Genomic DNA, 56245 nt, shown 5'->3' with positions numbered 1-56245 from the left:
TCGATCCAGCGCATCACCGGCGCCCCGGAAACACTTTCCGCCGGCTTGAGCCGGCTGTAGTCCTTGAGAAACCCGGAATACTGGCTCGGATCGACGCGGTTGCTGGAGCAGGCGGCCAGGGCAAGCAAGGCGGCGCACAGCAGGGTGGCGCGAGGCAGCGGTTTCATGATGTGTGGCGTCCGTTGAGGGGGGCCAGATCAACGCTAGCAGGTGCTTGGCGGTTGGCCAGTTTGCCGGTGGGTTGGTATGCGTCCTTGGTTCGGTGATGTGAATTCCCACAAGGAATCTTCAACTGTCGGACTGTTACATTACCAGCAAGACTGCAAATATATGCCCGTTACGGGTATGTTTTGAGGCGCTGTATTGTGACCAGCAAATTGATTGAGTCGTTGCGTGACGACCTGTCTGTGCTTTACCAGGCTGGCGTGGTTGGCAAGGTAACGATGCGCGAATTCGAGGCCATCTGTCCTGCGCCCGTCAGGGATTTCACTGCGCTGGACATCAAGCGCCTGCGCGAGGCGCTCAATTTCAGCCAGCCGGTTTTCGCACTGCATTTGCATACCAGTGCGTCTACCGTACGCAAATGGGAGCAGGGGGAGACCCGGCCAGCCGGGCCCGCGCTGAAACTGCTCAATATCATTGCCGACAAGGGCCTCCAGGCCATTCTCTGATCAGCCCAGCACCTCCCGCACGCGATACCACAACATCCCCAGTGCCAGCAGCGGCGAGCGCAGGGCCTTGCCGCCGGGGAAGGTCAGGTGCGGTACGGTACTGAAGATATCCAGGCCCTGGCTGTGGCCGACGGCGATGGCCTCGGCCAACAGCTTGGCGGTCCAGTGGGTCACGTTCAGGCCATGCCCGGAGTAACCCTGGGCGTAATACACGTTCGGATGCTGGCTCAGGCGGCCCACCTGGGGGAAGCGGTTGGCGGTGATGCCGATCATGCCGCCCCATTGGAAGTCGATGCGCACATCGGCCAGTTGCGGGAACACCTTCAGCACTTTCGGGCGCATGTAGGCGGCGATGTCCTTCGGATCGCGCCCGGAGTAGTGGCAGGCGCCACCAAACAGCAGGCGGCGGTCGGCGGTCAGGCGATAGTAGTCAAGGCCGACCTTCTGGTCGCACAGGGCCATGTTCTGCGGGATCAGGCTGCGCGCGAGGGCTTGGGGCAGCGGTTCGGTGGCCACCACGTAGCTGCCGGCGGGCAGTACCTTGCCGGTCAAGCGTGGCTCCAGCTCGTCCAGGTGCGCATTGCACCCCAACACCAGGCTCTTGGCCCGTACCTTCCCGCGGGCGCAGTGCAAGGTGACGGTGGGGCCGTGTTCGATGCGTTGCACAGCGGTCTGCTCGAAGATGCGCACGCCAAGGCTGCTGGCGGCGCGGGCTTCGCCCTGCACCAGGTCCAGTGGATGCAGGTGGCCGGAGCCCATGTCCACCAGGCCGCCGGCGTACTGGTCACTGGCAACGACCTCGCGGATGCGCTCTGGGGCGATCAGCCGGGTTTCGTGCCGGTAGCCCAGTTCGGCCAGGTCCTGCAGTTCGTCGTTGAACGCATCGAACTGCGCCGCTGTATTGGCCAGCTCACAGAAGCCCCAGCGCAGGTCGCACTCGATGTTGTACTGCTCGATGCGCCTGGCCACCAGTTCGACCGAGTCCAGGCCTGCCTGCTTGAGGTAACGCACGCCGTCCTGGCCGACGTAGCGGGCAAAGCCCGACACGTCATGGCCGATACCACGGATCAGTTGCCCGCCATTGCGCCCACTGGCGCCCCAGCCGATGCGCCGGGCCTCCAGCAGGATCACCGACAGGCCACGCTCGGCCAGCTCCAGCGCGGTGTTGACGCCGGTCAGGCCACCGCCGACCACGCACACGTCGGCGCTCAACTCGCCTTCGAGCTCGGGGTAGGGGGCCGTGGCACGGGCCGTGGCGGCGTAGTAGGAGGCGGTGTGTTCGGTTTGATGAGGCATCGGAAACACTCGAATCAGCGGTTGGACTTGATCTTGCTCCAGGAGCGGGTCATGACCCGCATGATCTGCGGGCTGGGGGTGCTGGAAACGTAGAGCTTGTCCAGCACTTCCTGGGACGGATAGATCTCGGGATTTTCCACCAGCGACTTGTCCATGAACGCCTTGGCGTCAGGGTTGGCGTTGGCATAGCCGACCGTCGCACTGACCTTGGCGATCACTTTCGGGTCGAGCAGGTAGTTGATGAAGGCCAGGGCCTGGTCAGGATTGCTGGCGTCTTTCGGGATGGCCAGCAGGTCGAACCACAGGTTGCTGCCTTCCTTGGGAATGCTGTAGGCGATTTTCACGCCGTTCTTGGCTTCCACGGCGCGGTTGGCCGCCTGGAACACGTCGCCGGAGTAGCCGAAGGCCACGCACACATCACCGTTGGCCAGGTCCGAGACGTACTTGGAGGAGTGGAAGTAGGTGATGTACGGGCGCAGCTCCATCAGCCGTGCTTCGGCCTTGGCGTAGTCTTTCGGGTCTTCGCTGCGTGGGTTCATGCCCAGGTAGTTGAGCATGGCCGGGAACAGCTCGTCGGGCGAGTCCATGAAGGCCACGCCGCATTGCTTGAGTTTCTTCAGGTTTTCTGGCTCGAACAGCACGGCCCAGGAGTCGACCTTGTCGATGCCCAGCGCGGCCTTGACCTTCTCGACGTTGTAGCCGATGCCATTGGTGCCCCACAGGTACGGTACGGCGTACTGGTTGCCCGGGTCGTTCTGCTCCAGTTGCTTGAGCAGTTTCGGGTCCAGGTGCTGCCAGTTCGGCAGCTTGCTGCGGTCGAGCGGGAGGAACGCGCCGGCCTTGGCCTGGCGGGCGAGGAAGTGGTTCGAGGGCACCACCACATCGTAGCCGGTGCGCCCGGCGAGCAGCTTGCCCTCGAGGGTTTCGTTGGAGTCGAAGACGTCATACACCACCTTGATCCCGGTACTGGCCTGGAAGTCGGCCAGGGTGGTGTCGCCAATGTAGTCGGTCCAGTTGTACACGCTGACCGTGGGCTCGGCATGGGCGGCCGCGCCGAACAGCAGGGCGAAGGCTGCGGGAATCAGGGTTTGCAAGTGACGCATGTCGGCACCTCGTTGGTCTTGTTCTTCGGGTTCGATGAAGCAGAAGCAGGGCAGCGCGTTGCCTGCGGGAGCAGCCGCTCCCGCAGGCACCCTCCGTGGGGTCAGACGCTCAGCAGCAGGAACTCGCGCTCCCAGGAGCTGATCACCCGCTTGAAGTTCTCATGCTCGGCGCGCTTGACCGCAACGTAGCCCTGGACGAACTGGCGCCCCAGGTAGTCTTCCAGGACCTTGCAATCTTCCATGTGCTGCAGCGCATCCTCGATGGTGATCGGCAGGCGCAGGTTGCGGCGCTCGTAGGCGCGGCCCTGCACCGGCGCACTCGGCTCGATCTTCTCGACCATGCCCAGGTAGCCGCACAGCAGGCTCGCGGCGATCGCCAGGTAAGGGTTGGCATCGGCGCCCGGCAGACGGTTCTCGACCCGCATCGCCTCGGGGCTGGAGGTCGGGACGCGCAGGCCGGCGGTGCGGTTTTCCTCGCCCCATTCCACGTTCACCGGTGCCGAGGTATCTGGCAGGAAGCGGCGGAACGAGTTGACGTTCGGCGCGAACATCGGCAGCACCTTGGGGATGTACTTCTGCAGGCCGCCGATGTGGTGCAGGAACAGCTCGCTCATGCTGCCGTCTTCATTGGCGAACACCGGCTTGCCGGTGGCGATGTCGACCACGCTCTGGTGCAGGTGCATGGCACTGCCCGGCTCGTCGGTGATCGGCTTGGCCATGAAGGTGGCGGTGACATTGTGCTTGAGCGCCGCCTCGCGCATGGTGCGCTTGAACACGGTGATCTGGTCGGCCAGGTCCAGGGCATCGCCGTGACGGAAGTTGATCTCCATCTGTGCCGGGCCGTCTTCGTGGATCAGCGTGTCCAGGTCCAGGCACTGGATTTCGCACCAGTCGTAGACGTCCTCGAACAGCGGGTCGAATTCGTTCGCAGCATCGATGGAGAACGACTGTCGGCCACTTTCGGCGCGGCCCGAACGGCCCAGTGGCGCCTGCAGTGGCAGGTCCGGGTCTTCGCAGCGCTGGGTGAGGTAGAACTCCATCTCGGGCGCAACGATCGGCTGCCAGCCCTTGTCGGCGTAGAGTTTGAGGACTTTCTTCAGGACGTTGCGTGGCGACAGTTCGATGGGGTTGCCGTGCTTGTCGAAGGTGTCGTGGATGACGATGGCGGTCGGTTCGATCGCCCAAGGGATCTGGTACACCGCCGCAGGATCGGGGCGGCAGATCATGTCGATGTCGGCCGGATCGAGCAGGCCGTAGTAGATGTCGTCATCGACGAAGTCGCCGGTGACGGTCTGCAGCAGCACACTCTCGGGCAGGCGCATGCCACGCTCGTTGAGGAACTTGTTGGTCGGGGCGATCTTGCCGCGGGCAATGCCGGTCAGGTCACTGACCACGCATTCGACTTCGGTGATCCGGTGTTCTTTCAGCCAGGCGGACAGCTGATCGAAGGGGGCGTTCATACAGACCTCTTGGTTGGGTTTTGGTGGTGGGTACGCAGGCCGTGCGCCGTGTGCTGGTATTGCACGCCGTTGCACGAAGCCACTTCCCACAGGTCACGCTGAGGACTATCTTGGGCGCAGCCCCCCGGGGCTATCTATCCGTTTTCTCCGTCAATCAATGCACCAAAAGAGTGCATATAGGACGCCGCGTGAATACGCAAAACGCCTTGCAGGTCCAGGCCTTCAACACCACCGATGTCACCGAGCAGGTTCGCGCCACGCCCGGTTGGCAGCAGCAATACCGGCAGATGTCGCCCGGGCATTTCAGCGGTCAGTTGCGCTGCCTGGGGCTCGATGGCGTCGAGGTGTACGAAGAGCGCCTGAACACTCGCGTCGAACAGTTCTTCCGCGCGCCGAGCGGTTCGTTGACCTTCTGTTTCGACCAGGTCGAGAACAGCCTGTACCTGCTCAACGAGCAAAGCCGCAACATCTGGATCACCCCGGAGAACTACCAGGAAGTGGCGGTGGTGTTCGACCAACCGTTCCTGCAGCGCCACGGCCTGGATCTGGAGCGTCTGCAGGGGCTGTTCATGGTTCCGCTGGGCAGCGGCCAGAATGCCCTGTTCGGCAGTTGGCTGAGCGCGACCCTGACACGCCTGACGCAGGCTGACTGCCCGCTTGAAGGGCAAGCCTTGGCCGAGCAACTGCTCGATGACTGCCTGTTCATCCTCGACAACGCCTGCCAGCGCCTGCAGGGCCAGGCATTGGGCAAGCGCGGTGAAGAGCGGGCGATCATGCAGCGGGTCAGCGAATGGGCAGCGGACTGCCCGGAAGAAACGCTCAATCTCATGGAGCTGGCGCAGGTGGCCGGGGTGTCGTTGCGTCAATTGCAGGAGGCCTTCAAGGCCTTTACCGGCATGCCCCCGGCGCATTGGCTGCGTCTGCGCCGACTCAACGGTGCGCGCCGCGACCTGCTGCGCGGCGCCAGCGACGTGACGGTAGCGGAAGTGGCGATGCGTTGGTCATTCTGGCACCTGGGGCGGTTTTCCGAGAGCTATCGCCAGTTGTTCCGCGAGTTGCCGAGCGAGACGCTCAAGCGCGGGCGCTGAAGGGGCATCTGCGAGAGGTTGGCTGTCAGATAAAGACCAGCTCAAAAGGCTGCAGCAGGCATTCCAGCAGCTGTTGCGGCACCACGGGCGGCGTGTCCGCATCCGCCTCCATCTGACTGACATGGGCAGCAATGGCCTGGCGCTTGCGCGCGAGGCTGGCTTCGTCGAGCTGGATACGACGCGCGCGTTGCCAAGGTAGCCGAGGATCGTCCGGCGTCGACCAGCGCCACGCCCATATCGGCGCTTCGGCAAGCGTTGCACCACGCGCCTGGGCGGCCTGTGCGCAGGCACGGCCCACCGCGTCATGGTCGCAATGACCGTCGTGACGCCAGGGGCACATCAGCAGGTCGCCGGGTTGCAGCAACTGGCTCAAGTGATTGACCAGGAAGGCCTCATCGCGAGGCAGGGCACCGTCCTTGAGGTTCAGCCGTCGCCAATCCAGATCCGCGACCCGCAGATCGAGCTGCTGCAAGGCATGGCGGCTTTCCAGCGGACGCTGGTGACGCAGGCGCCGTTCGCTCCATTGAGCCGAGCCTGGGTGGCTGCCTTCGCCGTCGGTGGCAGAGATGAGCACGAGGTCCTGCTCGCGGCCATGGAAGTGACTCAATAATCCGCCCGCCATGAGCACCTCGTCATCCGGATGCGGCGCTACCAACACCAGGCGCCGGCCCGGCGGGCACAGTTGTTCGGGGGTGATCCAGGCGGCCCGGGCCAGGTGCGCGGATTTCTGCCATTCGCTCCAAGGGGTTCCCGCGTCAGCCTGGATCATGTGCTCGTTCATCGTTGCCAAGCTCCTGCTGTCAGTCGAACTCAAACCAATCAAGGCGCGGGTATTCTGCGGCGGCTTGGTCATGGCGGGTTTCGGCGAGATTTCCGGGTCTCAGAATGATTGAGGGAGCGGGTGAGGGGAGAGTTCAAAAAAGCTGGCGCCACACGATCTGAATGTTAGGCGGGTTTGACGTGGGCGCGGGCTGCAGTGATGGCACCTCGTGGCCAAACCTTTACGCTCAGCGTAACGAATAACCACCGTGCTTGATTGATGCCCCCCACCCCGCAGGCCTAAGGTCACCCCACGACAGCGAACCCGTGGAGTCACCAATGACCACAACGAAGAATCCACCGCCGCAATGGTCGAGAAGGCGCGCCGAAAAGCAGCGCCGTCTCGAGCGGGTGCGTCACCTCGCCGATGGCGTGGTGCTGCCCACCGAGCGGATCGTCGAGGCCCTCGAACTGCTGATCGCCCCGGGTGATCGAGTGGTGCTCGAAGGCAACAACCAGAAGCAGGCGGACTTTCTTTCGCGCTCGCTGGCCAAGGCCGACCCTGGCCGCCTCCACGACCTGCACCTGATCATGCCCAGCGTCAGCCGCGCCGAGCACTTGGACCTGTTCGAACGCGGCATCGCCCGCAAGCTCGATTTCTCCTTCGCCGGCCCCCAGAGCCAGCGCATCGGCCAGTTGCTCGAAGACGGTCTGCTCGAAGTCGGTGCCATCCACACCTACATCGAACTCTATTCGCGCCTGCTGGTGGACCTGATCCCCAATGTCACGCTGGTCGCAGGCTTCACTGCCGACCGCGATGGCAACCTCTACACCGGCCCCAGCACCGAGGACACCCCGGCGCTGGTCGAGCCCACGGCGTTCAGCGACGGCATCGTCATCGCCCAGGTCAACCAGTTGGTGGAGCATGTCGACGACCTGCCCAGGGTGGACATCCCAGCCTCTTGGATCGACTTCGTGGTGGTCGCCGACCAGCCGTTCTACATCGAGCCGCTGTTCACCCGCGACCCGCGTCATATCAAGCCGGTGCATGTGCTCATGGCGATGATGGCGATCCGCGGCATCTATGAAAAACACCAGGTGCAGTCGCTCAACCACGGCATCGGCTTCAATACCGCCGCCATCGAGCTGATCCTGCCGACCTACGGCGAGTCGCTGGGGCTGAAGGGCAAGATCTGCCGCAACTGGACCCTCAACCCTCATCCAACGCTGATCCCGGCCATCGAGACCGGCTGGGTCCAGAGCGTGCACTGCTTCGGCACTGAGCTGGGCATGGAAGACTACATCGCCCAGCGTCCGGATGTGTTCTTCACCGGGCGCGACGGTTCGATGCGCTCCAACCGGCTGATGTGCCAGCTGGCGGGGCAGTACGCGGTGGACCTGTTCATCGGCGCCACCTTGCAGGTCGATGGCGACGGCCATTCCTCGACGGTCACCCGTGGCCGCCTGGCTGGCTTTGGCGGCGCACCCAACATGGGCCACGACCCACGCGGGCGGCGCCACGCGACTCCGGCCTGGCTGGACATGACCGTGCCCGAAACCCTGCTCGAGCGCGGGCGCAAGCTGGTGGTGCAGATGGTCGAGACCTACCAGGAGGGCGGCAAACCCACCTTCGTCGAAACCCTGGATGCGGTCGAGGTGGCGAAGAAGGCCGGCATGCCGTTGGCGCCGGTGATGATCTACGGCGATGACGTGACCCACCTGCTCACCGAAGAGGGCATCGCCTACCTGTACAAGGCGCGCACCCTGCAGGAGCGCCAGCAGATGATCGCGGCGGTGGCCGGGGTTACCGCCATTGGCCTGCGCCATGACCCCAAGGATACCGAGCGCCTGCGCCGCGAAGGTTTGGTGGCCTTGCCCGAAGACCTGGGCATCCGCCGCACCGACGCCAGCCGTGAGTTGCTCGCCGCACGCAGCATCGCCGACCTCGTGGAATGGTCCGGTGGCCTGTACAACCCGCCCGCACGCTTCAGGAGCTGGTGATGAAAGCACTTTGCATACAGCCCCTGGCCTTGCCGGATCAGTTGGCCGACCTGGCCGTCGAAGCCTTGATCGACGAGGCCGACCTCTCGCCCAAGCCTGGGCTGGTGGACCGCCGTGGCAGTGGCGCCCATGGCGACATGAACCTGGCCTTGATGCACGCCTCGGCGCTGTCGCTGTGGCCGTGCTTGCGACAGATGGCCGAGGCCGCGCAACGCCATGGCGAGATCGCGGCGCCGCTGCGCGCAGAGCTTGGACGCCTTGGGCGTGAAGGTGAGGCAGCGATGCTTGCCACCACGGCCGGGGTCAATACCCACCGGGGTGCGATCTGGGCGCTGGGGCTGCTGGTTGCGGCGCGGGCGCTGAGCCCGGTGAGCAGCGATCCACATACCCTTGCCGCACGTGCCGGGCGCCTTGCGCTGATCGCCGATCCGGCCGCTCCTGTACAGGACAGCCACGGCATTCAGGTGCGCCGCCGCTATGGTGCGGGTGGCGCCCGCGAGCAGGCCCAGCAAGGCTTTCCGGCGATCACCGGTCACGGCCTGCCGCAACTTCGGCGTAGCCGCGCCGCGGGCGCCAGCGAGACCCATGCGCGCCTGGATGCACTGCTGGCGATCATGGCTTCGCTGAGCGACACCTGCGTGCTCTGGCGCGCCGGCGAGCAAGGTCTGGATGCCCTGCAGCAAGGAGCCCGCGCGGTGCTCGACGCAGGCGGCAGCGCCAGCTTGGCGGGTCGCCGTCAACTGCGCGCCCTGGAGGCTCGCCTGCTGCAACTCAATGCCTCTCCAGGCGGTGCCGCTGATCTGCTGGCCGCCTGCCTGTTCCTCGACAAAGCCGGGAGCCTGTGACATGGAAACCCTGAACTTTCAATTCCCCGCCGCGCAACCGGGCCGTGGCCGCGCCCTGGTCGGCTGCGTCAGCTCCGGCGACCTGGAGGTGCTGATCGAGCCTGGCCAGGCCGGCAGCCTCGATATCCAGGTGGTGACCTCGGTCAACGGCAGCCAGGCCCGCTGGAGCCAGCTGTTCCAGCGCCTGTTCGACGGCCGCGACTTGCCCGCGCTGAAGATCGACATCCATGATTTCGGCGCCACCCCCGGCGTGGTGCGCCTGCGCCTGGAACAAGGCTTCGAGGAGATCGGCCATGACTGATAGCGAACGCCTGCTGCACAGCCGCAGTTTCGTCGAGCTGGGCGCTCGACAGCGTGCCCGGGCCCTGCTCGACACGGGCAGTTTCCGCGAGCTGCTCGGCCCCTTCGATCGCCTGATGTCGCCCTGGCTGCCACGCCAGGGCATCGTGCCGCAGGCCGATGACGGCGTGGTCATCGCCAAGGGCAAGCTCGCCGGGCGTCCCGCCGTGGTCGCGGCCATCGAAGGCGGGTTCCAGGGCGGCAGCATGGGCGAGGTGGGAGGCGCCAAGATCGCCGGCGCCTTGGAGCTGGCCGTCGAAGACAACCGTAACGGCATCCCCACCTGCGCCGTGCTGCTGCTGGAGACCGGTGGCGTGCGTCTGCAGGAGGCCAACCTGGGCCTGGCGGCGATTGCCGAGATCCAGGCCGCGATCGTCGAACTGCGCGCCCACCAACCGGTCGTTGGCGTGATCGCGGGTTCAGTCGGCTGCTTCGGCGGCATGTCCATTGCTGCCGGGCTGTGCAGTCACCTGCTGGTGACCCGCGAAGCACGCCTGGGCCTCAATGGCCCACAGGTGATCGAGCAGGAAGCGGGGATTGGTGAATACGATTCGCGTGACCGGCCTTTCATCTGGAGCCTCACCGGTGGCGAGCAGCGTCACGCCAGCGGCTTGGTGGACGCCTACGTCGCCGATGACGTCGAGGCGATCCGCAGCCAGTTGCTGGCGTTGCTGGCCGCACCCTCTGCGCAGCGTGCCAGCCGCCATCAATGGTTTCTCGAGCGCCTGGCGCAACTGGGCGACGACTGCCCGCAACTCGATGCCGCCGCCGTGCGTGCCCTGTATCAAGGAGATGCCTGATGAACCGTGCCCAGAACTGGTTGCAGGGCCTTGCCAGCGGCGAGCCGCTGCCAGGTTTTCCCGCCTCGGTGCAGGTGGTCGATGGCGAACTGGACAATCGCCTGGCGCGCTTTATCGCCGTGGTGCCCGATGTGCACAATCCCTTTGCCCGGGCCCGGGCCGGCGAAGTCGGCCTGCTGGAAGGCTGGGGCGTTGCCAAGGCGGTCGCCGAGGCGGTGGACGCCGGCCGCGACGGTGAGAAACGCGTGCTGGTTGCGCTGATCGATGTGCCTAGCCAGGCCTACGGGCGGCGTGAGGAAGCGCTGGGCATTCACCAGGCCCTGGCCGGTGCGGTGGAGGCCTACGCCCAGGCGCGTCTGGCCGGGCATCCGGTGATCGGGCTGCTGGTGGGCAAGGCGATGTCCGGGGCGTTTCTTGCCCACGGCTACCAGGCGCAACGCCTGATCGCGCTGGATGACAGTGGCGTCATGGTGCATGCCATGGGCAAGGCGGCGGCGGCGCGCATCACCCTGCGCAGCGTCGAGGACCTGGAAGCCTTGGCCGCCGAAGTGCCGCCGATGGCCTACGACCTGGGTAGCTACGCCTCATTGGGGTTGCTGCACACGCGTCTTGCCGTAGATAACGCGCAGGCGCCGACCGCCCAGGACCTGGCACAGGTGCGCGCCAGCCTGATCGATGCCGTGCGCGACATTGGCGACACCACTGACCTGCGTAGCCGCCTGGACGGCGAGCATCGCAGCGCCTCGCGCGAGGTGCGTCAGCGCCTGCGCAGCCAATGGCAGGAGGCCTGAGATGTACGCCCCGCGCCCACACGACCTGCTCTGGGGCATGACCCCGGCCATGCTGCCTGCCGATGCGCCTGCCTGGGCGCGTTCGGTATTGGCGGCCGGCGAGCCGGTGGTTGTGCGCCGGGCCCTCTTGGCGCCGGGCGGGGTGGCGGTCGGGCTGCGCGGGCGAGGGCGCGAGCAGCGTTTTGCCTGGCAGATGCGCGTGGCGGACATCGAGCACCGGGTCAGCCCCGAAGCACTGCGCGGGGAGGGCGAGTTGTCGTCGCCAGCCTTGCGTGCGCTATCGCAGGTCAGCGCTTGGTTGAACGATCGCGAGTGGCTGTGGGGACCTACCGGCAGCACGGGTTTCCAGCTCGCGACGGGGATCGAGGTGCTGCACGCTGGCAGTGACCTTGATCTGCTGTTGCGTGCCCCTGTATCGATACCCCGTAATCAGGCCGCTCGACTGCTGGAACAGATGGATGGCGCGGCCTGTCGCGTCGATGCGCAACTGGAAACGCCTCTGGGGGCGGTTGCCTTGCGTGAATGGGCCAGCGGGGCGCGTCGGGTGCTGCTCAAGTCGGCGGCTGGCGTGCGTCTGGTGAGTGATCCGTGGCAGCTGCAGGAGGATGCGGCATGAGCAGCCTGTTCGCGTTCCCGGGGCAGGGCGCCCAGCAGGTGGGGATGCTTCATCGCCTGCCAGAGGGTAGTTCGGGCCTGCTCGAAACGGCCAGCGAGGCACTGGGCGAGCAGGTGCTGATGCTCGACAGCGCCGAGGCCTTGCGCCATACCCGTGCCGTGCAGTTGTGCCTGCTGTTGACCGGCGTGGCCTGGGCGCGCTGGCTGATGCAACGCAGTCCGGCGCCGGGGTATGTGGCCGGGCTGTCGATCGGTGCCTACGCCGCGGCAGTCAGCGCCGAGGCGTTGGCGTTGGAGGACGCCGTGCGCCTGGTATCGCTGCGTGGCGAGCTGATGCAGGAGGCTTATCCGACAGGCTATGGCATGACCGCATTGAGCGGCCTCGACCTGCCCAGTGTCGAGGGTTTGCTGGAAGCGGTTGGAGGTGAGGTCTACCTCGCCAACCTCAACAGCGACAACCAGATCGTCATCGCCGGCAGCGACGCCGCGATGGCGGCAGTCGCCACGCGTGCGCGCAGCCTGGGGCAGGGCGTGGCTCGGCGCCTGGCCGTCAGCGTGCCGTCCCATTGCCCTTTGCTGGCGGCCCCGGCGGCCACCCTGGCCGCAGCGTTCGCCGAGGTCGAGTTGCGCCGCCCACGCATCGCCTACCTCAGCGCCAGCACGGCACGACCTATTTTCGATCCGGCACGCCTGCGCGAGGACCTTGCCGGCAACATGGCCCGGATCGTCGACTGGCGCGCGACCCTGCGCAGCGCCTGGGAGCGCGGTGTGCGCCTGCACCTTGAGCTGCCGCCGGGCAGTGTACTCACTGGCCTGGCGAGGCGAGTCTTTGAACCTGGAAAAGTGCTGAGCGTGGAATCCACGCGTGCGGACAGCATCGATGCACTGTTGCGTCAGGAGGTGGCCGACAACCGATGACCGCGCTGTAGCTCGAAGGACAACAACAAACAACTTCGATACAACCTGAGGAAAACAACAATGATCATCTATGGTGTAGCTCTGCTGGCGGTGTGCACGCTGGCCGGCGTCATCGTCGGCGACTTCCTGGGCGTGCTGTTGGGCGTCAAATCCAATGTGGGCGGGGTCGGCATCGCCATGATCCTGCTGATCTGTGCGCGGCTGTACATGCAACGCAAGGGTGGCATGAGCAAGGAATGCGAATTCGGGGTCGGTTTCTGGGGCGCGATGTACATCCCGGTGGTGGTGGCCATGGCGGCCCAGCAGAATGTGGTCACTGCCCTGCATGGCGGGCCCGTGGCCGTGGTGGCCGCTGTCGGCGCGGTGCTGGTGTGCGGCGCGACCATTGCGCTGATCAGTCGCAGCCATCGCGGCGAGCCGCTGCCGGCGCTCGACGCGGCGCCGCCAGCCTCGGCGCAGCCTGCACCTGCGGGAGGTCGCTGATATGTGGCCGCTCATTGAGAAAGCCCTGGAACACAACGACCTGATCACCGCGTTCGCCGTCGTCGGCGCGGTGATGTGGGTATCGGTGATGCTCTCCAAATACCTGACCTTCGGCCGCGTGCACGGCTCTGCCATCGCCATCGTCATCGGCCTGGTGCTGGCCTGGATCGGCGGCAACCTGACCGGCGGCCAGAAAGGCCTGGCGGACGTCACGCTGTTTTCCGGGATCGGGTTGATGGGCGGGGCGATGCTGCGCGATTTCGCCATTGTCGCCACCGCCTTCGAAGTGCAGGCCACCGAAGCGCGCAAGGCCGGGGTGATTGGTGCGGTGGCACTGTTGCTGGGCACTGTGCTGCCCTTCATCGTCGGTGCCGCGGTGGCCTGGGCGTTTGGGTATCGCGATGCGGTCAGCATCACCACCATTGGCGCGGGCGCGGTGACCTACATCGTCGGGCCGGTGACCGGGGCGGCGCTGGGGGCAAGCTCCGACGTGATGGCCTTGTCGATTGCGACCGGCCTGATCAAGGCGATCCTGGTGATGGTGTTCACGCCGGTGTCGGCACGCCTGCTGGCCTTGGACAACCCGCGCTCGGCGATGGTGTTCGGCGGCCTGGCCGGGACCGTTTCCGGGGTGACGGCCGGATTGGCGGCAACGGACCGGCGATTGGTGCCCTACGGTGCGCTGACCGCCACTTTCCATACCGGGCTGGGGTGCCTGATGGGGCCGTCGATCCTGTACTTCTGTGTACGCGGCCTGGTGGGATAAGGGTCGGCCTGGGCTCTCAACCTTCGCGACTGTACATCCGGCACTCGGCCAATAGCGCCAGCAGGTTCGGCTCGCGCTCGCGCGCCTTGAGAAACACTGCACCGATATGCTGCTGCAACCGGTAGCGCGGTTGCAGCGCGATCAAGCGCACACGGTTCTCGTACACCGCGGCGATACGGCCCGGCAGCAGGGCATAACCGACCCCTGAGCTGACCATGCTCAGCAGGGTGAAGATATCGTTCACCTGCATCGCCACCTTCGGTTCGAAGCCGGCCTGCTCGAAGACTCGTGCGCCATCGCGGTGGGTGGCGAAACCCTGTGTGAGGGTGATGAAGGTGGAGTCGGCCAGGTCCGCCAGGTCGACTTCGGCCTGCTCGGCGAACGGCGAGTCGGTCGGCACGGCCAGGAAGATATCGTCGGAAAACAGCGCCAGGTGTTCACAGGCCGGATCGTTGATGCTGTCGTCGAGCGAGACCAGGATGGCGTCCAGTTCATGGTTCTTGAGACGGTGCAGCAAGTCGACGTTCGAGCCAAGGGTGAGGTCGATGTTCAGCTCGCTGCGGCGCAGCTTCAGGCCCATGACCAGCTTGGGCACGGTCTTGACCGTGAGCGAATACAGCGCCCCCAGGCGAAAGCGTTCGGCATAGAAACCTGCGGCCTCGCGGGTCTGGCGCACCATCTGCTCGGCGTCCTGCAGCAGTTGCCGGGCCTTTTTCTCCAGCACATAGGCGCTTTCCAGCGGGATCAGCTGGCGGCCTTCGTGCTTGAACAGCGGGCAGCGCAGGGCGTTTTCCAGCGAGTGGATCGCCCGGTGCACGCTGACCGCGCTGGTCGACAGCTCGCTGGCGGCGCGGCCCAGGTTGCCACTGCGCATGAAGGCGAGAAAGGTCTCGAGCTTCTTCAAGGTCAGTTCTTCGTCGATCAGCATGCACAGGCGCTCGCGGGCGGTCGGAGTGTCGATAATGCCACAGCACGGCGCGACCCCGTCAGCCCTGCGCAGGGGCGCAACGCTGACGGTTTCTGCCGGCCGGGGTGTTTCAGGGGAACTTTGCCTGGCCGGACGATTCCACCGAATGCCGGGCCCAATGCAGCGGCAGCCCGACTGAACCATCGTCCTGGATGGACGACCCCTGGAGGTACGCATGGCCCGACACATCATTCATTTCACTGGCCCGATCAATTCCTCGACCTGTGGCAACCTGATCAACACCTGCTCACGTGCCGTGCAGCAGGGCGCCGAGGTGTTGCAGATCAACATCGCCACCATGGGCGGCGAATGCAGCTATGGCTTCACGCTGTACAACTTCCTGCTTGGCCAGCCGGTGCCCGTGCATACCCATAACCTCGGCACGGTCGAGTCGATGGGCAATATCCTGTTTCTTGCAGGCAGCCATCGTACGGCCTGCCAGTACAGCAAGTTCCTCTTCCACCCGTTCCATTGGACCTTGCACGGCTCGGTGGACCACGCGCGCATGGCCGAGTACGCCATGAGCCTGGACTACGACTTGCGTCTGTATGCCGAGATCGTCGCCGAACGTACGCAAGGCTCGGCCGAGGACCTGGATGTGATGCGTTACCTGATGGCTTATCCACGCATCCTAGGGCCACGGGAGGCCCTGGCCAGCGGAATGATCCATGCCATCGATGACCTGCCGCTCGCTGCGGATATGGTGCAGTGGAGTGTGCACGCCTGAAGCCCCGTGTTGTACGGCGGCCCACAGGTTCGCGCACAAGCGTTCGATGGCCCTGCCTTTTAGCGCCGCCGGTCAGTTCCCCTGCAACGCGATGGAGCAGATCGTCACACGCCCGTTCGGAACTCTTGTAAGGCGCGCATTCGCGCCTTGCGCCACAGATCGCCAAAGGAGAAACGACATGGCACACGATCAGGACCGCCCAAGCCAGCGCGGTGGCACCAAGGAAACCAATCCTGGCAATTTCGCCAACGACCGCGAGCGGGCCTCCCGCGCTGGCCAGAAGGGTGGCCAGAATTCCGGGGGCAACTTCGCCAATGATCGAGCACGCGCTTCCGAAGCCGGGCGCCGGGGTGGCCAGAACAGCCACGGCAGTGGCCGCAACCCATGATTGCGCTGCTACTCAGCCGCTGACGAAGCAGCCTTGGCGCTGTTTTCGAGTGAGCTCGACAATCTTTTGAATCTTCACGGAAAACTCTGATCAATCAAAAGTCATCCATGGAGAAGAGGAGGCCCGTGATGCCAGCTCCACAGTTGTACATCATCGAATACACGCTGCACGCCGAGGCGCGCAGTTTCATCATTCGATCGGAGCGAATGGACAATGCCGAGGCATGGCATTGGGCCAGTTGTGATGCAGGGGTCGGGATCATTCCGAAGTTCGGACGGGAGAAGATCAGAAAGGTAAGCCGCCCGATGGCCGAGCGTTATGGCGTTACCGGGGTGAGCTGGCGCTTGTCGGGTGGCAAGGCCCCACGTCCTCAAGGCGCGCCAGGCACCGTGGTGACTGGTTGAACCCGCTGCGAAAAAGCCCCCACCTGCAGACGCGGGCATGCCCGCGCCTGCAGAGGCTCTGATGTTACGCCCGGCGTAGCGCAGGGTAGTCCGTATAGCCTTCGGCACCGTTGGCGTAATCGAACTGCGCGCGGTGCTCGTTCAAAGGCGCTTGTTGCTGAAGGCGCTCCACAAGGTCCGGGTTGGCGATATAGCTACGCCCGAACGCGACGGCATCGATCAGCCCCCGTGCAATCAGCGCCTCGGCTTTTTCCGGGGTGTAGCCGCCAGCCGCGACGATCACCCCTGGATACACCGCACGGATGGCTTCGCGGAATTCGTCACGCAGCGGTTTGCCGCCTGCCCAATCCGGCTCTGACAGGTGCAGATAAGCCAGGTTGCGCTTGGCCAGTTCGCCGATCAGGTACAACGCCGCGGCTTCCTGGTCTTCACCGTTGTCGACCCCATTGAACGGCCCCAGCGGGAAGATGCGGATCGCCACGCGATCGGCGCTCCAGGCGGCGATGGCGGCGTCTACCGCTTCCAGCACGATCCGCGCGCGATTCTCGACGCTGCCGCCATAGCGGTCCTCACGTACGTTAGCGCTGGGCGAGAGGAACTGGTGCAGCAGGTAACCGTGGGCGGCGTGCAGTTCGATCAGGTCGAAGCCTGCGCGCTGCGCATTGCGCGCGGCCTGGCCGAAGTCAGCGACGATGTCGGCGATTTCGGCTTCGCTCAAGGCCCGTGGTGCAGAGGTCTCGACGCGAATCACATTGCCCTGTGCGTCGCGCAGCGAGGTGCGAGCATCGGCAGGCAATGCCGAGGGCGCGACTGGCGCGGCCTGGCCGGGCTGTAGCGAGGTGTGGGAAATGCGTCCGGTGTGCCAGACCTGCACCGCGCTGTGGCCACCTGCTGCGTGGATGCCTTCGTTGACCAGGCGCCATCCGGCGATCTGCGCGTCGGTGTGGATACCTGGCGATCCCGAATAGCCTTTGGCCTGGAAGGAAATCTGCGTCGCTTCGCTGATGATCAGCCCGGCACTGGCACGCTGGCTGTAATACTCGGCCATCAGCGGCGTGGGCACATCGCCCGGCTCCAGGCTGCGCAGGCGTGTCAGGGGCGCCATGAAGACGCGGTTTGGCAGGGTAAGGGCGCCGACATGAACGGGGCGGAACAGGTGCTCGAGTGTCATTGAAGCCTCTGGGTGCGGTAAAGACGATGAGCAGCACCATACCGATCCCATTGGGGAAAGGGGGGACCGGTATCCCCGCTTGTCGCTCCCCAATGTCGCGTGGCAGAGCGTAAACATTGGCGCCCACCAGAGCGGCTCTCTGCCCCTTCTCGATGCCTTTGAGCTAGCAGAATTGCCAGTTTCGCACCCGTTGTGAGGTCCCTAGAATGTTCTCCAGTCAGCGAAATGACACCCAGTGGGAAACTCAGAGGCTCACCAAGATGACATCTGATCAAGCAGCGCGTCGATCCGCCGCACTCAAGTTTACGGTTACGGTAAGTGATGATCTTGAGTTAAATGCCGTGAAAATTCCCGCGGCCCCCAACAATGTGCTTGACCCTTTGAATGCGGCGAATGGTGCCGACGCTTTGGTCGAGTACGACATGCAACCCGAGGACAGCATTGTGCTGTTGTACAACGGCAGGTCATATCCGGCGCAAAACGGCAATACCTCGAACAGAGTCGTTTTCCGCATTCTCAGTGACCACATCATATCCAGTATCAACAGTACCGTTAGCGTCAGTTACCAAGTGACGCGGCGGGGCAAGACCCTAGGGTCTGCCGAGCTGCAGTTGCAGGTGCTGAATCCGACTGCTGACAGGCTCCCTGTTCCGGCTATCGCAGAAGCCGTTGGCGGGAGGTTGGATGTTATCAATCTCAGAGCCGATGCAAACGTGTCTGTCGCCGCTTGGCCGCTGCAGACGCTGGGGCAATTGATCTATCTCAGGTACAGCGGAACCTACGCAAATGGCAGCCAATGGACTCAGCAAGTGTGGAACGGCAAACCACTTGACCAGCTGGGAGCTGTCAGAAGCACGATCGCCTTATCGACGCTTGGGGAATTGCTTGGCGGCAGCCGCATTACGCTGCGATTCGAAGTCTCCTTCGACCAGGGGCGCAGTCGCGTAGTGTTTCGTGAAAACGCTTATGAAATCATTCAGGGCCCCAGTGTGATCCGGGACGACTTCAGTAGTTACGCCTATAACCATGAAGTTCGGCCGGGTGGGGTACTACCCATGTTGGGAGGGAACATGTGCCGAGTGATCAGTGGCCAAAATATTATAATTCTGACAGCTCAGTCAGACTGGCCGCTTCTCAAAGGGAACTATCTGCGTATGAACCTGGCGACGGTCCGGTTCGAACTTAATGGCACTTTCAGGACTTTCCGCTGTAATTTTACGCTCGGTGTCCAGAACAGCACCACTGCGTACATCACCTACCTGAACGCGCAGGGGGCGACGATCGATACCCGGACGGTGACCCTGGGTGCAAACGGAAAGGATGAATACAGCTTCACTTCCTCGGCTCGAGATATCAAAGTGATCCAGATCCAAGATACCGCCGGATTGAACTTGGATGACTTTGAAGTCAGCGCATAAAGGGCACCCCAACGGCAGCCGCCTGCCACATTCTTCACGGAGTGCCATTGCCTGACGTTCAGCGCGCCAAGCGCCCCGGGACGAAATGCGCCACGTCGTTGAACCCCGGTGTCGAGGCATGCCCCGGTGTTACCAGCGAGTCGATGAAGGCTTCGTCCTCGGCGGTGATGTTCACCTCCAGCGCTCCGGCGTAGGTTTCCCACTGCGCCTCGGTGCGCGGGCCGACGATGGCCGAACTGACCAGCTGGTTGTTGAGCACCCAGGCGATGGCGAACTCGACGATACCCACTCCCTTGGCGTCGGTGTAGGCGTGGATCTTCTGGGCGATGGCCAGCGACTCCTGACGCCACTCCACTTCCATGATCCGCTTGTCCTGGCGCCCGGCGCGGCTGCCGGCGTCAGGGGTCGAGCCTGGCGCGTACTTGCCGCTGAGCACGCCACGGGCCAGAGGGCTGAACGGCACCACGCCCAGCCCGTGGTAGGCCGCGGCGGTCAGTTGCTCGGGCTCGGCCTGGCGGTTGACGATGTTGTACAGCGGCTGGCTCACCACAGGCTTGGGCACCCCGAGGCGCTCGGCCAGGTTGCAGATCTCGGCGATGCGCCAGCCGCGGAAGTTGGACACGCCCCAATAGCGGATCTTGCCTTGCTGCAGCAGATCACCGATGGCACGCACGGTCTCCTCCAGCGGCACCTTGTGGTCTTCGCGGTGCAGGTAGTAGATGTCCAGGTAGTCGGTGTCCATGCGCGTCAGTGTTGCCTCCAGCGCATTGAACAGGTGCTTGCGTGACAGCCCGCTGCGGTTGGGCAGGCCGTCTGCCGGACCGTAGCCGGCCTTGGAGGCGACGATCCAGTCCTGGCGATGGCGTGCCACCGCTTCGCCGACGATCTCTTCGGAGCGCCCGGCGTTGTAGACATCGGCGGTATCGATGAAGTTGATGCCCTGGTCCCAGGCGCGGTCGATGATGCGCAGCGAAGCCTCGGTATCGGTCTGCTCGCCGAACATCATGCTGCCCAGGGTCAGGGCTGAGACTTGCAGGCCGGAGCGGCCGAGAGGGCGGTAGCGCATGCTGGAGGTCCTTGCGTCGAAGAAGATGGTTGGACCGTTTTACACACAAGCACCGGGCTTTGAAAGGGCGTAGGGTGGCGTTCGCCGCTATTTACCGTTGTCAGGCGAAGGGAATTTCTGGCCGAGCGCAATCCTTGTGCTACTACTTGATATCGACACGCGCGATTGCAGATGGACGGTCGCAGAGGCAGGGAGTTTCGCCAGCGCTGATGTCTTGCCAGCCCCCGCTACAGCCGTCTTCCTGCTGCACGTGAATGAATCCGAGCTGTTTCATCACCACAAGGAAGGCTACACATGACCGAAGTCACCCTGATCGAAACCGTGAGCGCCGATTCCCTGACCAAGCTGCTGCAGGACGCCGGCTGCCGGGTCAATCGTAGCGAGCAGAATGCCGTTGTGCAGCTGCTCAGCGCCAGCCAGGGCGTGGGTTACGCAGTACGGTTCGGTAATCGAGCCAATGGCCAGGAGGGCGAGTTCCTCGACTTTACCTTCAGTTGCGCGCTGCGCATCCAGGGCGAGCTGCCGGCCGGGCTGGCCGAGCGCTGGAACGCCAGCCGTCGTTTCGCCCGGCTGTCGGTGCAGGGCGAGTTCCTGGTGATGGAAAAAGACGTGGTGGTTGCCGATGGCGTCAGCGAGAAGCATCTGCTGGGCAGCCTGGTGCTGTGGGATCGCCTGCTGCAGGAGTTCATCGTCTACCTGCGCGACTATAGCCGCAATGTCGCCGACCAGACCGAACAGGCGACCAGCGCGGCGACTGCTTCGTGACCTCCCGCACCTTCTGGGCCGGCGCGGGTGCGCTGGCCGTCATTGCGGTGGCTGTCGCCCTGGTACTGCGTCCGGGGGAGGAGCCGGTGGCCGCAGCGCACCCGGCTGCGACCCAGGTCAAAGGGCCTGTGTTGGCCAGCCTGGGCGAGCAGAAGGTCGGCAGCGACGAACTGAAGACCTTGCTTGCGCAGTTGCCGGAGCCGACTCGCGAGCACCTGCGTGGCGATAGACCGGCACTGGAGGCGTGGATCCGCGCACGTCTGGCAGAAAAGGCGTTGTATCGCCAAGCCGAAGCCAAGGGCTGGCCACAGCGTCCGGACGTCGAGGCGCAGACTCGCGCCCTGAGCGAGCAGATCGTCTTGCGCGACTACCTCGCGTCGGTCACGCGAGTGCCTGACGACTACCCGAGCCAGGCCGAGCTCGAGCAGGCTTACCAAGCCAACAAGGACGAACTGCGCCTGCCGGTACGCTATCGCTTGAGCCAGATCTTCCTGCGGGTCGAAAAGCCCAAGGACGATGAGGCAGTGGTCAAGCAGGCCCAGGCCCTGGCCAAGCAGGCACGCGATGGCGATTTCGCCACGCTCGCCCGCGAGCACTCCCAGGACACCGGCACTGCTGCCCAGGGCGGCGACACCGGGCTGCAGGCGCTCGACCAGTTGCTACCTGAAGTGCGCGAGGTGGTGACTCGGCTCAAGGTCGATGGTGTAAGTGAACCGGTGCGCAGTGCCGCAGGCCTGCACATCATCAAGTTGGTCGAACAGCAACCGGCGCGGGCGGCAACCCTGGAGGAGGTGACACCGCAACTGACCCAACTGCTCAGGGCACAACGTCAGGAGCAACTGGTGCGCAATTACGTCAACGGCATGTTCGATTCGGCGACCTTGAGTATCGACGGGGCGGCATTGAATCAGGTGCTGGAGGCCAGTCGCTGATGCTGCTGGAGTGAGTGTGCCGAACCTGCATTCGGTACGCTCGCTCAACCCGCCTTGCGCAGGGTCAGGTTGATCCGCCGTTCCCCCATTCGCTCATGCTTGCCCGGTTTGATCGGCAGCACGCCATGAAAGCGCAAGCGATCCTCGCCACCCCATACCATGACATCGCCATGACTGAGCGGCACATGCCGCGGTCGGTCGCTGCGCTGCATGCCGCCGAGCAGAAAGACCGCGGGCAGCCCCAGCGAAATCGACACGATCGGCTGGCTGAAATCCTGCTCGTTGCGATCCTGGTGCAAGCTCAGGCGTGTACCGGGCAGGTAGTGGTTGACCAGGCAGGCATCCGGCACGAACCCTTCGAAGCCAGCTTGGGAAGCGGCTCGCGCAGCCAGCGTCAACAGCACCTCGGGCAGCGCCGGCCAGGGCTTGCCGCTCAGCGGATCCAGCGGGCTGTAGCGGTAGCCACGCGCGTCGCTGACCCAGCCCAGGCTGCCGCAATTGCTCAGCGCGACGGCCATGTGCAGCCCTCCGGGGGTTTGCATGTGTCGGAACGGCGCCGCGCGCAACACCGGGCGCAGGGCATCGAGCAGGGCTTCGACCTCGGGCAGGGCAAAGCCTGGCAACAGCATGACCTGGCTGGCCAGAGATTGCGGTTGAGAACCGAAAAGGTCGAGGTCGGACTGGATCATGGGGAGCACTGGCGTGGGTAAGCCTGGATTGTATCGCTGTTGGCTCGGCCAGCCCATGCCGAATGATCGGTGGGCTACGACATCCCGGGATCGAAAAAGGAACCGCGGCGCCCGGGAGCGGGGCGCCACGGTCCAAGGGGGGAGCGGTTATTGCTGAGTCACGGTCGCACTGTTGGCGTTGCCGATCTGGTTGATGGTGGCGTTCATGTTGGCCCCGCTCTGGTCGACGAACGCCTGGTTGCCGTTGCCACCCTGGGTCACATACGCGACGTTGACGCCGTCGGTCTGCTTGATGCTCGCCTGGTTGCCGCTGCCATACAGCTGGTAGGTGTAGCTCTGGTTGCCGCCGCCCGATTGCTCGAGGGTGATGCTGCCGCCATTGCCCGCGGCCAGGCCCTCGGCATAGTTGGCGGTGCCGCGTTGGTCGGCGATCAGCAGGTTGTCGCTGCCGTTCTGTTCGAAATACAGCTCGTTGTTGCTGTCGGCCTGGTGGGTCTGCATCTGGTTGCGGTTGCCGTTCTGGTTCAGGCGCGCCAGCTGGTTGGCACCTTCCTGCGTGAAGTTGACGGTGTTCATCACCCCTTGCTGGTTGATCTCGGCGCGCTGGCTGCTACCGAACTGCCCGCCGGACTTCTCGCCCTTCCAGTTGCTGGCCATGATCTTGTTGCCGACGCCATTGGTCTGGATGCTCAGGTTGTGGTTGTCGCCGGTCTGGTAGGTGAAGTGCAGGTTGGCATTGCCGGTCTGGCTGATACTGGTCACCGACTGGGTGGTTTCGAACTGATCGGACCAACTGGCGTTGCCCCGACCGCTCTGGCTCAACATGGCGAGGTTATCCTGGCCGAAGCTCTGGTCGATGTAGCCTTCGTTGAGCTGGCCGTTCTGCAGCACGCTGGCCTGGCTGTGGGCCTGGTTGTCTTGCCAGACTTCCACCGAGTGGCCGGTGCCGGTCTGGCTGATGCCGATGGTGCCGCCCTGGCCGTCGCGTTGGTCGCCGTACGCCCAGTTCTGCTTGCCCTCCTGGTAGATGGCAATGTTGCCGTTCTCATGGGTCATGTGTTCGGCGGCGGCCTGGTTGTCGCTGCCGCCCTGCATGATCAGGCTCTGGTTGTTGGTGCCGCCGAACAGTTGCTCGACGGTGGCTTCGTTGCGTTCGCCCCACTGCATCGTGGTGGCCTGACTGCCGAGCTGGGTGTCCTGCCAGATGATCGAGCGGTTGCCCGTCCCCTGTTGGGTCTGTAGCGCCTGGTTGTTCTCGCCGACCGACTGGCTGGCGAAACTGTCGTTGAGGCTGCCGCCGGACTGCTGGGTGATCTGGCTGCCGTTCTCGAACAACTGCTCGGCGTAGCCTGCGTTGAACGAGCCGGTGGCGCTTTGCTGGACATGGCTGGTGCTGGTGTCCTGGATCGCCAGGTGGTTGTGGTCGTGCCCGGCCTGGTTCTGCGTCACCGAGGCGAGGGGCGCGAAGGTCTGCAGGACTTCGGCGATGTTCTGCGCGCCTTGCTGGGTCTGGGTCGAGGTGCTGTCGTCGGCCATGACCTGGCCGACCAGGGCCAGGGTAATGGCAGCGCTCAAGGGTGCGAGCTTGTACATGGTGGTGCCTCCAGGTCTATCGGTATTGGGTGATCTGTACGTGCTGGCCGTTGCCGGCCTGGGTCACGGCACTGTTGAGCCCCGAGCCGTTCTGCTGGATCAGGGCACTGTTGTCGTTGCCGATCTGCTCGACCTGCGCACTGTTGTGGCTACCGCTCTGGCGGATCGAGGCGCTGTTGCCTTGGCCCTGCTGGCTGATCGTGGCCATCAGGTCACTGCCTTCCTGCAGGATGAACGCCTCCTGTGCGCCGCCGGCCTGGACGATACGACCCAGCAGGGCCTGGCCGTCCTGGCCGAGCAGGGCGCGGTTGCCCGTACCCTGCTGCTCGATCGAGGCCACCTGGCCGGCGCCTGCCGGCAGTACGCGAACGATCACGGGCTCGCCGAGGTCGTTGCCAGCGACCAGGTCGGCGTTGTCCATCAGGTCGTCGGCCCAGGTGAGCGGGGTGACCAGGGTCAGGCCGAGCAGCAGGGGGAGCAGGTGCATGGCGTTCTCTTTCGCGCTACTGCACGGTGACTGGCACGGTGCGCACGGTGCCTTGGCTACTGCGGATGGTCGCCGTCGGGTTGGCCGTCGGGATCACCGTGGTGCTGTTGCTCACGGCCAGGCGCCAGCGTCCGGTGACCGGCACCGTGGTGCTGCCCAGTGTCACCAGGCCGTCCGGGGTGGTCACCTGTACCGTGATGGTGTTGCCGGTGGTCACCGAAGAGGTGCCGCTGATGTCCCAGTTGAAGCGGTTGTTGGAACGCGCCGTGACGGTCGCTGCGGTGACGGCGAAGGTCTCCTGCGCGGGGCGCGGCGAAACCTGCAGCGTGACCGTGGCAGGGCTCGACAGTGCGCCGATGGCGTCACGCGCGACGTAGGTGAAGGTCGTGGTGAACGGTGCGCTGACGGTGGTTGGCGGCGTGTAGGTGATGACGCTGCCGTTGCTGCTGACCGTGCCGCGTCCGGCCGGAATGGGCTGGGTGACACTGGCGATGGCCAGCGGCAGGTTGCCTTCCGGATCGGTGTCGTTGGCCAGCACGTCGAGGGTCAGCGGTACACCCAAGGTGGCGGCGCTGTCGGCGACGGCGGTCGGTGGCTGGTTCGGGGCGACATTGACCGTGACCGTGGCTGCTGTCGATTTCAGCCCCTTGGCGTCCTGGGCGCGGTAGCTGAAGGTAGCGACGAAGGCGTTGCTGGCGCCAGGTGGTGGGGTGTAGGTCACGGCGGTGGTGCCGTTTAGCACCACCGAGCCAAGGCCGGTGCCTGGCTGGCTCAGGTCGGTGATGGTCAGTGGCAGGTTGCCGTCCGGGTCGCTGTCGTTGGCCAGCAGGTTCAGGCTCAGCGGTACGCCGACGCTGGTGCTGCCGTTGTCGGCCTGGGCCACGGGAGGCTGGTTCTCGGCGGCGACCGGCGCTGCCCCGACCACGGTCACCGGCTCGACGTCACTGCCGCCATGGGCGGACTTGACGGTGATGCTGGCAGGGGGCTGGGTCAGGTCGCTGACCGTAAGGCTCTGCAAGGTGCCGCTCTTGGACAGGCGGCCGAAGCCTTGGGCGACCAGGTCGGGGACCTGCACCTCGTCACTGGAGCTGGCTTCGATCAGCAGGCGCTTGTTGGCCCAGTCGTAGCGTGCCGTGCGCACCTTGACCACATCGGTGAACTTGCTCGACAGCGCGGTCGGCCGGGTGGTGCCAGCGGTGCTGCTGGCGGTGACCACCACCACAGGCGGTGGTGCGGCCTGGCTCAGTTGCTGGCTGAAGAACAACCCGTTGTTGTCCGGCGTCAGGCTGAACTGGCAGGGCGAGGGCGGCGTGCCGACCAGTGCCAGGCCATTGCGCAGGCAAAGGCTGGCGCTGTTTGGCGCCTTGGCGAACACTTCGACGCGGGTGCCGGCGCCATTGCGCTGGTAGGTGGCGCGTTGCAGTTCCACGGGGGTCTGCTGGCGTTGATCGAGCACCTTGCCGGAGACGGTGAAGGTGTTGGTCTGGATCGTGCCGGCCGGGCCCTGGATACGCACGAAGTTGGTGTTGAACGGGCTGCCGGTCACCGCTTCGACGCGATTGGGGTCGCCGATGAAGGTCTCGGTGGCACCGGTGTCCGGATTGACCTCGCTGTAGGGGCCACCGACGCCACGCAGGAATGGCCCGAGGTTGCCAGTGAGTGCGCCGCTGAAGTTGCCCGGTGCGCCGATGCCGATGTCGCGGGTGATGTTGATCGCGCGCCGGCCCGCGGTGGTCACGTTGACCGTCTCGACCCCATAGGGGTGGGTGATGGTGTAGGTGCCGGTGCGCGGCACCGAGGCGCGGATGCGGATGCGGGCGAAGCTCTGCTGGTCGCCGTTCACCGGGTTCTCGGCCGCGAAGGCGGCTTCAAGGCCGGCGACATAGACTTCCAGCTCGTAGCCGCTGTTGCCCACCTGCGGAATGTCGGTTTCGGCGAGGAACCAGAACATCTCCGGTGGCCAGTTGTCCGGGAACACCAGGGGCAGGGCGTCGTCGTAGACGCCGGGTTCGGGCAGCAGGGTGCACATGTAGGCAGGTGCGCCCGGCGCGCCCGGTGCGCGGCTGCTGGTGGCGCGCGACTGGCACAGTTCCAGCGAGAGGTTGTCCGAGTCCTTGTACCACATGGGGTAACCCCCGGTGGCAAAGGTGTAGGGCCCGGGGTCGACCTCGGAGAGCGCGGCCCAGGCCGCACTGCTGAGCGTGAGGGTGAACCCGGCGGCGCATAGCGCCCGGCGTGGCCAAGTGTTCATGCTGCCTCCTTGAAGGCGGGGCTTCTGTCTGTTCATGGCACCAGCTCCACGTCTTCGCTGTCGCTGCCGCCCTGGGCACTGGTGACTTGCACCTTGGCCGGCGGGATTGGCGAGAGCCCGGTGGTCAGCGTCTTCACCGCACCGTTGCCCGACAGGCTACCGATCAGCGCGCCGTTGCCGGTGTGCGCGGTAAGGGCCGGGGGGGTGGTTTCGTCGCTGCTGCTGGCGACCAGCGTCAGTTGACCGGTGGCGAGGCTGTACTCGGCGCGGGTGATGGTGACCAGGTCGGTCAGGCTCATGGGCGCCGTGGTCGGTGTGCTGGTGGCGATTGCCAGGCTGTTGTCGGCGGTCACCTGCAGGGTCAGCGGCAGGCTCGGGTTGAGCGCCGACTGGGCGTACCAGGCGCCGGTGCCGTTGGCTTCGCCCAGTGCCAGTGTGGGCGTCTGGCTGCTCAGGGTGACGGTGGCCGGTGCTGGCGGGGCCATGACGAAGACATCCTGCTGGGCGCGCAGGTCGCCGTTCTCGGTGTGCCGTGAATAGGTGCTGCGCAGCGGGATCAGTGGAGTCGGGCGGTTGATCGTCGACAGTTTGCCGGACACGGCGAACAACTCGGTGCGCAGGTCGATGCCGTTCGGGCCTTCGATACGCACGAAGTTGGTGTTGAACGGGCTGCCGGTGACCGGCTCTTCCAGGTTCGGGTCGCCGATGTAGCGTTCGCTCGCTCCGCTACCGGGATTGGTCTCGGTGTAGGGTCCGTTGACGCTGCGCAGGAACGGCCCGACATCGCCTTTGAGCGCGCCGCTGAAGTCGGCTGGAGAACCGATGCCGATGTCGCGGGTCATGTTGATCGCGCGGCGGCCAGCGGCCGGTACGTCGAAGACTTCGACGCCGTAGGGGTGGGTGACCACGTAAGTGCCCGCAACCGGCACATCGACGCGGATGCGTACCCGGGCGAAGCTGACCTGATCGCCTTCGATCGGCTCCTCGGCGCTGAAGGCTGCCTCGATGGCCGTGCCGTAGCTCAGGTCGATGCCGCGCGCAGCGTCGACGATGGCCGCATCGGCGGTGAACCAGAAGGCTTCGTCAGGGAAGTTGCTGGGGAACTGGATGGGCTGGGTGTCATCGAAGACGCCCGGAGTCGGCAGCAACGTGCACATGTACGAAGGCGCTCCCGGCGCGCCGGCAACCCGTGAGCTGACGGCTTTGGACAGGCACAGGTCGAGGACTCGACCATGGCTGTCCTGATACCAGGCGGCGAAGTTGCCGTTGGCGAGGTTGTAGGGGCCGGTATCGACCGCGTACAGCGCAGCCTGGGCCGGTAGCTGGATCAGGCCGGCGAAGATCGCCATGGCCAGTGGGTGGGGCGTCGGTCGGTGCATGAGCAGATCCTCCTGCAAACGGGCCCATGGTTTGGGGCGTCTGCACAGGGATCGGCAACAGTTGTGCCAGCTTGCTTGAAGTGGGCTGCAGGGCTTGTGGGGCGTGGCTTTGGCGGGTGAGCGAAAAAGTGAATGCCGGAGTATTCGATGGGCGGATAACCCCAGCTTTGGGGAATTGGGGAGGCCTGGGCAACCCCTGTGGCCTGGGTCGCTGCCATCCACAGCCGAACCCCGCTTTACGTATACGGCACGCTGACGCACACTGCGCAGAGTTCCGGGGTACAGCTGGAGTAAACGATGGCGCGACAATCACCCATAACAGACGCCCACGACCCGATGCAGCAATCCCGCCAGGTCCGCCTGCACCTGGCCAACGAGGGCAAGTTGCCTTCGGGCATGCTGCGCGAGGAGATCGATGCCTCATGGCGGCGCAGCCACGGCCATGGCCTGGACTGCCTGCAAGGCGAGCAGGTCGGCCTTGGCATCGAGCACGGTCAGAACCTGCAGACGCTGCTCGAACTCAACCGCACACTGATTGATGCCGTCACGCCCGAGCTCGACTACCTGGTCGAGCGTCAGGGCAAGGGCGCAATCATCATCCTCGGCGACGCCCAGGCCAATGTGCTGGCCATCGAAGGGCAGACCCATGTGCTCAACCGCAATGGCCTGCGCGACCTGCACCCCGGCAGTTGCTGGAGCGAGGCGCTACGCGGCACCAATGCCATCGGCACCGCCGTGGTCGAAGGGCGGCCCACCCTGATCAACTGTGGCGAACACTACCTCGATCGCCTCAGCCCGTTCTCCTGCACTTCGGTCCCTCTGCGCGACCCTCGCGGCGAGGTAATCGGTGTACTCGACATTACCCGCGAAGGGGTGATGAGCCAGCCCCAGGACAGCCTCTCGACCCTGATGCTTGCCGCCGGCAACATCGAGAGTCGGCTGTTCGGCCTGTACCACCCCGAGCAGTGGGTTCTGGCGTTCCACAGCCGCCCCCAGTACCTGGGCAGTGCCTGGCATGGGTTACTGGCCCTGAGCCTTGATGGTGAGGTGATGGCGGCGAACGAAAATGCCTGCCAATTGCTCGGGCTGCCACGCCCTGGCTTGATCGGCCGCCGTTGCAGCGACTTGCTCGGCGAGCGTTCGCCGGCCTTTCTCAGCCGCCTGTGGCAAGGCGGGATGAGCAGTGTGCAGACTGCCAAAGGGGAGTTCTTCGTTCGGGTGCTGCAATTGCCTCGGCATGGCAACCTGGGGGCGACCGTCGCGACAAAGCCTGTTGCTGCGCTCAAGTCGCCGGCGCTCGATGCGCTGGGCGCGGGCGATAGCCGTCTGGCGCGGGGTTTGCGCATGGCTCGCCAGGGCCTGGTCAACGGCCTGCCGGTGCTGCTGCTGGGGGAAACCGGGACGGGCAAGGAAGTGGTGGCGCGCGCTCTGCACCAGGCCAGCCCGCGTGCGGACAAAGCGTTCGTGGCCGTCAATTGCGCGGCGATTCCCGAAGGGCTGATCGAGTCCGAGCTGTTCGGCTACCGCGACGGCGCGTTTACCGGCTCGCGCCGCGGCGGCATGGTCGGTCGGCTGATGCAGGCCCATGGCGGCACCTTGTTCCTCGACGAAATCGGTGACATGCCACTGGCCCTGCAGGCGCGGCTGCTGCGCGTGCTGCAGGAGCGTCGCGTGGCGCCGCTTGGGGCTGGCGAGGAACAGGACATCGACGTGGCGATCATCTGTGCCACGCACCGCGATCTCAAGCGGCTGGTGGCCGAGCAGCACTTTCGCGAAGACCTGTACTACCGGGTCAACGGCGTATCCCTGCGCCTGCCGGCCTTGCGCGAGCGCGATGACCTCGGGGCCCTGATCGAAGGGGTGCTGGACAAGCTCGGTGCCCGAGGCGTCACCCTCGATCCGGCACTGGCCTGCCTGCTCGAAGGCTTCGACTGGCCGGGCAATATCCGCCAACTGGAAATGGTATTGCGCACCGCGCTGGCCATGCGCGAGGAGGGTGAGCAGATACTCGGGCTCGATCACCTGACCGATTGCCTGCTCGACGAGTTGTCCAGTGGCGCTCCTGTGGCCGGTAGCCTGCGCGAGAATGAACTGGAGTTGATCCGTGGCGCCCTGGCGCGTCACCAGGGCAATGTATCGGCCGCCGCCGAAGCGCTGGGCATCAGCCGCGCGACGCTGTACCGCAAACTCAAGCAGTTGCGCGGTTAGACCATGGGCGGAGTGTTCTCGCGCCTGATCGAGTCTGGCGACCCCGTGCTCATGCGCCAGGCCCTGGCCTGGCTGTATGGTTTCGTGCGGCCCCAGCGCCGGGCCATCGCCGTGCTGCTGGGGTTGTCGTTGCTCGCTTCGCTGCTGGCCCTGGCCCAGCCCTGGCTGATCAAGACCTTGATCGACGATGGCTTGCTGGCCCGCGATTACCAGACGCTCTGGCACATGGCAGCGTTCATGATTGGTGCCGGGGTGCTGGGGACCGTGCTGTCGGGGGTCAATCGCTACCTGCATACGCGTTTGTCAGGGCGCATCCTGTTCGCCTTGCGCGATGACCTCTACCGACACTTGCAGCGATTGTCGCCGACGTTCTACGGGCGCCGCCGCACGGGTGATATCCTTTCGCGTCTGGACGGCGATGTCGCCGAAATCCAGCGCTTTGCCGTGGATTCGCTGTTCGCGGCCGTCTCCAGTGTGATCGGCCTGCTGGGCGCGGTGGCCCTGATGCTGATGTTGTCGTGGCAACTGTCATTGTTGCTGGCCTTGCTCGTACCGATCGAAGTGGTGTGGCTGCGTTGGATGCGGCGCAAGGTCGAGCGCGAAGTGCGCAGCCTGCGTGAGCGCTCGGCGGACGTGTCGTCGTTCCTGGTCGAGACGCTGCCTGCGATGAAGTTCATCCAGGCCGCCGGCCAGCAGGGCCGTGAAGCGGGGCGCCTGGATCAGTTGGGGCAGGGCTACATGAAGCAACTGCTCAAGGTGCAGATCACCGAATTCTTCACCCAGGCCGTGCCCGGCACCCTGACTTCGTGGTGCCGCGCCTGTGCCTTTCTGGTGGGTGGCTGGTGGGTGATCCAGGGCACGTGGCAGTTGGGTGCGCTGATCGCCTTCTCCACCTACCTGGGCATGGCCGTTGGGCCGGTGCAGAGCTTGCTTGGCCTGTATGTCGCGGTGCAGCGGATGGCGGTGAGCCTGGGCCGGGTCATGGAGCTCAAGCGCGAACCGGTGGCGGTCAGCGAACCGCAGGCGCCCAGGCCGATGCCCGAGGGGCCAGGTGAGCTGCGCCTGGAAGGCGTAGGCTTTGCCCACGAGGGCCGCCAAGGGGCGGTGCTCGATCAGGTCGATATCACCGTCGGCGGTGGGCTGAAGGTGGCCATCAGCGGCGCCTCCGGAGTGGGCAAGTCGACCCTGATCGACCTGCTGCAGCGTTTTTACGACCCGGATCATGGGCGCATCCTGCTCGACGGTGTCGACCTGCGCGAGCTCGACCTGGCCGCCCTGCGCCGCCGCATCGCCGTGGTCAGCCAGGACATCGCGCTGTTTCGCGGCACCCTGGCCCAGAATCTCGCCTACAGCACACCTGATGCCAGCCGCACCGCGCTGGAGCAGGTGGTGCGCCTTACCCGTCTGGAGGGCTTGGTGCAAAGCCTGCCGATGGGGCTCGATGGCGCGCTCGGCGAGCGCGGCCAGCAGTTGTCCGGCGGCCAGAAACAACGTATCGCCATCGCCCGTGCCTTGCTGCAGGATCCAGCGATCCTGGTACTGGACGAAGCCACTTCGGCAGTGGACGAGGCGACCGAGCGCGAAGTGATTGCCGCCATCGATCAGTTGTTTGCCGGGCGCACGCGCATTCTCATCAGCCACAGGCCGTCGACCCTGGCCGATGCAGACCTGCATCTGCAACTGCAAGGCGGCCAGTTGCGGGTTCTGGAACGGGTGCACGCCGACCATGGTCGCTGAGCTGCGCTTGGGGGTGATCGACAGCGGCTGCACGTCGGCGCAAATGCCGACGGTGCTGGCCGCGCGGCGTTTCTGGCTGCAAGACGGACTGCTCCAGGAGGGCGAAGCGCTACCTGACACCCTTGGCCATGGCCGTGCGGTCCTGGAGCGCCTGCGCGAGGGGGCCGGTGATACACCGATGCTGCTGGCCCAGGTGTTCAGCGACCAACCGCGCACCAGCGCCCTGCAGGTGGCTGCCGCCTTGCTGTGGCTGGTGGAGCAGGGGGCGACCCTGGTCAATATGAGCCTGGGGCTGCAGCAGGACCGCCCAGTGCTGCGCCAGGCCTGCGCCGCCGCCCAGGCTGCTGGCGTCGTGTTGTGTGCTTCCAGCCCAGCCCGGGGTGCGCCGGTGTATCCGGCCAGCTACCCGAACGTGCTGCGCATCACCGGCGACGCCCGGTGCAGCGCAGGCCAGTGGTCATGGCTGGGCACGGCGCAGGCCGACTTCGGCGCGCCGCTGGGGGGCAATGCCCAGGCGGGGGCCAGCCTGGCATGTGCCGCCTTGACCGGGCGAATGTGCGCAGTGCTGCGCGAGCATCCCGAGCTGCAACCTGCACAGCTACGTGCCTGGCTGCAGGCGCATGCGGCCTTCGTCGGGCCTGAGCGTCGAGGTGTCGATGAGCCGTGATCCGCACATCCTCGTGCTCGGTGCAGGCCCTGCCGGGGCGGCAACCGCCATAGGCCTGCGGCGCATGGGCTATGCGGTCACGCTGGTGTCGGACTGGCGTCGTTTCGATGCCGTCGAAGGGGTGTCGCAGCGGGTGTTGGACGGCCTGCACCATGCAGGGCTTGGTTTGGCACTGGGGGTGGCGACGATCGCTGCCGCGCGTCAGGTGCAATGGAACGGCGAGCGGCTGCAGATGAATCAGGAGTTCCTGCTTGATCGGGCATGTTTCGATCGGGCGCTGCGCGAGGATCTGCTGCGCGCCGGGGTGAATCTCGTTCAGGGGCGTGTCCGCGAGCTGACGCAGGAGGGACGATACCGGGCGCGGCTCGACGACGGCCAGGTGCTGCAAGGCGATTTCCTGGTCGAAGCCCGTGGTCGCCAGGCCCCGCTGCCTGCCAGCCGCCTGCGCGGCCCGGAAACCGTCAGCCTGCTCAACCTCTGGCAATCGACGGCAGGCGGCACGCCGGCCTCTGCAGTGGAAAGCCTCGATGATGGCTGGGCATGGATGGCGCGTCTGGCAGACGGGCGCTGCTACTGGCAAATCACCCTTGATGCCAGCGTGGCCTCGCTGCCGGGCAAGGCGGCACTGGGTGAGTATTGCGCGACCCGGCGGCGGCAGTCGCCAGGGGTCGCGCAGTTGTTCGATGCACGCGCGCTAGAGCCCGCTCAGGTGCATGCCCGCAGCAGCACTGCGATTCTTGCCGGCGAGTGTGCCGGCGCGGACTGGCTGCGGGTGGGGGATGCGGCGATGGCCGTCGATCCGTTGTCGGGCAACGGGATCTTCCAGTCACTGTCGTCGGCCTTGCAGGCGCCGGTGGTGATCAACACCTTGCTGAGGCGGCCGGAGCGGACGGCCTTGGCGCAGCGCTTCCACCAGCAACGGGTGGAACAGTTGTTCCTGCGTTTTGCCCGTACGGGACGGGATTTCTACCGGCTGGAACAGCAGCATGCCGGCGCGGGGTTCTGGGGGCCACGTCAGCGGTGGCCTGATGAACAGGCCATGCACCAGGCCGCGCATTGGCAGACGGTTCGAGTCGAACGCAGGCCGGTGTTGCGCGAAGGCTGGGTGGACGAGGCCGAGGTAGTGGTAACGGCTGACCAGCCGCTGGGTGTATGGCACCTGCAGGGCATTGAACTGGCACCGGTGGTACGGGCCCTGCAGGCGGGTTCTGGCCTGGTCGAGGTGCTGGCGGACCAGCCTGAGCAAGCTCAAGCGATGGTGCGACGCTGGTTACTGGAGCAGGGTTATCGCTGAGGGCGGCGTATTGCGTTTGCGAGTAACCAAGCGCCTGCACGACGCTTGGCGAAGGCTCAGAAGAAAGTCCCGATCACCAGTTGCAGGTAGGTCCCGGTATCCCGGCTACCCAGCTGCATGCCGCCACTGTCGGCACTGCGCTCGGGTTTGTAGAAGCCCAGCACCGGGCTGATCAGCAGGTGATCGTTGACCATCCACTCCACATACAGGTCCAGCTCTCGTCCGCCGACATTTCCCTGGTCGGTGTCCAGCGTGTCGAAGTCGAAGTACAGCGCGCCAAGGGTCAGGTTGTCGCGAGGCTTGGCCTTCAAGCCCACATGGTGGACCTGGGTGTTGGTGTTGAAGGGGCCGGCATAGTTGGCGGCGACTTCACCCTGGAACCAGGTGCCGTAACCTCGGCTGAGCCCGTAGAACAAAGGGTCGAAATCCTTGGAGAAGCGGCTGTAGCGGTAGGTGGCGGTGGGTGTCCATGGCAGTTGCGAAAAGGTCCAGCTGCCTTCCAGGTACCAGGCGTTCTCACGTGTGCCTCGTTGGTCCTGGGTGACGTACTCGCCGGCCACCTCCAGGTCCTGGACCCCGAGGTTGCCGCGTCCGCGCAGACTGACGGTGTCCATGCCATCGCGGTGCTCCAGGCCCATGATCTGGGCATAGCGGCGGTCCACATCCAGACCGTGAATCCAGCTCAGGCCGACGGTACCTGCGTCGCCGACGTGCTCCAGGTTGGCGACAGCCATGGAACTGTCGGCCTGATAGTGGTTGTCGGACTTGAGCCACATCAGGTCGCCACGCCAGCCCTGGCTGCCGCCCAGGCGCAGCACGGCGGTGCGGTCGAAGGCCTTGCGCGCCGCCAGGTAGTAGGCGCCGCCGCGGTTGAAATTGGCACCCAGGTCGACCTTGCCGAGGTTGACGGGGTCGCCCTGGATCAGGAAACCATCCCCCAAGGTGACCACCTGGCGGCCGCCGGAAATATCGATGCCATCTTCACCCAGCAGCGGGAACAGCGTCCCCGAGCGCCAGCCAAGATAAGCATCATCAATGGCCGTGCGGCGTTCGTCCCCCAGGGTCAGGCCCGCGGCATCGCCGTCACCCCAGGTGGCGGAGCTGAGCAGGCTGAAGGCACCGTACAGTGAGCCGCTGTCGGCCAACGTCTGGCTCGCGCTCAGGCCATATTTGACGTAGCCCTCGCGCCAGTTGCTGCTGCCAGGCTTGCGGTTGCCGGCCTGGTTGAAGCTTTCGTCACTGTGAAAGATGCCGAACAAGGCCTCGAGGTTGGCGTTGAGGACGGTGCCATCCTGGTTGTAGAGCTCGTGGGCCTGGGAGAGGGGGGCGGCCAGCAGAAGGGCCAGTGTGCAGACGAGCGGATGCCTCATGGTGTGCTCCATGTTTTCTTGTTGTTTTCAGGAAGTCGGCCTCTTTGCCGGCAACGCTGCGAAGAGGCCGGCGCAGCTCAGGTTCAGAGCTTGATCAGTACCGACTTGAGCTCGGTGTAATAGTCGATCGCCGCAGCGCCCATCTCCCGGCCGACGCCCGATTGCTTGTAGCCACCGAAAGGCAGCGCAGGATCCAGCGCACTGTGGCAGTTGACCCAGACCGAACCGGACTTGATGCGCGGAATCATTCGATGCACGGCGCTCAGGTCGTTCGACCAGATGCTCGCGCCCAGCCCGTAGGGGTTGTCGTTGGCCATGCGCACGACCTCGTCGATATCGTCGAAGGGCATCGCCACCAACACCGGGCCGAAGATCTCTTCCTGGGCCAGGCGATGGCGCTGGTCGACATCGACGAGCACCGTCGGCTTGACGAAGTAGCCCGGCCCGTAGCTTTCACCGCCGCAGGCGATGGTCGCGCCGAGCTCGCGGCCCAAGGCGATGTAGCTGCTGACCCGGTCCTGCTGCTTGGCGGAGATCAGCGGCCCCATCTGCACCGCGGGGTCCAGGCCGCTGCCGAGTTTCATGCCGTTGGCGATGCCGGCGATGTCGGCCACCACATTGTCGAAATGCTTGCGGTGCACATACAGGCGCGACCCTGCACAGCACACCTGGCCCTGGTTGAAGAAGATCGCCGTGGCCGCACCGGCGGCGGCTTCCTGCAGGTTGGCGTCGGGCATGACGATGGTCGGCGACTTGCCGCCCAGCTCGAGGGTGACGCGGGTCATGTTGTCCATCGCGGCCTTGCCGATCAGCTTGCCGACTTCGGTCGAGCCGGTGAAGGTGAGCTTGTCCACGCCTGGATGGCGGCTGAGGGCGGCGCCAGCGTTGAGCCCGGTGCCTGTGACCACGTTGAACACGCCAGCCGGGTAACCGGCTTCATCGACCAGCTCGGCGAGCTTGAGCGCCGTCAGTGGGGTTTCGTCGGCAGGCTTGAGTACCATGGTGCAGCCGGTGGCCAGCGCCGGGCCGAGTTTCCAGCAGGCCAGCAGCAGGGGGAAGTTCCAGGCGACGATGGCTCCGACCACGCCGACCGCTTCGCGGCGAATGAAACCGTGGAACTGTTCGTCGGGCATCAGCGGCATCGAAGCCTCGACGGTGCTGCCCTCGATCTTGGTGGCCCAGCCAGCCATGTAGCGCAGGAAGTCGATGGCCAGTTGCACGTCCATGACCTGGGCGACGTTGGCGCTCTTGCCATTGTTCAGGCATTCGAGCTCGGCCAGTTCGCGGGCATCGCGGGCCATCAGGTCGGCCAGGCGCCACAGCAGGTTCTGCCGCTCGCGAGGGCGCATCCGGCTCCAGGGCGAGTCGTCGAAGGCCTGGCGGGCTGCGCGCACGGCACGGTCGACGTCCTCGGTGTCGGCCGAAGGGACCTCGCCGAGAATCTCGCCGGTGGCCGGATTGCGGAAACTCAAGGTGCGGCCACTGGCGGCGTCCTGCCAGTCGGCGCCGATGCGCATCTTCAGCTTGCGCGCGAGGAACGCCTGGGTGGCGGGCAGGATGGGCAGGTCGGAAAGCATGGGGCGGTGCCTCTTGTCATTGGAGTGTGGCAAGGGCGGCGCAATGGCCGTGCCAAGGTGGCCTGGCGGATTTAAGTCATTGATCAGTTTGATTTTTGTGTTGGTGTACAGGGTGGATTGCGGGGCTGTGCTGTTGCACATTGAGACGGTGTGAGACGGTGGTGAAACAGGTAGACCGCGCTGGCCTTTTCGCGGGCAAGCCCGCTCCTACAGATATTGAATCCTGCACCAACCCGTAGGAGCGGGCTTGCCCGCGAAAAGGCCACCACCGATACCCCTGTCTCAACCTGAAACAACCTGTCGCGAATTGGGACGTTCCGACCCGCCGCAACTCACCAGGCCAGGTCAATAAAAACAGCTCAAGTCACTGAAAAACCGCCTCTTTCAAACATCTGGCACACTTCCTGTATTGCCACTGTCACATGCACCGGCGGTATCCAAGCGTGCGATAACGATAAGAACAACACCGTGGAGGTCTGATCTTGAAGACGACTCGACTCCGGCAGCAGGCGGGCACATTGGCGCTGGTCGCCGCCGCCCTGCTGAGCGCCCAGGCCATGGCGGCCGAACCGGGCCCGGCGATTTTGCAGAACAAGTGCATGGGGTGCCACATCCCAGAGGGCAACGATGCCTACAGCCGCATCAGCCACCAGCGTAAGACCCCCGAAGGCTGGCTGATGAGCATCGCCCGCATGCAGGTGATGCATGGCCTGCAGATCAGCGACGACGAGCGCCGCACCCTGGTCAAGTACCTGGCCGACAAGCAGGGCCTGGCGCCGAGCGAGACTGATGGCGTGCGCTACGCCATGGAACGCCGGCTCAATACCGTCGAACACTTCGATACGCAATTGGCCGAAACCTGCGGCCGCTGTCACTCCGGTGCTCGCGTCGCATTGCAGCGGCGCCCAGCGCAGGAATGGGAACACCTGGTCAACTTCCACCTCGGCCAGTGGCCGTCTCTCGAATACCAGGCCCAGGCACGCGACCGCGACTGGCTGGAAATCGCCCTCAAGCAAGTGGTGCCGGACCTGGCCAAGCGCTTCCCGCTGGAAAGCCCCGCCTGGAGCGCGTGGCAAAAGGCCAAGCCCAAGGCCGACGCATTGCCGGGGCAGTGGGCGTTCAGTGGTCATATGCTCGCCAAAGGCGATGTCCGGGGCGTGATGACGGTCAGTGCCGACCAGGGCGACAGCTTCAAGGTCGAGGTCAAGGGGCAGTACGCTGACGGCACGCCGTTCAACGGCAGCGGCTCGGCGATCCTCTACAACGGCTATGAGTGGCGCGGTAACGTGAAGGTCGGCGACAGCACGATGCGCCAGGTCTTCTCGGCCCTCGATGGCGAGATGAAAGGGCGCATGTTCGAAGCCGAGCACGACGAGCGCGGCCTCGATTTCACCGCAGCGAAGGAGGGCAAGGCGCGCCTGCTGGCGGTACAACCGGCCTTCATCAAGGCCGGGGACGAGCGCGAGATCACCTTGGTGGGCAGCGGCCTGTCCGGCAAGCCTGAGCTGGGTGCCGGTGTGCAAGTGACCGAGATTCTGGAGCAGACCCCCACCCTGGTTCGGGTCAAGGCCCACGCCGCAGCCGATGCAGCACCTGGCGAGCGCCAGGTGACGGTGGGCACGCTCAAGGGCTTGAGTCTTGCGGTCTACGACAAGGTCGATGAGGTCAAGGTGGTGCCGGCGTTCTCCATTGCCCGTATCGGCGAGAACGGCGCTTCGGTACCCAAGGTCCAGGGGCGCTTCGAGGCCGAGGCGTGGGGCAAGGACGCCGATGGCCAACCGTTGCGCATCGGTTATCTGCCGGCCACCTGGAAGGTCGAGCCGTTCAACGAGCGCGCCGTCGAGGACGAAGACGTCAAGTTCGCCGGGCAGATGCAGGCCGATGGCATATTCGTCCCCGGCGGTGCCGGCCCGAACCCGGCGCGCAAGATGATGACCAACAACGCCGGCAACCTGAAAGTCATTGCCACGCTGGCTGACGGCGGGCAGACGGGTGAAGGCCACATGATCGTCACCGTCCAGCGCTGGAACAACCCGCCGCTGCCATAAGGGCAGCAGGCGCGGCTTTTCCAACGGATCGATTATCGGGAGATCACCATGGGCGCACTACTGAATCTGGTCGAACGCAACCTGCATGAAGTGCAGGTCGATGCCGACCGCATGCTGTTCCATATCCCCAGCAGTTCGCTGTTCACCGCTGACGCGGTGACCGGCGGCATCATCGACACCCTGCGCCAGCAAGGCTGCTCGGCCGAAGAGCTGATACAGCGCCTTGGCCAGCAGTTTGCCGGCGACGATATCCAGGACACCCTGCGCGAGTTGATCGCACTGGAGCTGGTCAGCGACGGTTCGCCGCTGACCCCTGAAATCGCCCTCAAGCAGGTCGAGCGCACCGCGCTCAATACGGTGGTGCTCAACGTCAATACCGGCTGCAACCTGAGTTGCACCTATTGCTACAAGGAAGACCTCGACAAGCCTTCGGCAGGGCGCAAGATGAGCGCCGCCACCGCTGAGGCTTCGGTGGAGATGCTGCTCAAGGAGTCCCCCGACGAAACTCGCTACAGCGTGGTGTTCTTCGGCGGCGAGCCGCTGTCCAACCGGCCCTTGATCGAGCACATGGTCGCCTACTGCGAGCGGCGTTTCGCCGAAGCCGGCAAGCAGGTGGAGTTCATCATGACCACCAATGCCACGCTGCTCACCGAAGAGATCGTCGACTGGCTCAATGCCCATCGCTTCGGGCTGTCGGTGAGCATCGACGGGCCCAAGACCGTGCACGACCGCAACCGCATCACCGTGGGCGGGCAGGGCACCTACGATGTGGTGCGGCGCAAGGCCGACATGCTGCTGTCGCGCTATGACAGCCGCCCGGTCGGCGCCAGGGTGACGCTTACCCGTGGCATCACCGATGTCCAGACCATCTGGAACCACTTGTTCAACGAGCTGGGCTTTGCCGAAGTGGGCTTCGCCCCGGTGACATCGGGCGACATGGCCGACTTCAACCTGACCGGCGAAGAACTGGTGCAGGTGTTCGCCAACATGAAGGCGCTGGGTCGCCAGTACCTGGAGGCGGCGTTGCAGCACCGCAACATCGGTTTCTCCAACCTGCACCAACTGATCACCGACATCCACGAGGGGCACAAGAAGGCGCTGCCATGCGGTGCGGGCCTGAAGATGCTGGCGGTCGATCACGAGGGCGAGCTGAACCTGTGCCACCGTTTCACCGGCTCCAGCCTGCCGACCTTCGGCAACGTGCACACGGCGGTCAAGCAGGTCGAACTCAACGATTTCCTGTCCCAGCGCCTGGACCGCAGCGGCACAGGTTGCGACAGCTGTCGCATCCGCAACCTGTGCTCCGGTGGCTGCTATCACGAGAGCTACGCGCGCTACGGCGACCCGCAGCACCCGACCTACCACTACTGCGAACTGATGCGCGACTGGGTCGACTTCGGCATCGAGGTCTACAGCCGCATCATGGCCGCCAACCCGGCCTTCATCGATCGCTACATCACTCCTCGCAAGGCGCACTGACATGAAGCACTTGAAGCCCCTGAACAACAAGGCGCGCATTCTTGAACAGGCTGCCGCCGAAGACCGCGTCGAAGAAGTCATGGCCATGAGCGCGGTGGCCGGTTGTACCGCCACCACCGACCCAGGCTGGGAAGTGGACGCCTTTGGTGGCGTCAGCTCGCTGTGCCAACCCATGGAGGCTGACCTGTACGGCTGCTCCGACCCTTGCTGGTGGCCGGCCCAGGTGCCCGACATGATGAGCACCTACCAGGACTGGAACGCCCAGGCGAGCAACTCGCAGGACGATTGGCGCAACCTCGGCACCGTATTCCCGAAAGACAAGTGACCGGCCCGACAAGAACGACAAGGGGAAACCGCATGAAACCTGGATTCTGCGCGCAACTGGCGCTGAGCGTCGCCACCTGCGCCGCGACACTGGCCGTGCACGCCACCGACGGCGCCGCCGGGCCGGCACTCAAGCCTGGCCATGAGTACCTGATCGCCACCAACTACCCGAACAACCTGCACGTGGTGGATGTGGCCAGCGACACGTTGTTCAAGAGCTGTCGCCTGCCGGACGCCTTCGGCCCGGGCACGGCGATGATGGCGCCGGACAACCGCACGGCCTACATCCTCAACAATCACTATGCCGATATCTATGGCATCGATCTGGACACCTGCACGACCACCTTCCACGCCAACCTGTCGAGCGTGCCGGGCGAGGTGGGCAAGTCGATGTATTCCTTCGCCATCAGCCCCGACGGCAAGGAGGTCTATGCCACGGTCAATCCAACCCAGCGATTGAACGACCACTACGTGGTCAAAACACCACGCCTTGAGGTGTTCAGCACGGCTGACGGGGTAGGGGCCAAGCCGGTGCGCACCTTCCCCATGCCGCGCCAGGTCTACCTGATGCGTGCCGCCGACGATGGCGGCCTGTTCGTCGCCGGGCCGGATATCTACAAGATGGACGTCAAGACCGGCAAGTACGAAGTGGCGCTGCCCCTGCGCAACTGGAATCGCAAGGGCTACAGCGCGCCGGACGTGCTGTACTTCTGGCCGCACCAGAGCCCGCGCCACGAGTTCTCGATGCTGTACACCATCGCCAAGTTCAAGGATGAGAAACAGGACCCGGCAACCGCCGAGCTGCTGTACGGCTACCTGAGCGTGGACCTCAAGACCGGCAAGACCCACACCCAGGAGTTTGCCGACCTGACCGAGCTGTACTTCACCGGGCTGCGCTCGCCCAAGGATCCGAACCAGATCTACGGTGTGCTCAACCGCCTGGCCCGCTACGACATCAAGCAGCGCAAGCTGGTCAAGGCGGCGAACCTGGACCATACCTACTACTGCGTGACCTTCGACAAGGCTGGCGACAAGCTCTACCTGGGCGGGACCTTCAACGACCTGGCGGTGTTCGATCCGAATACGCTGGAGAAGGTGAAGAACATCAAGCTGCCAGGGGGTGACATGTCCACCACCACGCCGCAGGTGTTTGTCCGATAGTTCGGTGGTGGCTTTTTCGCGGGCAGGCCCGCTCCCACAAGGCCCCATGCGACCTCAGTAGGAGCGGGCTTGCCCGCGAAGAGGCCAGTCCAGACAACACAAGAACAACAAGAGAACGCCATGCCCCAGCCAAGCTACTCCCAGGGCGACTGCAGCAAGCCCTTGCTCGACCACTGCATCGGCGACGCCTTCGATGCCACCGTCGCCCGCTTCCCCGACCGCGAGGCTCTTGTGGTGCGTCACCAGCAACGGCGCTACACCTGGCGCCAGTTGGCCGATGCCGTCGACCAGCACGCCCGCGCGCTGATGGCGCTCGGCGTGCAAGCGGGCGATCGCCTGGGCATCTGGGCCCCCAACTGCGCCGAGTGGTGCATCACCCAGTTCGCCAGTGCCAAGGTCGGTGCGATCCTGGTCAATATCAACCCGGCCTATCGCAGCAGTGAGCTCGACTATGCCCTGAGCCAGTCCGGCTGCCGCTGGGTGATCTGCGCCGATGCGTTCAAGACCAGCGACTATCACGCCATGCTCCGTGACCTGGTGCCCGGCTTGCCTGCCAGCAAGCCCGGGGCAGTGCACTGCGAGCGCCTGCCTGAGCTGCGCGGTGTGATCAGCCTGGCGGTAAAGCCTGCACCAGGCTTTCTTGCCTGGTGTGACCTGCAGGCTCGCGCCGCTGAAGTCAGTGCCGAGGCCCTTGGCCGCCGCCAGGCGAGCCTGCGCCCGAGCGAGGCGATCAATATCCAGTACACCTCCGGCACCACCGGCTTCCCCAAGGGCGCGACGCTCAGCCACCACAATATCCTCAACAACGGTTACATGGTCGGCGAGAGCCTGCGCCTGACCGAGCATGACCGCCTGGTGGTGCCGGTGCCGCTCTACCATTGCTTCGGCATGGTCATGGCCAACCTCGGCTGCATGACCCACGGCAGCACGCTGATCTACCCCAACGATGCCTTCGATCCCTTGCTCACCCTGCAAGCCGTGGCCGAGGAGCGCGCCACCGCGCTGTATGGCGTGCCGACCATGTTCATTGCCGAGCTGGACCACCCGCGCCGCAACGAATTCGACCTTTCCAGCCTGCGCACCGGGATCATGGCCGGTGCCACCTGCCCGATCGAGGTGATGCGAAGGGTGATCGACGAAATGCACATGGCCGAGATACAGATCGCCTATGGCATGACCGAAACCAGCCCGGTGTCATTGCAGACCGGCCCGCAGGATGATCTGGAGGTCCGTGTGACCAGCGTGGGCCGCACCCAACCCCGCCTGGAGAGCAAGGTCATCGACGCCGATGACAATACCCTGCCGCGCGGCGAGATCGGTGAGCTGTGCACCCGGGGCTACAGCGTCATGCTCGGCTATTGGAACAACCCGACGGCCACGGCCGAGAGCATCGACGCCGAAGGCTGGATGCGTACCGGCGACCTGGCGGTCATGGATGAGCAGGGTTACGTGCGTATCGTCGGGCGCAGCAAGGACATGATCATTCGCGGTGGCGAGAACATCTATCCGCGTGAGCTGGAGGAGTTCTTCTTCACCCACCCGGCGGTGGCCGATGTGCAGGTGATCGGCATTCCGTGCAGCAAGTACGGCGAGGAGCTCGTCGCCTGGGTGCGACTGCATCCAGGGCACAGCGCCAGTGCCGAGGAGTTGCGCGAATGGGCGAAGTCGCGCATCGCGCACTTCAAGGTGCCTCGGCATTTTCGCTTCGTCGATGAGTTTCCGATGACGGTGACGGGCAAGGTGCAGAAGTTTCGGATGCGCGAGATCAGTGTCGAGGAACTGGGTGGGGTATCAGCCGGTTGACTGGGGGCGGCCGATGGTCCTATCGCGGGACAAGTGCTCACGCTGTGCCTGTGGCAGCGGGCTTGCCCCGCGATGTGGCCTGTGCCGTCACTGCAACCATTCCGGGCTGTTGAAATTGCTCAATCGCCCATCGTCGATGGCACACTCCAACCCCTGAATCGGCTTCAGCAACAGCGCTTTCTGCAAACTCCGCTCACCTTGCTGCCACGCCCGCTCCAGCACGGGCAACACTTGCCGGGGCAGTACACAGAACATCGGTTGCCAATACCCCCCCTGGCGCACCATTGCAGCGCTGTCATGGCGGGCAGCCAACCCGCGCAATGCATCGATCAAGGCCCGGTCGATCAACGGTGCGTCGCAGGCCAACACCACCACCCACTCATGGCTGGCCACCTTCAGCCCGGCAATGACGCCGGCCAGTGGCCCGGGATAATCCACCTCGGCATCGCCCACACACTGGTCGGCGTATGCCGCATACGCCGCTTGATTGCGGTTGCAGGAAATCACCAGGTCGTCGCTCAGCCCCCGCACCACCCGATGGATGTGCGCGATCAGCGGTTCGCCGCGCCATGGCACCAGGCCCTTGTCGCGACCGCCCATGCGCTGGCCACGGCCACCGGCGAGGATGAGGATTGAGCAGGGGGGCAGGGCGGCAGGCATGAAAAAGGGTCCCGGGCAGTCGATGCCCGGAACCCTCTCATTCAACGCCTGGCTTGTCCAGTCAGGTGTCGTGGGTTGCGGCAAGGTCGGTTTCGGCGCGGCGCTTGCCGGCCAACCGCATCACCACCACGAAGAACACCGGTACGAACACCACCGCCAGCGTCGCGCTGAGCATCCCGCCGATCACCCCGGTGCCGATGGCCTGCTGGCTGGCTGAGCTTGCGCCGCGGGCAATGGCCAGCGGGACGACGCCGAGGATGAACGCCAACGATGTCATGACGATCGGGCGCAGGCGCAGGCGTGCGGCCTGCATCGCCGCATCCGCCGCATCGACGCCCTGATCCACCAGGCTCTTGGCGAATTCGATGATCAGGATCGCGTTCTTTGCCGACAAGCCAATCAAGGTGATCAGGCCGACCTTGAAGAACACGTCGTTGGGCATGCCGCGCAGGGTTACCGCGAGCACGGCACCAAGCACACCCAGCGGCACCACCAGCAGCACCGCAGTAGGGATCGACCAACTCTCGTAGAGCGCTGCCAGGCACAGGAACACCACCAGCAGCGACAGGGCCAGCAGCAAGGGCGCCTGGCTACCCGAGAGACGTTCCTGCAACGACAGGCCGGTCCACTCCAGTGCGCTGCCGGCTGGCAGTCGGTCGACCAGGCGCTGGATTTCCGCCATCGCCTCGCCGGAGCTGTAGCCGCTTGCCGGTTCCCCGGAAATCGACACTGCCGGATAACCGTTGTAGCGGGTCAGTTGCACCGGGCCGCTGAGCCAGCGGGCCTGGACGAACGCCCCCAGTGGCACCATCTTGCCGCTGCTGTTGCGCACGTGGATCTTCAACAGGTCCTCGACCTGGCTGCGCTGATCGCCCTCGGCCTGCACCACGACGCGCTGCATGCGCCCCAGGTTGGGGAAGTCGTTGACGTAGTTCGAGCCTACCGCGGTGTTGAGCACGGCGCCGATGTCGGCAAAGGAGACCCCCAGGGCGTTGGCCTGGCGTCGGTCGATTTCCAGTTGTACCTGCGGGCTTTCGGCCAACGATGCCTCGCGCACGTTGGCCAGCACCTTGCTCGTGCGTGCGTTGGCCAGCAGTTCGTCACGGGCTGCCATCAATCCGGCATGACCCAGGCCGCCGCGATCCTGCAGACGGAACTCGAAACCTGTGGACTCGCCCAATCCGTCGACTGGTGGCGGCAGCACGGCATAGGCCACGGCATCCTTGAGCTCGGAGAAGGCCATCGTGGCGCGGTCGGCGATCGATTGCGCACTGTCGTCGGCGCCGCGCTCGGACCAGTCCTTCAGCGTGGTGAACGCCAGCGCGGCGTTCTGCCCACTGCCTGAGAAGCTGAAGCCGAGAATCAGCGTGGTGTTGCCCACGCCGGGCTCTGCGGCGTTGTGCGCCTCGATCTGCGCCGCCACCTGCTCGGTGCGCATGCGGCTGGCGCCCGGCGGGAGCTGGATGTCGGTGATGGTGTAGCCCTGGTCCTCTGTTGGCAGGAAGGCACTCGGCAACTGGCTGAAGCCATAGGCCAGCACCGCCACCAGCAGCCCGTAGAGCACCAGGTAGCGCCCACTGCGTGCCAGGGCGTGGGCGACCCAGCGCTGGTAGCCATTGCTCATGCCCTCGAAGCGGCGGTTGAACCAGCCGAAGAAGCCCTTGCGTGCGTGATGCTCGCCCTTGGCCACTGGCTTGAGCAGGGTGGCGCACAGTGCCGGGGTGAGGCTCAGGGCGAGGAACGCCGAGAACAGGATCGACACCGCCATCGACAAGGAGAACTGCTGATAGATCACGCCCACCGAGCCTTTCATGAAGGCCATTGGCAGGAATACCGCCACCAGCACCAGCGTGATGCCGACAATCGCACCGCTGATCTGGCCCATGGCCTTGCGCGTAGCCGCCTTCGGCGAGAGGCCTTCCTCGGCCATGATCCGCTCGACGTTCTCCACCACCACGATGGCGTCGTCCACCAGGATGCCGATGGCCAGCACCATACCGAACAGGGTCAGCACGTTGACCGAGAAACCCAACGCCAGCATCACCGCGAAGGTGCCCATCAGCGCCACTGGAACCACCAGCGTGGGGATCAGTGTGTAGCGGATGTTCTGCAGGAACACGAACATCACTGCAAACACCAGCAGCATGGCTTCGAACAGCGTGCTGATGACCTGTTGGATCGAGACCTTGACGAATGGTGAGGTGTCGTAGGGGATGTCGTACTTCACCCCGGCCGGGAAGTAGCGCGCCAGCTCATCCATCTTCTGGCGAACCAGGGTCGCGGTCTCCATGGCGTTGGCCCCCGGCGACAGCTTGACGCTGAAGGCACTGGTGGGCTTGCCGTTCAGGCGCGTGCCGTACTGGTATTCCTGGGCACCGATCTCGACCCGCGCCACATCGCCCACGGTGACCACCGAGCCATCCGGGTTGGCCCGCAGCACGATGGCCGCGAACTCCTCTGGGGTGCTCAGTTGGCCCTTGACCACCACGTTGGCGGTGATTTCCTGGGTCGCACGGGCGGGCAGGTCACCGATGCTGCCTGGCGCAACCTGGGCGTTCTGCGCGGCGATGGCGTCGGCGACGTCCTGGGGCGTGAGCTTGAAGCCGACCAGTTTCGCCGGGTCGATCCAGATGCGCATGGCCCGCTCCGAACCATACAGCTGTGCCTTGCCGACGCCTTTGAGGCGGCGGATCTCGTTCATCACGTTGCGCGCCAGCAGGTCGCTCAGGGCGATCTCGTCATAGCTGCCGTCCTCGGAGGTGAGGGTGCCCAGCAGCAGAAAGCCGGTGGAGACCTTCTCCACTTGCAGGCCCTGCTGGGTGACGGGCCGCGGCAGGCGCGACTCGACTACCTTGAGGCGGTTCTGCACATCGACCTGGGCCAGGTCAGGGACGGTGCCCGGCTCGAAGGTGGCGGTGATGGTCGCGCTGCCCAGGCTGCTCTGGGATTCGAAGTACAGCAGGTTGTCTGCGCCATTGAGCTCCTGCTCGATCACGCTGACCACGCTTTCGTCCATGGTCTGCGCCGAGGCACCTGGGTAGACGGCGTACACCTCGACCTGCGGTGGCGCGACATTGGGGTACTGGGCCACGGGCAATTGCGGGATGGCCAGGGCGCCGGCGAGCAGGATGAACAACGCGACCACCCAGGCGAAGATCGGGCGATCGATGAAGAATTGCGGCATGGATCAGGCCCTCACTGGCCGTTGCGCTGGACGATGGGGGTGGCCGCCTTGCCGGTATCGACCCGGACCTGGTCGCCGGCCTTGACGTGCTGCAGCCCTTCGACCACCACCTGTTCGCCGGGGGCCAGGCCTTCGCCGACGATCCAGCGGTCGCCCTGGGCATTACCCAGCACCACCTGGCGTTCTTCGATGCGCTGTTGGGCATCGACCACCAGCACCTTGGGCACGCCGGCGCTGTCACGCAGGATCGCCCGCTGCGGCACGCTGATGCCCTTGGGCTGCAGGGCCTGCTCGAGGCGCACACGCACGTAGCTGCCGGGCAACAGATCGAGATCGGGGTTGGGGAATTCGCTGCGCAGGGTGATCTGGTTGGTGCTTGGATCGACGCTGATATCGGAGAACAGCAACTTGCCCGGCAGCGGATAGGCACTGCCGTCGTCCTGGATCAGGGTGGCGCGGGCCTGGTCCTGGCCGACCTGCTGCAGCTCGCCTGCGCGCATGGCGCGGCGCAGGGCGTTGAGGTCGCGGGTCGACTGGGTCACGTCGGCGTGGATCGGGTCCAGTTGCTGGATGACGGCCAACGCGGTGGTTTCGTTCTGTCCGACCAGCGCCCCTTCGGTGACCAGCGCACGGCCAATCCGTCCGGAGATCGGTGCAGTGACCGTGGCATAGCCCAGGTTGAGCCGCGCGCGTTCGAGCGCGGCCCTGGCCTCGGCCACCTGAGCGTCCGCCTGGAGGAAGGCGGCGCGGGCATTGTCATATTCCTGACGGCTCACGGCCTTGTCGTCGACCAGTTCGCGATAGCGCTGCTCCTGCAGGCGCGCCTGGTACAAGGTAGCTTCGGCCTTGGCCAGCGCGGCGCGGGCGCTGTCATGGTCGGCCTTGAACGGCGCCGGGTCGATGAGAAACAGCACATCGCCCTGTTTGACGTCGCTGCCTTCGCGGTACACCCGCTTGAGCACCACGCCGGCAACCCGGGCGCGGACTTCGGCGGTGCGTGGCGCGAGAATACGCCCGCTGAGTTCGGTACTGATGGCCAGGGCCTGCAACTGCACGGTTTCGACCCGCACCTGGGGGGAGGGTGCTTGCGCGTCCTGTTCGGGGGCGTCGTTGCAGCCGGTCAGGGCCAGTGTGAGCAAGGCGAGAATCGCCCAAGGGCACTTGGAGAAGGGAATGGACATACGGATCTTCCGGATAGGATCGCCGCTATGCTAAGGCAGGCGCTCGCGCATGGGCTGTTAAGCTGTGTACGCCGTGTGTGAAAAAGTGTAAGGCTCGTGCCGTGTGGAGCGTAGGATTCTATATCCTGCGAGCAACTGACTGCACTGGCCCCATCGCCGGACAAGCCCGCTTCCACAGGTAGTCGCAGCCTCTGTAGGCGCGGGCTTGTCCGGCAATGACGGCGGTAAGGTCTCAAGCCTATCTGTTCATGACGACCCACATGCCAAACATCCTTCTGGTCGAAGACGACAGCGCGCTGTCCGAACTGATTGCCAGCTACCTGCAACGCAACGATTTCCATGTCCGGGTCATCGCCCGTGGCGATCATGTGCTCGACGAGTTTCGTCGCCAGCGCCCCGACCTGGTGGTGCTCGACCTGATGCTGCCCGGCCTGGATGGCCTGCAGGTGTGTCGCTTGCTGCGCCAGGAGTCGCAAAGCCTGCCGATCCTGATGCTGACGGCCCGTGACGACAGTCACGATCAAGTGTTGGGCCTGGAAATGGGGGCCGATGACTACGTGACCAAGCCCTGCGAGCCCCGCGTACTGCTGGCCCGGGTACGCACCTTGCTGCGCCGCAGCAGTGTCAATGAACCGCGCCTGGACAGCGAGCTGATCCAGGTCGGCGGCCTGTGCATCAACCTGGCCGAACGCAGCGTGAATTGGCGCGGCAGCGAGGTCGAGCTGTCCAGTGGCGAATACAACCTGCTGGTCGTGCTGGCCCGCAATGCCGGCGAGGTGCTCAGCCGCGACCGCATCCTCCAGCAATTGCGCGGCATCGAGTTCAACGGTACCGACCGTTCAGTAGACGTAGCCATCTCCAAGCTGCGGCGCAAGTTTGACGACAACGCCGGCGAAGCCCGCAAGATCAAGACCGTGTGGGGCAAGGGGTATCTGTTCAGCCGGGTCGAGTGGGAGTACTGACGCGCCATGCTCAAGATCCTGGTGCGCCTGTACCTGGTGATCATCGTCGCCTATGCCGGTGCCTTGCTGCTGATTCCCGACGCTATCGTCGGTGCGTTTCACGAACGCTTCATGGCCTACAACCTTGACCAGGCCAAGGGCGTGCAATCTTTGATCGTCCGTCAGTTTCACCAGGCGCCGCGTGAGCAATGGCCATCGGTGGAGCAGGACCTGGCCGCGGCCTTCGCGCCCTTGCAGGTGCAACTGCTGCGCATGGACGCCGCCGACCTTGCGCCGCAGGAGCGTGCGCGGCTGGAGCACGGGCTGTATGCGGTGCGCATCGCCGACTGGGGTTATTACGAAACCGTGCTGGCGCCGCTGGACAAGGACTGGCTGGTGCGCCTGCATTCACCACCGGATCCGCTGGACATCAATGTGTTGTCGTGGGGCGTCACCGTGCTGATCGGCGCTGCCATGCTGGGTTGCTTGCTGCTGTGGGTCTGGCCGCACTGGCGCGACCTGGAACGGCTCAAGGAAACCGCGCGGCGCCTGGGACGCGGGGAGATGGCGGAGCGTACGCATATCTCGCCGCGCTCGAACATCGGCGAGCTGGCCGGGGTGTTCGACACCATGGCCGGCGACCTGGAGCGCCAGGTCAACCAGCAGCGCGAGCTGCTCAACGCGGTCTCGCATGAGCTGCGCACACCGTTGACCCGCCTGGATTTCGGCTTGGTGCTGCTGTTCGACGAAGTACCGCCGGCCAGCCGCAAGCGCTTGCTGGAGCTGGTGGGGCATGTGCGTGAGCTGGACGAGCTGGTGCTTGAGCTGCTGTCGTACAGCCGTCTGGAGAACGCCGACCAGGTCCGCGAGCGGGTCGAGGTGTCGTTGCTGGAGCTGGTCGACAGTGTGCTGGGCAGCTTTGCCGAAGAACTCGATGGTCGCGGGATCAGATGGGAGGTGCGTGCCGACGACAAGCTGCCACGTTTCGTGCTCGATCCTCGACTGACCGCGCGGGCGGTACAGAACCTGGTGCGCAATGCCATGCGCTACTGCGACGAGAGCTTGCTGCTGCGATTGAAGCTGGAAGCGGACGGGGCTTGCCTGCTGACGGTCGAGGATGACGGGATTGGCATACCGCCTGAGGAGCGTGAGCGAATCTTCCAGCCATTCTATCGCCTGGATCGCAGTCGGGACCGCAGCACCGGGGGCTTTGGACTGGGGTTGGCGATCAGCCGCAGGGCCATCGAGGGGCAGGGTGGAACCTTGACGGTTGCGCAGTCTTCGCTGGGGGGCGCGCAGTTCAGGATCCGCCTGCCGGCAGGCTAGGATACGTTCGGTCTGGGTGCCGACCAGCTTGACCGTACCGCCTTCGAGCACCGACGGTCGCTCGGTCACCTTGCGCAGTACCAGCATGGGCTTGCCGAGCGTCGGGGCTTCTTCCTGCACCCCTCCTGAGTCGGTGAGGATCAGGTGTGCGCGGGCCATCAACCAGACGAAGTGCTGGTAGTCCTGCGGTGCGACCAAATGAATGTTGTCCCGCCCGGACAACACGCCGTATACCGATTTCTGCACCTGCGGGTTGAGGTGTACCGGGTAGACGAACTGTACGTCCGGATAGCGCAGGGCCAGTTCGGCGAGTGCCAGGCAGATACGCTCGAAGCCGGCGCCGAAGTTTTCCCGGCGATGGCCGGTGATGAGGATCATGCGCTATGCAGGTCGGCGAGCACGCCGGTCAGGCGCCGGTTGGCTTCTTCTGGCCAGGGTTGCTGAAGGTTGCCGGTGCGCAGGCCGGCTTCGACATGACCTATGGGGATATGGCGATGGAACGCGGCCAGGCCGGCGATGAAACTGGTGGTGGTATCGCCATGCACCAGCACGATCTCAGGCTGGACCTGTTCGTAGGCGTTGTCGAGGCTGCCCAGCAGGTCACGTGACAGACCATTGAGGGTCTGGTTCTGGGTCATTACCTTCAGGTCCTGATCGACCGACAGACCGAAGGCGGTCAGCACTTGCTCGAGCATTTCCCGGTGTTGACCGGTGGAGCAGATGTGCAGGTCGATCTCCGGCCATTCGCGCAGCACCCGTGCCAGGGGTGCCATCTTGATTGCTCCGGGGCGGGTGCCGAATACCATCATGACGGTGTGAGCCATCGTCGCGTCCTCGTCCTATTCCCTGTACGAAGTTGTACGATTCACGTCTGCGTGTAGAACGTAGAGGGTAGATACAAGCAGGGGATGGCGAGGTTGTCCAATTCGCCGGGTAGTGGCCGGTGGCTATCGCGAAGGCCATGTATTGCAGGGGTTCAAGCGCTTTGCGGCACGCCCAACGCATCGCGGGCAAGCCTGCTACCACCGGGGTGATAGCAGGCTTGCCCGCGAAAAAGGCGGCGCAGTGTCGATGAAGGCGGTCTGGCTTAGACCACGACACCCTGGCTACGCAGGTAGTCGTCATAGGTGCCGCTGAAGTCGACCACGCCATCGGCCGACAGCTCGATGATCCGCGTGGCCAGCGACGAGACGAACTCACGGTCGTGGCTGACGAACAGCAGCGTGCCCGGGTAGTTCTCCAGCGCCAGGTTCAGTGCTTCGATCGACTCCATGTCCAGGTGGTTGGTCGGTTCGTCCATCACCAGCACGTTGGGCTTTTGCAGGGTCAGCTTGCCGAACAGCATGCGGCCCTGTTCACCGCCGGAGATGACCTTCACCGACTTGAGGATCTCGTCGTTGGAGAACAGCATGCGCCCCAGGGTGCCACGAATCACCTGTTCGCCGCTGGTCCACTGGCCCATCCAGTCGAACAGCGTGACATCGTCTTCGAAATCATGGGCGTGGTCCTGGGCGTAGTAGCCCACCTCGGCGCTGTCGGTCCACTTGACCGAGCCAGCATCGGGCTGCATTTCGCCTACCAGCGTGCGCAGCAAGGTGGTCTTGCCGATGCCGTTGGGGCCGATGATCGCTACGCGCTCGCCAGCTTCGATGGTGATGTCGAAGTTCTTGAACAGCACCTTGTCGTCGAAGGCCTTGGCCATCTTTTCCACGACCACGGCCTGGCGGTGCAGCTTCTTGGTCTGTTCGAAGCGGATGAACGGGCTGACCCGACTCGAGGGCTTGACCTCGGCCAGCTGGATCTTGTCGATCTGCTTGGCACGCGAGGTGGCTTGCTTGGCCTTGGAGGCGTTGGCCGAGAAGCGGCTGACGAAGGTCTGCAGTTCGGCGATCTGGGCTTTCTTCTTGGCGTTGTCCGACAGCAGCTGCTCGCGCGCCTGGGTGGCGGCGGTCATGTACTCGTCATAGTTGCCCGGGAACAGGCGCAGCTCACCATAGTCCAGGTCGGCCATGTGGGTGCAGACGCTGTTGAGGAAGTGACGGTCGTGGGAAATGATCACCATGGTGCTGTTACGCGCCGTGAGAATGTTCTCCAGCCAGCGAATGGTGTTGATGTCCAGGTGGTTGGTTGGTTCGTCCAGCAGCAGCACGTCCGGATCGGAGAACAGTGCCTGCGCCAGCAGCACACGCAGCTTCCAACCCGGCGCTACTTCGCTCATCGGCCCGAAGTGCTGCTCCAGCGGAATGCCCAGGCCCAGCAGCAACTCGCCGGCGCGCGATTCGGCGGTGTAGCCGTCCATCTCGGCGAATTCGGTTTCAAGCTCGGCGACGGCCATGCCGTCTTCCTCGGTCATTTCCGGCAGCGAGTAGATGCGGTCGCGCTCGGCCTTGACCTTCCACAGTTGGCCGTGGCCCATGATCACCGTGTCGATGACGCTGAACTGCTCGTAGGCGAACTGGTCCTGACGCAGCTTGCCCAGGCGGGTGTTGGGCTCGAGCATCACCTGGCCGGCGGACGGCTCCAGGTCGCCGCCGAGGATTTTCATGAAGGTCGACTTGCCGCAGCCGTTGGCCCCGATCAGGCCATAGCGGTTGCCGTTGTTGAATTTGACCGAGACGTTCTCGAAGAGCGGCTTGGAGCCGAACTGCATCGTGATATTGGCTGTAGAAATCAAGTACTTGTCCTGCGGGAGTTCCAGAGGTGTATGAATGGCCTTTCGTCACGCCTGAACCCTTGCGGAGTGGCTTGACGCGAGGCGGCAGCTTTTCCCGCTCACCCAAGGCCAAGGAGGAGCGGCAGTCCATTCGCGTGGTGTAGCGGGCGACATCCAGGTGCCGGGGCCAGTGGGAGCGATCCCGGTATCAGGCTTGCGCGGGGCGTACTGCGACGTTCACGGAGGCTCAGCGCTTCATGCGCTGATTCGAGGGCGCGGATTGTATCACCTGGTTGATTGATCCACAGCCACTTTGCAGCACGCCGGACAAATAGCCTGCCCGTGCGAGGAGGGCGGGGCGCCATCCCGGAACCTGCGAGAGGGCGCCTGCAGTGACGATCACTCCATCCAGGGCGCCTTGCCGCAGTCCGACTCCCATTCGGCGATCTGGTCATGCCGGATCAATGCTTCCTCGCCGTTTTCAGCACGAAACGCTTCGACCAGTCCGGCAACGCATTTGTCGACGTCGGTATCGGCGATTGCGTCCTGGGCGGGCGCCAGCTTGTCTTCCATCATTACGTTGCGGGCGTAGACCCGATGGGCAGTCAGCGATCCGTCCGCCGCCCACTCCTGGTATTCACCGGTCCAGACCCCGTGATCGAAGGTGATCAGCTTGGTCATGTTGCCAGTGTTGGCGTCCCATTCATGGGCAACGCCATGGGGTGTGCCGTTGTCGTAGGGAACCTCTGAAACGCGCTTGCCCTGCGCGGAAAATCGCTCGACAGTCCCGATCAGCTGGCCGTTGCTGGCCTTGGCCTTGTAGGTCGTCTGGCCGCTGTTCTCGTCGTAGTTCTCCTGCACCCCGTCGGACTTGCCGTTGCGGGCCGTGCGCAGGTAGACCAGCTTGCCGGTATTCGGGCTCCAGAACTCGACCTTGCCATCGATCAGGTCCTGGCTGAACGCCGCCTTCGCCAGGCGGGTCTGGCCATCGATGGCGTAGATCTGCAGGGCGCCGTCCATGTTGCCGTCCTTGTACTGCGCGGTGTAGCGCAGTGTCCGCGACTTGGCCTGGTAGCAGGAGACATCACCGGAGATGAAGCCTTTTTCGACCTGGGCATCGCACACGAAGTTACGGCCCATGTACATGTTGCGGTCGGACCTCAGGCTCTTGAGGGTCTGGTTGAGGTTGAACAGCGTGTCCATGTAGCCATTGTTGGCCCGCATGAAGTTTTCCGGAACGTTGGTGACCAGCCCGGTGAAGGGCTTGTTTTCCGAGCCTGCGTAGATCAGGCCGTTGTTGACCTCGGCGTTTCGGTAGTCGAGCTGGCTTTCCGAGCATCCAGCCAGCGCCAGTAGAGCGCATGCTCCGGCAGCGGCGTTGCGAACCTTCACGGCATCATCCTTTATGGTGGTATATCGCCGGCTATATCGCCGCCTGGTAAGAAATCTTTAGCCTCCAATGACCTGCGATTGCCCTCAAAGCTGCAACCGTCGCATCGTTACCCTGGGATTGGCTGATCATCATCGCCGTATTGCCCCTGACGTCCCTGTGCAGCGGGTCGGCGCCGCGTTGTACCCGTTCGGCCTGGATGTCGAGGCGGCCGAACAGGGCTGCGAACGGAAGTGCGGTCTGAACATCATTATTGGTTGCATCGATGGGGCACAGGCCCATCAAGCGTCATCCAGTGAGTTGAACGCGAACTGACCAAGCTGCGAAGGCTTGAGCAGCGTTAATGGCGCTACATCATGAGTTTGTTATTTGGAATTGGCGCAGCTTAATGTCGCGGAACTATCGGTTTTACTATTGTGAAGTGCGTCGCATTATTGGAGGTGCGTTGTTTCATGTGTAGTTGATTGACAACGGTCGGCAGGCCTCCCGATCAGAAGAGGCAAGAGGCCGTCCAGACCTCAGCGCGCCTGGGTGAACGCCAGGAAGTAGCCATTGCAGTCACGCACGCCGAACTCTCGCGAGCCGTAGGGCATGTTCTGAAGTGGCCATGCGATCTCGGCTTTATCGCGCACGCGTTCGAAATACCCATCGACATCGGCGATCACGAAATAGAACGTGCCCGTGCATTGCGGTGAATGGCCCCACAGGTCTTGCTCGGTGAACACGATCCGGTTGTCGTCGAGGTGCACGGTCAGCGTCGTTTGCTGCGAATCAGCAACTTCGAAACCCAAGGTATCGCGGTAATGCTCCCGCGTTTTCTGCAGGTCATGGCAACGCAACAGGGGGCTCAGCGGCATGGTGTTCTCCGAATGGCGGGGCAGGGATTGGCCGATGGTAGCGCCTTGCTCAATGGGAGGAAACGTAGAGGGGTGAGCCAGAGGAGGCGGGCAGTGCGTAGGTCGCCTTCATCCAGTCGATTTCGGCTTGTGGCGTACGCCCGAAGAAACGCTTGAACTCGCGGCTGAACTGCGAGGGGCTCTCATAGCCGACGCTGAAGGCGGCTGCCGATG

The 56245-nt window shown here is 64.6% G+C and carries 50 protein-coding genes and 2 pseudogenes (2 of these 52 running past the window's edge); 28 read left to right on the top strand and 24 right to left on the bottom strand.

The genetic code is table 11. The features are described 5' to 3' along the window. Window positions 1-167 carry the start of a DUF3313 domain-containing protein gene (locus tag ACK3BK_RS13030; protein WP_186664482.1) on the bottom strand. Its footprint begins 511 nt before the window's first position, so the window shows 167 of its 678 coding nt (coding positions 1-167); the start codon lies at window positions 165-167; its stop codon lies beyond the left edge, outside the window. Window positions 168-365: 198 nt separating this feature from the next. Here ACK3BK_RS13030 and ACK3BK_RS13025 point away from each other — a divergent pair, with 198 nt between their 5' ends. Beyond that, complete coding sequence (locus ACK3BK_RS13025) at window positions 366-671, top strand: helix-turn-helix domain-containing protein (RefSeq protein WP_186664486.1); 306 nt, start codon at window positions 366-368, stop codon at window positions 669-671. Here the strand turns inward: ACK3BK_RS13025 and ACK3BK_RS13020 are convergent, their stop codons facing one another. The 3 genes from ACK3BK_RS13020 to ACK3BK_RS13010 all read right to left on the bottom strand — a co-directional run bounded on the left by ACK3BK_RS13020 (window position 672) and on the right by ACK3BK_RS13010 (window position 4530). After that, window positions 672-1967, bottom strand: coding sequence for an NAD(P)/FAD-dependent oxidoreductase (locus ACK3BK_RS13020; protein WP_411382557.1), 1296 nt, complete (start codon window positions 1965-1967; stop codon window positions 672-674). It lies immediately after the preceding gene. Between the two features lie 14 nt (window positions 1968-1981). Beyond that, the gene (locus ACK3BK_RS13015) at window positions 1982-3070 is read right to left on the bottom strand and encodes a polyamine ABC transporter substrate-binding protein (RefSeq protein ID WP_186719466.1); all 1089 of its coding nucleotides are present in this window, start codon (window positions 3068-3070) and stop codon (window positions 1982-1984) included. Window positions 3071-3171: 101 nt separating this feature from the next. Next, entirely contained in the window at window positions 3172-4530 is a 1359-nt protein-coding gene (locus ACK3BK_RS13010) for a glutamine synthetase family protein (protein WP_186710524.1), read from the bottom strand. A 188-nt stretch (window positions 4531-4718) separates the two neighbouring features. Here ACK3BK_RS13010 and ACK3BK_RS13005 point away from each other — a divergent pair, with 188 nt between their 5' ends. Next, window positions 4719-5618 (top strand): helix-turn-helix domain-containing protein, encoded by a 900-nt coding sequence (locus ACK3BK_RS13005; protein ID WP_411382556.1) that lies wholly within the window; start codon window positions 4719-4721, stop codon window positions 5616-5618. Between the two features lie 25 nt (window positions 5619-5643). Here the strand turns inward: ACK3BK_RS13005 and ACK3BK_RS13000 are convergent, their stop codons facing one another. Then, window positions 5644-6399, bottom strand: a complete 756-nt coding sequence (locus ACK3BK_RS13000) for a PIG-L deacetylase family protein (RefSeq protein ID WP_411382555.1) — start codon at window positions 6397-6399, stop codon at window positions 5644-5646. Between the two features lie 317 nt (window positions 6400-6716). Here ACK3BK_RS13000 and mdcA point away from each other — a divergent pair, with 317 nt between their 5' ends. The 9 genes from mdcA to madM are packed head-to-tail and all read left to right on the top strand — an operon-like array spanning window position 6717 to window position 13935. Beyond that, window positions 6717-8378, top strand: coding sequence for a malonate decarboxylase subunit alpha (gene mdcA, locus ACK3BK_RS12995; protein WP_411382554.1), 1662 nt, complete (start codon window positions 6717-6719; stop codon window positions 8376-8378). After that, window positions 8378-9223: a triphosphoribosyl-dephospho-CoA synthase gene (locus tag ACK3BK_RS12990; RefSeq protein WP_186710518.1), complete on the top strand. Its 846-nt coding sequence runs from the start codon at window positions 8378-8380 to the stop codon at window positions 9221-9223. Before mdcA ends, ACK3BK_RS12990 begins: the two co-directional genes overlap by 1 nt. 1 nt (window position 9224) lies before the next feature. After that, entirely contained in the window at window positions 9225-9524 is a 300-nt protein-coding gene (locus tag ACK3BK_RS12985; RefSeq protein WP_186664499.1) for a malonate decarboxylase subunit delta, read from the top strand. Then, window positions 9517-10362 carry a biotin-independent malonate decarboxylase subunit beta gene (locus ACK3BK_RS12980; protein ID WP_411382553.1) on the top strand — a complete coding sequence of 282 codons (846 nt, stop codon included), beginning with the start codon at window positions 9517-9519 and terminating at the stop codon, window positions 10360-10362. The genes ACK3BK_RS12985 and ACK3BK_RS12980 overlap by 8 nt, the downstream gene beginning before the upstream one ends. Continuing rightward, complete coding sequence (mdcE, locus tag ACK3BK_RS12975) at window positions 10362-11153, top strand: biotin-independent malonate decarboxylase subunit gamma (protein WP_411382552.1); 792 nt, start codon at window positions 10362-10364, stop codon at window positions 11151-11153. The genes ACK3BK_RS12980 and mdcE overlap by 1 nt, the downstream gene beginning before the upstream one ends. A gap of 1 nt (window position 11154) precedes the next feature. Continuing rightward, on the top strand, window positions 11155-11769 hold the full coding sequence (locus ACK3BK_RS12970; protein WP_411382551.1) for a malonate decarboxylase holo-ACP synthase: 615 nt from the start codon (window positions 11155-11157) through the stop codon (window positions 11767-11769). Beyond that, entirely contained in the window at window positions 11766-12686 is a 921-nt protein-coding gene (gene mdcH, locus ACK3BK_RS12965; RefSeq protein WP_411382550.1) for a malonate decarboxylase subunit epsilon, read from the top strand. Before ACK3BK_RS12970 ends, mdcH begins: the two co-directional genes overlap by 4 nt. A gap of 60 nt (window positions 12687-12746) precedes the next feature. Beyond that, on the top strand, window positions 12747-13169 hold the full coding sequence (madL, locus tag ACK3BK_RS12960; protein WP_411382549.1) for a malonate transporter subunit MadL: 423 nt from the start codon (window positions 12747-12749) through the stop codon (window positions 13167-13169). A 1-nt stretch (window position 13170) separates the two neighbouring features. Then, a complete protein-coding gene (madM, locus tag ACK3BK_RS12955) occupies window positions 13171-13935 on the top strand; it encodes a malonate transporter subunit MadM (RefSeq protein WP_411382548.1) in 765 nt (254 codons plus the stop codon). Between the two features lie 16 nt (window positions 13936-13951). On the opposite strand, the gene ACK3BK_RS12950 is transcribed toward madM, so the two are convergent. Continuing rightward, complete coding sequence (locus ACK3BK_RS12950; RefSeq protein ID WP_054891430.1) at window positions 13952-14863, bottom strand: LysR substrate-binding domain-containing protein; 912 nt, start codon at window positions 14861-14863, stop codon at window positions 13952-13954. A 214-nt stretch (window positions 14864-15077) separates the two neighbouring features. Between ACK3BK_RS12950 and ACK3BK_RS12945 the strand changes: the two genes are divergently transcribed. From ACK3BK_RS12945 to ACK3BK_RS12935, 3 genes and pseudogenes are all read left to right on the top strand, one after another. Next, window positions 15078-15629, top strand: a complete 552-nt coding sequence (locus tag ACK3BK_RS12945; protein ID WP_186664515.1) for an ATP-dependent Clp protease proteolytic subunit — start codon at window positions 15078-15080, stop codon at window positions 15627-15629. Between the two features lie 232 nt (window positions 15630-15861). Then, window positions 15862-16017: pseudogene (locus ACK3BK_RS12940) on the top strand (general stress protein); the annotation flags it as partial. Between the two features lie 128 nt (window positions 16018-16145). Next, window positions 16146-16421 carry a DUF6555 family protein gene (locus tag ACK3BK_RS12935; protein WP_411382547.1) on the top strand — a complete coding sequence of 92 codons (276 nt, stop codon included), beginning with the start codon at window positions 16146-16148 and terminating at the stop codon, window positions 16419-16421. 64 nt (window positions 16422-16485) lie between these two features. Here the strand turns inward: ACK3BK_RS12935 and ACK3BK_RS12930 are convergent, their stop codons facing one another. Continuing rightward, window positions 16486-17592, bottom strand: a complete 1107-nt coding sequence (locus ACK3BK_RS12930; RefSeq protein WP_186719460.1) for an alkene reductase — start codon at window positions 17590-17592, stop codon at window positions 16486-16488. Window positions 17593-17852: 260 nt separating this feature from the next. On the opposite strand from ACK3BK_RS12930, the gene ACK3BK_RS12925 reads away from it, so the two are divergent. Next, window positions 17853-19010, top strand: coding sequence for a hypothetical protein (locus ACK3BK_RS12925; RefSeq protein ID WP_411382546.1), 1158 nt, complete (start codon window positions 17853-17855; stop codon window positions 19008-19010). 58 nt (window positions 19011-19068) lie between these two features. On the opposite strand, the gene ACK3BK_RS12920 is transcribed toward ACK3BK_RS12925, so the two are convergent. Continuing rightward, window positions 19069-20076, bottom strand: coding sequence for an aldo/keto reductase (locus tag ACK3BK_RS12920; protein ID WP_186664524.1), 1008 nt, complete (start codon window positions 20074-20076; stop codon window positions 19069-19071). A 294-nt stretch (window positions 20077-20370) separates the two neighbouring features. On the opposite strand from ACK3BK_RS12920, the gene ACK3BK_RS12915 reads away from it, so the two are divergent. Together ACK3BK_RS12915 and ACK3BK_RS12910 are read left to right on the top strand one after the other, a co-directional pair. Then, window positions 20371-20841 carry a YbjN domain-containing protein gene (locus ACK3BK_RS12915; protein ID WP_186664528.1) on the top strand — a complete coding sequence of 157 codons (471 nt, stop codon included), beginning with the start codon at window positions 20371-20373 and terminating at the stop codon, window positions 20839-20841. Further along, window positions 20838-21773, top strand: coding sequence for a peptidylprolyl isomerase (locus ACK3BK_RS12910; protein WP_186664530.1), 936 nt, complete (start codon window positions 20838-20840; stop codon window positions 21771-21773). The genes ACK3BK_RS12915 and ACK3BK_RS12910 overlap by 4 nt, the downstream gene beginning before the upstream one ends. Window positions 21774-21817: 44 nt before the next feature. On the opposite strand, the gene alkB is transcribed toward ACK3BK_RS12910, so the two are convergent. The 5 genes from alkB to ACK3BK_RS12885 form a co-directional block, all read right to left on the bottom strand. After that, window positions 21818-22462, bottom strand: a complete 645-nt coding sequence (gene alkB, locus ACK3BK_RS12905; protein ID WP_186664532.1) for a DNA oxidative demethylase AlkB — start codon at window positions 22460-22462, stop codon at window positions 21818-21820. A 147-nt stretch (window positions 22463-22609) separates the two neighbouring features. After that, entirely contained in the window at window positions 22610-24055 is a 1446-nt protein-coding gene (locus tag ACK3BK_RS12900) for a curlin (RefSeq protein ID WP_411382545.1), read from the bottom strand. Between the two features lie 16 nt (window positions 24056-24071). After that, window positions 24072-24542 (bottom strand): curlin, encoded by a 471-nt coding sequence (locus ACK3BK_RS12895; protein ID WP_411382544.1) that lies wholly within the window; start codon window positions 24540-24542, stop codon window positions 24072-24074. Window positions 24543-24558: 16 nt separating this feature from the next. Then, window positions 24559-26793 (bottom strand): Ig-like domain-containing protein, encoded by a 2235-nt coding sequence (locus ACK3BK_RS12890; protein WP_411382543.1) that lies wholly within the window; start codon window positions 26791-26793, stop codon window positions 24559-24561. Between the two features lie 32 nt (window positions 26794-26825). Then, window positions 26826-28172 (bottom strand): hypothetical protein, encoded by a 1347-nt coding sequence (locus ACK3BK_RS12885; protein ID WP_411382542.1) that lies wholly within the window; start codon window positions 28170-28172, stop codon window positions 26826-26828. 297 nt (window positions 28173-28469) lie between these two features. On the opposite strand from ACK3BK_RS12885, the gene ACK3BK_RS12880 reads away from it, so the two are divergent. The 4 genes from ACK3BK_RS12880 to ACK3BK_RS12865 are packed head-to-tail and all read left to right on the top strand — an operon-like array spanning window position 28470 to window position 34078. Continuing rightward, the gene (locus ACK3BK_RS12880) at window positions 28470-30380 is read left to right on the top strand and encodes a sigma-54-dependent Fis family transcriptional regulator (RefSeq protein ID WP_186719447.1); all 1911 of its coding nucleotides are present in this window, start codon (window positions 28470-28472) and stop codon (window positions 30378-30380) included. Window positions 30381-30383: 3 nt separating this feature from the next. After that, window positions 30384-32117 carry an ABC transporter ATP-binding protein gene (locus tag ACK3BK_RS12875; protein WP_411382541.1) on the top strand — a complete coding sequence of 578 codons (1734 nt, stop codon included), beginning with the start codon at window positions 30384-30386 and terminating at the stop codon, window positions 32115-32117. Continuing rightward, window positions 32107-32784 carry a S8 family serine peptidase gene (locus ACK3BK_RS12870; protein ID WP_411382540.1) on the top strand — a complete coding sequence of 226 codons (678 nt, stop codon included), beginning with the start codon at window positions 32107-32109 and terminating at the stop codon, window positions 32782-32784. The genes ACK3BK_RS12875 and ACK3BK_RS12870 overlap by 11 nt, the downstream gene beginning before the upstream one ends. Next, a complete protein-coding gene (locus ACK3BK_RS12865) occupies window positions 32738-34078 on the top strand; it encodes an NAD(P)/FAD-dependent oxidoreductase (protein ID WP_411382539.1) in 1341 nt (446 codons plus the stop codon). Before ACK3BK_RS12870 ends, ACK3BK_RS12865 begins: the two co-directional genes overlap by 47 nt. 56 nt (window positions 34079-34134) lie before the next feature. Here the strand turns inward: ACK3BK_RS12865 and ACK3BK_RS12860 are convergent, their stop codons facing one another. Next, complete coding sequence (locus tag ACK3BK_RS12860; RefSeq protein WP_411382538.1) at window positions 34135-35448, bottom strand: hypothetical protein; 1314 nt, start codon at window positions 35446-35448, stop codon at window positions 34135-34137. Window positions 35449-35531: 83 nt separating this feature from the next. Further along, window positions 35532-37025 (bottom strand): aldehyde dehydrogenase family protein, encoded by a 1494-nt coding sequence (locus tag ACK3BK_RS12855; RefSeq protein ID WP_411382537.1) that lies wholly within the window; start codon window positions 37023-37025, stop codon window positions 35532-35534. A gap of 482 nt (window positions 37026-37507) precedes the next feature. On the opposite strand from ACK3BK_RS12855, the gene peaA reads away from it, so the two are divergent. From peaA to ACK3BK_RS12830, 5 genes are all read left to right on the top strand, one after another. After that, the gene (peaA, locus tag ACK3BK_RS12850) at window positions 37508-39073 is read left to right on the top strand and encodes a quinohemoprotein amine dehydrogenase subunit alpha (protein ID WP_186664552.1); all 1566 of its coding nucleotides are present in this window, start codon (window positions 37508-37510) and stop codon (window positions 39071-39073) included. Between the two features lie 48 nt (window positions 39074-39121). Then, window positions 39122-40552: a quinohemoprotein amine dehydrogenase maturation protein gene (gene peaB, locus ACK3BK_RS12845; protein WP_411382536.1), complete on the top strand. Its 1431-nt coding sequence runs from the start codon at window positions 39122-39124 to the stop codon at window positions 40550-40552. Window position 40553: 1 nt separating this feature from the next. After that, on the top strand, window positions 40554-40877 hold the full coding sequence (gene qhpC, locus ACK3BK_RS12840) for a quinohemoprotein amine dehydrogenase subunit gamma (RefSeq protein ID WP_054891339.1): 324 nt from the start codon (window positions 40554-40556) through the stop codon (window positions 40875-40877). 32 nt (window positions 40878-40909) lie between these two features. Beyond that, window positions 40910-42037, top strand: a complete 1128-nt coding sequence (gene peaD / locus ACK3BK_RS12835) for a quinohemoprotein amine dehydrogenase subunit beta (RefSeq protein ID WP_411382535.1) — start codon at window positions 40910-40912, stop codon at window positions 42035-42037. Window positions 42038-42157: 120 nt separating this feature from the next. Continuing rightward, a complete protein-coding gene (locus tag ACK3BK_RS12830; protein WP_411382534.1) occupies window positions 42158-43840 on the top strand; it encodes an AMP-binding protein in 1683 nt (560 codons plus the stop codon). An 87-nt stretch (window positions 43841-43927) separates the two neighbouring features. Here the strand turns inward: ACK3BK_RS12830 and mobA are convergent, their stop codons facing one another. From mobA to ACK3BK_RS12815, 3 genes are all read right to left on the bottom strand, one after another. Continuing rightward, entirely contained in the window at window positions 43928-44500 is a 573-nt protein-coding gene (mobA, locus tag ACK3BK_RS12825; protein WP_186664560.1) for a molybdenum cofactor guanylyltransferase MobA, read from the bottom strand. A gap of 61 nt (window positions 44501-44561) precedes the next feature. Continuing rightward, window positions 44562-47684 carry a multidrug efflux RND transporter permease subunit gene (locus ACK3BK_RS12820; RefSeq protein ID WP_411382533.1) on the bottom strand — a complete coding sequence of 1041 codons (3123 nt, stop codon included), beginning with the start codon at window positions 47682-47684 and terminating at the stop codon, window positions 44562-44564. An 11-nt stretch (window positions 47685-47695) separates the two neighbouring features. Then, entirely contained in the window at window positions 47696-48865 is a 1170-nt protein-coding gene (locus tag ACK3BK_RS12815; protein WP_411382532.1) for an efflux RND transporter periplasmic adaptor subunit, read from the bottom strand. Window positions 48866-49125: 260 nt separating this feature from the next. Here ACK3BK_RS12815 and ACK3BK_RS12810 point away from each other — a divergent pair, with 260 nt between their 5' ends. Beyond that, window positions 49126-49827, top strand: a complete 702-nt coding sequence (locus ACK3BK_RS12810) for a response regulator transcription factor (protein WP_186664565.1) — start codon at window positions 49126-49128, stop codon at window positions 49825-49827. 6 nt (window positions 49828-49833) lie between these two features. Continuing rightward, window positions 49834-51132: an ATP-binding protein gene (locus tag ACK3BK_RS12805; protein WP_411382531.1), complete on the top strand. Its 1299-nt coding sequence runs from the start codon at window positions 49834-49836 to the stop codon at window positions 51130-51132. On the opposite strand, the pseudogene ACK3BK_RS12800 reads toward ACK3BK_RS12805, so the two are convergent. The 6 genes and pseudogenes from ACK3BK_RS12800 to ACK3BK_RS12775 all read right to left on the bottom strand — a co-directional run. Then, window positions 51130-51956 (bottom strand): annotated as a pseudogene (locus ACK3BK_RS12800) (UDP-N-acetyl glucosamine 2-epimerase); the annotation flags it as partial. The gene ACK3BK_RS12805 and the pseudogene ACK3BK_RS12800 sit on opposite strands and share 3 nt — an antisense overlap. A 263-nt stretch (window positions 51957-52219) precedes the next feature. Further along, window positions 52220-53806 (bottom strand): ABC-F family ATPase, encoded by a 1587-nt coding sequence (locus ACK3BK_RS12795; protein WP_186664569.1) that lies wholly within the window; start codon window positions 53804-53806, stop codon window positions 52220-52222. A gap of 378 nt (window positions 53807-54184) precedes the next feature. Then, on the bottom strand, window positions 54185-55177 hold the full coding sequence (locus tag ACK3BK_RS12790) for a toxin-antitoxin system YwqK family antitoxin (protein ID WP_186711333.1): 993 nt from the start codon (window positions 55175-55177) through the stop codon (window positions 54185-54187). Window positions 55178-55208: 31 nt separating this feature from the next. After that, a complete protein-coding gene (locus ACK3BK_RS12785) occupies window positions 55209-55460 on the bottom strand; it encodes a hypothetical protein (protein WP_411382530.1) in 252 nt (83 codons plus the stop codon). 233 nt (window positions 55461-55693) lie between these two features. Beyond that, entirely contained in the window at window positions 55694-56032 is a 339-nt protein-coding gene (locus ACK3BK_RS12780; protein WP_186664576.1) for a VOC family protein, read from the bottom strand. A 49-nt stretch (window positions 56033-56081) separates the two neighbouring features. After that, window positions 56082-56245, bottom strand: the 3' portion of a protein-coding gene (locus tag ACK3BK_RS12775) for an AraC family transcriptional regulator N-terminal domain-containing protein (protein ID WP_411382529.1). Its footprint extends 775 nt past the window's final position; 164 of the gene's 939 nt are visible here — the last part of the coding sequence; the start codon falls outside the window, past its right edge; it ends in the stop codon at window positions 56082-56084.

This window comes from Pseudomonas sp. L7 (assembly GCF_046605565.1).
Taxonomy (GTDB): Bacteria; Pseudomonadota; Gammaproteobacteria; order Pseudomonadales; family Pseudomonadaceae; genus Aquipseudomonas; species Aquipseudomonas wayambapalatensis.
Note: the sequence above shows the minus strand (reverse complement) of the source record. Positions and strands in the feature narration are given on the sequence as shown.

Excerpts from the sequence above, each read along its gene's own strand:
- peaB (WP_411382536.1), top strand. The coding sequence starts at position 39,122 with ATGGGCGCACTACTGAATCTGGTCGAACGCAACCTGCATGAAGTGCAG.
- mdcE (WP_411382552.1), top strand. The coding sequence starts at position 10,362 with ATGAACCGTGCCCAGAACTGGTTGCAGGGCCTTGCCAGCGGCGAGCCG.
- ACK3BK_RS12970 (WP_411382551.1), top strand. The coding sequence starts at position 11,155 with ATGTACGCCCCGCGCCCACACGACCTGCTCTGGGGCATGACCCCGGCC.
- ACK3BK_RS12870 (WP_411382540.1), top strand. The coding sequence starts at position 32,107 with ATGGTCGCTGAGCTGCGCTTGGGGGTGATCGACAGCGGCTGCACGTCG.
- mdcH (WP_411382550.1), top strand. The coding sequence starts at position 11,766 with ATGAGCAGCCTGTTCGCGTTCCCGGGGCAGGGCGCCCAGCAGGTGGGG.
- ACK3BK_RS12945 (WP_186664515.1), top strand. The coding sequence starts at position 15,078 with ATGGCCCGACACATCATTCATTTCACTGGCCCGATCAATTCCTCGACC.
- ACK3BK_RS12900 (WP_411382545.1), bottom strand. The coding sequence starts at position 24,055 with ATGTACAAGCTCGCACCCTTGAGCGCTGCCATTACCCTGGCCCTGGTC.
- ACK3BK_RS13000 (WP_411382555.1), bottom strand. The coding sequence starts at position 6,399 with ATGAACGAGCACATGATCCAGGCTGACGCGGGAACCCCTTGGAGCGAA.
- ACK3BK_RS12925 (WP_411382546.1), top strand. The coding sequence starts at position 17,853 with ATGACATCTGATCAAGCAGCGCGTCGATCCGCCGCACTCAAGTTTACG.
- ACK3BK_RS12810 (WP_186664565.1), top strand. The coding sequence starts at position 49,126 with ATGCCAAACATCCTTCTGGTCGAAGACGACAGCGCGCTGTCCGAACTG.
- alkB (WP_186664532.1), bottom strand. The coding sequence starts at position 22,462 with ATGATCCAGTCCGACCTCGACCTTTTCGGTTCTCAACCGCAATCTCTG.
- ACK3BK_RS13020 (WP_411382557.1), bottom strand. The coding sequence starts at position 1,967 with ATGCCTCATCAAACCGAACACACCGCCTCCTACTACGCCGCCACGGCC.
- ACK3BK_RS12780 (WP_186664576.1), bottom strand. The coding sequence starts at position 56,032 with ATGCCGCTGAGCCCCCTGTTGCGTTGCCATGACCTGCAGAAAACGCGG.
- ACK3BK_RS12855 (WP_411382537.1), bottom strand. The coding sequence starts at position 37,025 with ATGCTTTCCGACCTGCCCATCCTGCCCGCCACCCAGGCGTTCCTCGCG.
- madM (WP_411382548.1), top strand. The coding sequence starts at position 13,171 with ATGTGGCCGCTCATTGAGAAAGCCCTGGAACACAACGACCTGATCACC.
- ACK3BK_RS12930 (WP_186719460.1), bottom strand. The coding sequence starts at position 17,592 with ATGACACTCGAGCACCTGTTCCGCCCCGTTCATGTCGGCGCCCTTACC.
- ACK3BK_RS12865 (WP_411382539.1), top strand. The coding sequence starts at position 32,738 with ATGCGGCCTTCGTCGGGCCTGAGCGTCGAGGTGTCGATGAGCCGTGAT.
- ACK3BK_RS12895 (WP_411382544.1), bottom strand. The coding sequence starts at position 24,542 with ATGCACCTGCTCCCCCTGCTGCTCGGCCTGACCCTGGTCACCCCGCTC.
- ACK3BK_RS12885 (WP_411382542.1), bottom strand. The coding sequence starts at position 28,172 with ATGCACCGACCGACGCCCCACCCACTGGCCATGGCGATCTTCGCCGGC.
- mobA (WP_186664560.1), bottom strand. The coding sequence starts at position 44,500 with ATGCCTGCCGCCCTGCCCCCCTGCTCAATCCTCATCCTCGCCGGTGGC.
- ACK3BK_RS12915 (WP_186664528.1), top strand. The coding sequence starts at position 20,371 with ATGACCGAAGTCACCCTGATCGAAACCGTGAGCGCCGATTCCCTGACC.
- ACK3BK_RS12935 (WP_411382547.1), top strand. The coding sequence starts at position 16,146 with ATGCCAGCTCCACAGTTGTACATCATCGAATACACGCTGCACGCCGAG.
- madL (WP_411382549.1), top strand. The coding sequence starts at position 12,747 with ATGATCATCTATGGTGTAGCTCTGCTGGCGGTGTGCACGCTGGCCGGC.
- ACK3BK_RS12980 (WP_411382553.1), top strand. The coding sequence starts at position 9,517 with ATGACTGATAGCGAACGCCTGCTGCACAGCCGCAGTTTCGTCGAGCTG.
- peaD (WP_411382535.1), top strand. The coding sequence starts at position 40,910 with ATGAAACCTGGATTCTGCGCGCAACTGGCGCTGAGCGTCGCCACCTGC.
- ACK3BK_RS12890 (WP_411382543.1), bottom strand. The coding sequence starts at position 26,793 with ATGAACACTTGGCCACGCCGGGCGCTATGCGCCGCCGGGTTCACCCTC.
- ACK3BK_RS12820 (WP_411382533.1), bottom strand. The coding sequence starts at position 47,684 with ATGCCGCAATTCTTCATCGATCGCCCGATCTTCGCCTGGGTGGTCGCG.
- ACK3BK_RS12920 (WP_186664524.1), bottom strand. The coding sequence starts at position 20,076 with ATGCGCTACCGCCCTCTCGGCCGCTCCGGCCTGCAAGTCTCAGCCCTG.
- ACK3BK_RS13015 (WP_186719466.1), bottom strand. The coding sequence starts at position 3,070 with ATGCGTCACTTGCAAACCCTGATTCCCGCAGCCTTCGCCCTGCTGTTC.
- ACK3BK_RS12985 (WP_186664499.1), top strand. The coding sequence starts at position 9,225 with ATGGAAACCCTGAACTTTCAATTCCCCGCCGCGCAACCGGGCCGTGGC.
- ACK3BK_RS12805 (WP_411382531.1), top strand. The coding sequence starts at position 49,834 with ATGCTCAAGATCCTGGTGCGCCTGTACCTGGTGATCATCGTCGCCTAT.
- ACK3BK_RS12860 (WP_411382538.1), bottom strand. The coding sequence starts at position 35,448 with ATGAGGCATCCGCTCGTCTGCACACTGGCCCTTCTGCTGGCCGCCCCC.
- ACK3BK_RS12815 (WP_411382532.1), bottom strand. The coding sequence starts at position 48,865 with ATGTCCATTCCCTTCTCCAAGTGCCCTTGGGCGATTCTCGCCTTGCTC.
- ACK3BK_RS13010 (WP_186710524.1), bottom strand. The coding sequence starts at position 4,530 with ATGAACGCCCCCTTCGATCAGCTGTCCGCCTGGCTGAAAGAACACCGG.
- ACK3BK_RS12830 (WP_411382534.1), top strand. The coding sequence starts at position 42,158 with ATGCCCCAGCCAAGCTACTCCCAGGGCGACTGCAGCAAGCCCTTGCTC.
- ACK3BK_RS12880 (WP_186719447.1), top strand. The coding sequence starts at position 28,470 with ATGGCGCGACAATCACCCATAACAGACGCCCACGACCCGATGCAGCAA.
- ACK3BK_RS12950 (WP_054891430.1), bottom strand. The coding sequence starts at position 14,863 with ATGCTGATCGACGAAGAACTGACCTTGAAGAAGCTCGAGACCTTTCTC.
- mdcA (WP_411382554.1), top strand. The coding sequence starts at position 6,717 with ATGACCACAACGAAGAATCCACCGCCGCAATGGTCGAGAAGGCGCGCC.
- ACK3BK_RS12990 (WP_186710518.1), top strand. The coding sequence starts at position 8,378 with ATGAAAGCACTTTGCATACAGCCCCTGGCCTTGCCGGATCAGTTGGCC.
- ACK3BK_RS12875 (WP_411382541.1), top strand. The coding sequence starts at position 30,384 with ATGGGCGGAGTGTTCTCGCGCCTGATCGAGTCTGGCGACCCCGTGCTC.
- qhpC (WP_054891339.1), top strand. The coding sequence starts at position 40,554 with ATGAAGCACTTGAAGCCCCTGAACAACAAGGCGCGCATTCTTGAACAG.